Annotated in this window: 50 protein-coding genes (1 of these 50 only partly in view); 42 read left to right on the forward strand and 8 right to left on the reverse strand. The window is 63.8% G+C overall.

Translation table 11 applies throughout. From position 1 onward, the window contains the following. From FZE95_RS16990 to FZE95_RS17075, 17 genes are all read left to right on the forward strand, one after another. Positions 1-1640, forward strand: the 3' portion of a protein-coding gene (locus FZE95_RS16990) for a DNA topoisomerase III (protein ID WP_009876577.1). It extends 382 nt beyond the left edge of the window; 1640 of the gene's 2022 nt are visible here — the last part of the coding sequence; the start codon falls outside the window, past its left edge; its stop codon occupies positions 1638-1640. A gap of 922 nt (positions 1641-2562) precedes the next feature. Continuing rightward, positions 2563-2775: a hypothetical protein gene (locus tag FZE95_RS16995; RefSeq protein ID WP_009876578.1), complete on the forward strand. Its 213-nt coding sequence runs from the start codon at positions 2563-2565 to the stop codon at positions 2773-2775. 21 nt (positions 2776-2796) lie between these two features. Beyond that, the gene (locus FZE95_RS17000) at positions 2797-3189 is read left to right on the forward strand and encodes a hypothetical protein (protein WP_009876579.1); all 393 of its coding nucleotides are present in this window, start codon (positions 2797-2799) and stop codon (positions 3187-3189) included. 214 nt (positions 3190-3403) lie between these two features. Beyond that, positions 3404-4141, forward strand: a complete 738-nt coding sequence (locus FZE95_RS17005) for a DUF5983 family protein (protein WP_009876580.1) — start codon at positions 3404-3406, stop codon at positions 4139-4141. 96 nt (positions 4142-4237) lie between these two features. After that, positions 4238-4516 (forward strand): hypothetical protein, encoded by a 279-nt coding sequence (locus FZE95_RS17010; protein ID WP_011871439.1) that lies wholly within the window; start codon positions 4238-4240, stop codon positions 4514-4516. A gap of 345 nt (positions 4517-4861) precedes the next feature. Beyond that, positions 4862-5791 (forward strand): DUF3577 domain-containing protein, encoded by a 930-nt coding sequence (locus FZE95_RS17020; protein ID WP_009876582.1) that lies wholly within the window; start codon positions 4862-4864, stop codon positions 5789-5791. A gap of 152 nt (positions 5792-5943) precedes the next feature. After that, complete coding sequence (locus tag FZE95_RS17025; protein ID WP_011871441.1) at positions 5944-6771, forward strand: DUF932 domain-containing protein; 828 nt, start codon at positions 5944-5946, stop codon at positions 6769-6771. 95 nt (positions 6772-6866) lie between these two features. After that, positions 6867-7556, forward strand: a complete 690-nt coding sequence (locus FZE95_RS17030) for a DUF3275 family protein (RefSeq protein WP_009876584.1) — start codon at positions 6867-6869, stop codon at positions 7554-7556. A 94-nt stretch (positions 7557-7650) separates the two neighbouring features. Beyond that, complete coding sequence (locus FZE95_RS17035) at positions 7651-7992, forward strand: hypothetical protein (RefSeq protein WP_011871442.1); 342 nt, start codon at positions 7651-7653, stop codon at positions 7990-7992. A 104-nt stretch (positions 7993-8096) separates the two neighbouring features. Then, the gene (locus FZE95_RS17040; RefSeq protein WP_009876585.1) at positions 8097-8504 is read left to right on the forward strand and encodes a hypothetical protein; all 408 of its coding nucleotides are present in this window, start codon (positions 8097-8099) and stop codon (positions 8502-8504) included. Positions 8505-8520: 16 nt separating this feature from the next. Beyond that, entirely contained in the window at positions 8521-8781 is a 261-nt protein-coding gene (locus FZE95_RS17045; RefSeq protein WP_009876586.1) for a hypothetical protein, read from the forward strand. A gap of 76 nt (positions 8782-8857) precedes the next feature. Next, positions 8858-9508, forward strand: a complete 651-nt coding sequence (locus FZE95_RS17050) for a hypothetical protein (RefSeq protein WP_009876587.1) — start codon at positions 8858-8860, stop codon at positions 9506-9508. A gap of 64 nt (positions 9509-9572) precedes the next feature. Continuing rightward, positions 9573-10682, forward strand: a complete 1110-nt coding sequence (locus FZE95_RS17055; RefSeq protein ID WP_011871443.1) for a DUF6094 domain-containing protein — start codon at positions 9573-9575, stop codon at positions 10680-10682. 50 nt (positions 10683-10732) lie between these two features. Further along, positions 10733-11053 (forward strand): hypothetical protein, encoded by a 321-nt coding sequence (locus tag FZE95_RS17060; protein WP_009876589.1) that lies wholly within the window; start codon positions 10733-10735, stop codon positions 11051-11053. Positions 11054-11142: 89 nt separating this feature from the next. Then, complete coding sequence (locus tag FZE95_RS17065; RefSeq protein ID WP_009876590.1) at positions 11143-11448, forward strand: hypothetical protein; 306 nt, start codon at positions 11143-11145, stop codon at positions 11446-11448. A gap of 137 nt (positions 11449-11585) precedes the next feature. After that, positions 11586-13865 (forward strand): helicase-related protein, encoded by a 2280-nt coding sequence (locus FZE95_RS17070; RefSeq protein ID WP_011871444.1) that lies wholly within the window; start codon positions 11586-11588, stop codon positions 13863-13865. Positions 13866-14003: 138 nt separating this feature from the next. Continuing rightward, a complete protein-coding gene (locus tag FZE95_RS17075) occupies positions 14004-14783 on the forward strand; it encodes a competence protein CoiA (RefSeq protein ID WP_017514159.1) in 780 nt (259 codons plus the stop codon). 66 nt (positions 14784-14849) lie between these two features. Here FZE95_RS17075 and FZE95_RS17080 read toward each other — a convergent pair whose 3' ends face one another. Then, complete coding sequence (locus FZE95_RS17080) at positions 14850-16664, reverse strand: ATP-dependent helicase (protein ID WP_020924957.1); 1815 nt, start codon at positions 16662-16664, stop codon at positions 14850-14852. Further along, positions 16651-18414 (reverse strand): ATP-dependent nuclease, encoded by a 1764-nt coding sequence (locus FZE95_RS17085; protein ID WP_134315833.1) that lies wholly within the window; start codon positions 18412-18414, stop codon positions 16651-16653. Before FZE95_RS17085 ends, FZE95_RS17080 begins: the two co-directional genes overlap by 14 nt. A gap of 243 nt (positions 18415-18657) precedes the next feature. Between FZE95_RS17085 and pilL2 the strand changes: the two genes are divergently transcribed. From pilL2 to FZE95_RS17120, 7 genes are read left to right on the forward strand one after another with little or no spacing between them, the layout of a single operon-like run. Beyond that, positions 18658-19257 (forward strand): PFGI-1 class ICE element type IV pilus protein PilL2, encoded by a 600-nt coding sequence (gene pilL2, locus FZE95_RS17090; RefSeq protein WP_020924956.1) that lies wholly within the window; start codon positions 18658-18660, stop codon positions 19255-19257. Continuing rightward, a complete protein-coding gene (locus tag FZE95_RS17095; protein WP_009876593.1) occupies positions 19254-19904 on the forward strand; it encodes a hypothetical protein in 651 nt (216 codons plus the stop codon). Before pilL2 ends, FZE95_RS17095 begins: the two co-directional genes overlap by 4 nt. A 14-nt stretch (positions 19905-19918) precedes the next feature. Next, positions 19919-20644, forward strand: coding sequence for a TIGR03759 family integrating conjugative element protein (locus tag FZE95_RS17100; protein WP_009876594.1), 726 nt, complete (start codon positions 19919-19921; stop codon positions 20642-20644). After that, positions 20626-21216, forward strand: coding sequence for a transglycosylase SLT domain-containing protein (locus FZE95_RS17105; RefSeq protein WP_009876595.1), 591 nt, complete (start codon positions 20626-20628; stop codon positions 21214-21216). The genes FZE95_RS17100 and FZE95_RS17105 overlap by 19 nt, the downstream gene beginning before the upstream one ends. Next, the gene (locus FZE95_RS17110) at positions 21213-21761 is read left to right on the forward strand and encodes an integrating conjugative element protein (protein ID WP_009876596.1); all 549 of its coding nucleotides are present in this window, start codon (positions 21213-21215) and stop codon (positions 21759-21761) included. The genes FZE95_RS17105 and FZE95_RS17110 overlap by 4 nt, the downstream gene beginning before the upstream one ends. A 4-nt stretch (positions 21762-21765) precedes the next feature. After that, a complete protein-coding gene (traD, locus tag FZE95_RS17115) occupies positions 21766-23952 on the forward strand; it encodes a type IV conjugative transfer system coupling protein TraD (protein ID WP_150302058.1) in 2187 nt (728 codons plus the stop codon). Next, positions 23949-24698: a TIGR03747 family integrating conjugative element membrane protein gene (locus FZE95_RS17120; protein ID WP_009876598.1), complete on the forward strand. Its 750-nt coding sequence runs from the start codon at positions 23949-23951 to the stop codon at positions 24696-24698. The genes traD and FZE95_RS17120 overlap by 4 nt, the downstream gene beginning before the upstream one ends. Positions 24699-24727: 29 nt before the next feature. Here the strand turns inward: FZE95_RS17120 and FZE95_RS17125 are convergent, their stop codons facing one another. The 3 genes from FZE95_RS17125 to FZE95_RS17135 form a co-directional block, all read right to left on the reverse strand. Further along, positions 24728-27352 carry an ATP-binding protein gene (locus tag FZE95_RS17125; RefSeq protein ID WP_011871449.1) on the reverse strand — a complete coding sequence of 875 codons (2625 nt, stop codon included), beginning with the start codon at positions 27350-27352 and terminating at the stop codon, positions 24728-24730. 100 nt (positions 27353-27452) lie between these two features. Further along, entirely contained in the window at positions 27453-28505 is a 1053-nt protein-coding gene (locus FZE95_RS17130) for a DUF3800 domain-containing protein (RefSeq protein ID WP_011871450.1), read from the reverse strand. A gap of 151 nt (positions 28506-28656) precedes the next feature. Next, complete coding sequence (locus FZE95_RS17135) at positions 28657-29331, reverse strand: hypothetical protein (protein ID WP_011871451.1); 675 nt, start codon at positions 29329-29331, stop codon at positions 28657-28659. Between the two features lie 104 nt (positions 29332-29435). Here FZE95_RS17135 and FZE95_RS17140 point away from each other — a divergent pair, with 104 nt between their 5' ends. The 17 genes from FZE95_RS17140 to FZE95_RS17220 all read left to right on the forward strand — a co-directional run bounded on the left by FZE95_RS17140 (position 29436) and on the right by FZE95_RS17220 (position 44509). After that, positions 29436-30338: a bacteriophage abortive infection AbiH family protein gene (locus FZE95_RS17140; protein ID WP_017514686.1), complete on the forward strand. Its 903-nt coding sequence runs from the start codon at positions 29436-29438 to the stop codon at positions 30336-30338. Positions 30339-30474: 136 nt separating this feature from the next. Then, positions 30475-30855, forward strand: coding sequence for an integrative conjugative element protein, RAQPRD family (locus FZE95_RS17145; protein ID WP_009876602.1), 381 nt, complete (start codon positions 30475-30477; stop codon positions 30853-30855). Continuing rightward, positions 30852-31085, forward strand: a complete 234-nt coding sequence (locus tag FZE95_RS17150) for a TIGR03758 family integrating conjugative element protein (RefSeq protein WP_009876603.1) — start codon at positions 30852-30854, stop codon at positions 31083-31085. The genes FZE95_RS17145 and FZE95_RS17150 overlap by 4 nt, the downstream gene beginning before the upstream one ends. 16 nt (positions 31086-31101) lie before the next feature. Beyond that, entirely contained in the window at positions 31102-31461 is a 360-nt protein-coding gene (locus FZE95_RS17155; RefSeq protein WP_009876604.1) for a TIGR03745 family integrating conjugative element membrane protein, read from the forward strand. A 12-nt stretch (positions 31462-31473) separates the two neighbouring features. After that, the gene (locus tag FZE95_RS17160) at positions 31474-31884 is read left to right on the forward strand and encodes a TIGR03750 family conjugal transfer protein (protein ID WP_003158639.1); all 411 of its coding nucleotides are present in this window, start codon (positions 31474-31476) and stop codon (positions 31882-31884) included. Beyond that, complete coding sequence (locus FZE95_RS17165; protein ID WP_009876605.1) at positions 31881-32570, forward strand: PFL_4703 family integrating conjugative element protein; 690 nt, start codon at positions 31881-31883, stop codon at positions 32568-32570. Before FZE95_RS17160 ends, FZE95_RS17165 begins: the two co-directional genes overlap by 4 nt. Next, positions 32567-33484, forward strand: coding sequence for a TIGR03749 family integrating conjugative element protein (locus FZE95_RS17170; RefSeq protein WP_009876606.1), 918 nt, complete (start codon positions 32567-32569; stop codon positions 33482-33484). The genes FZE95_RS17165 and FZE95_RS17170 overlap by 4 nt, the downstream gene beginning before the upstream one ends. Then, on the forward strand, positions 33474-34904 hold the full coding sequence (locus FZE95_RS17175) for a TIGR03752 family integrating conjugative element protein (protein ID WP_011871453.1): 1431 nt from the start codon (positions 33474-33476) through the stop codon (positions 34902-34904). Before FZE95_RS17170 ends, FZE95_RS17175 begins: the two co-directional genes overlap by 11 nt. Then, positions 34885-35325, forward strand: a complete 441-nt coding sequence (locus FZE95_RS17180) for a TIGR03751 family conjugal transfer lipoprotein (protein WP_003158644.1) — start codon at positions 34885-34887, stop codon at positions 35323-35325. Before FZE95_RS17175 ends, FZE95_RS17180 begins: the two co-directional genes overlap by 20 nt. After that, the gene (locus FZE95_RS17185) at positions 35325-38207 is read left to right on the forward strand and encodes a conjugative transfer ATPase (protein ID WP_009876609.1); all 2883 of its coding nucleotides are present in this window, start codon (positions 35325-35327) and stop codon (positions 38205-38207) included. The genes FZE95_RS17180 and FZE95_RS17185 overlap by 1 nt, the downstream gene beginning before the upstream one ends. Before the next feature lie 13 nt (positions 38208-38220). Continuing rightward, complete coding sequence (locus FZE95_RS17190; RefSeq protein ID WP_011871455.1) at positions 38221-38985, forward strand: DsbA family protein; 765 nt, start codon at positions 38221-38223, stop codon at positions 38983-38985. A 184-nt stretch (positions 38986-39169) separates the two neighbouring features. Then, on the forward strand, positions 39170-39664 hold the full coding sequence (locus tag FZE95_RS17195; protein ID WP_009876611.1) for a JAB domain-containing protein: 495 nt from the start codon (positions 39170-39172) through the stop codon (positions 39662-39664). Positions 39665-39822: 158 nt separating this feature from the next. Beyond that, positions 39823-40269 (forward strand): TIGR03757 family integrating conjugative element protein, encoded by a 447-nt coding sequence (locus FZE95_RS17200; protein ID WP_011871456.1) that lies wholly within the window; start codon positions 39823-39825, stop codon positions 40267-40269. A gap of 17 nt (positions 40270-40286) precedes the next feature. Next, on the forward strand, positions 40287-41213 hold the full coding sequence (locus FZE95_RS17205; RefSeq protein WP_186353258.1) for a TIGR03756 family integrating conjugative element protein: 927 nt from the start codon (positions 40287-40289) through the stop codon (positions 41211-41213). 69 nt (positions 41214-41282) lie between these two features. Beyond that, positions 41283-42620, forward strand: a complete 1338-nt coding sequence (locus FZE95_RS17210) for an integrating conjugative element protein (protein WP_009876614.1) — start codon at positions 41283-41285, stop codon at positions 42618-42620. Positions 42621-42631: 11 nt separating this feature from the next. Then, positions 42632-42976, forward strand: coding sequence for a hypothetical protein (locus tag FZE95_RS17215; RefSeq protein WP_020924952.1), 345 nt, complete (start codon positions 42632-42634; stop codon positions 42974-42976). Positions 42977-42991: 15 nt separating this feature from the next. Then, entirely contained in the window at positions 42992-44509 is a 1518-nt protein-coding gene (locus FZE95_RS17220; protein WP_011871458.1) for a conjugal transfer protein TraG N-terminal domain-containing protein, read from the forward strand. A 13-nt stretch (positions 44510-44522) separates the two neighbouring features. On the opposite strand, the gene FZE95_RS17225 is transcribed toward FZE95_RS17220, so the two are convergent. From FZE95_RS17225 to FZE95_RS17235, 3 genes are read right to left on the reverse strand one after another with little or no spacing between them, the layout of a single operon-like run. Then, entirely contained in the window at positions 44523-44900 is a 378-nt protein-coding gene (locus FZE95_RS17225; protein ID WP_011871459.1) for a DUF3742 family protein, read from the reverse strand. Between the two features lie 27 nt (positions 44901-44927). Continuing rightward, positions 44928-45386 carry a type II toxin-antitoxin system YhaV family toxin gene (locus FZE95_RS17230; protein ID WP_009876618.1) on the reverse strand — a complete coding sequence of 153 codons (459 nt, stop codon included), beginning with the start codon at positions 45384-45386 and terminating at the stop codon, positions 44928-44930. Then, positions 45386-45703: a type II toxin-antitoxin system PrlF family antitoxin gene (locus FZE95_RS17235; RefSeq protein ID WP_009876619.1), complete on the reverse strand. Its 318-nt coding sequence runs from the start codon at positions 45701-45703 to the stop codon at positions 45386-45388. The genes FZE95_RS17230 and FZE95_RS17235 overlap by 1 nt, the downstream gene beginning before the upstream one ends. Before the next feature lie 305 nt (positions 45704-46008). Between FZE95_RS17235 and mobH the strand changes: the two genes are divergently transcribed. Further along, positions 46009-47750, forward strand: a 1742-nt coding sequence (mobH, locus tag FZE95_RS17240) for a MobH family relaxase (RefSeq protein WP_150302059.1), incomplete at its 3' end; no start/stop codon positions are given.

The following is a 47750-nucleotide window of genomic DNA, read 5'->3' on the forward strand; positions in this document are numbered from 1 at the left end:
TGTCGGCACTCAACGATGCGTCCATCCGCGCCGCCCTCGGCAAGCTACGGCCCTCAGCCGAGACGCTGCCGATGTACCACTCGGCGCTGGCGCGATCCCGTGCGGATTGGCTGGTGGGCATGAACCTCAGTAGGTTGTTCACGGTGCTGGGGCGGCAGGCCGGCTACGACGGCGTGCTGTCGGTCGGCCGCGTCCAGACCCCGACGCTCAAGCTCGTCGTGGACCGCGACCGCGAGATCGCAGCCTTCGTGTCCGTGCCGTACTGGGCCATCGTCGTGTCCCTGTCCGCAGGTGTCCAGGCTTTCACCGCGCACTGGGTTCCACCCAATGCCTGCACCGACGACGCAGGCCGCTGCCTGCAGCAGCCGGTCGCACAGCAGGCCATGCAGCAGATCCGCGCTGCGGGCAGCGCCCACGTAGTGTCGGTTGAGACCGAGCGCGTGCGCGAAGGCCCGCCGCTGCCGTTCGACCTGGGCACCTTGCAGGAGGTGTGTTCAAAGCAGCTCGGGCTGGACGTGCAGGAAACCTTGGAGATCGCCCAGGCCCTGTACGAGACGCACAAGGCCACGACATACCCCCGCTCGGATTCCGGCTACCTGCCCGAGAGCATGTTTGCCGAAGTGACCACCGTTCTCGACAGCCTGCTTAAGACCGATCCCTCGCTGCGCTCGATCATAGGCCAGCTCGACCGTTTGCAGCGCTCGCGCGCCTGGAACGATGGCAAGGTCACGGCCCACCACGGCATCATCCCGACGCTCGAACCGGCGAACCTCTCCGCCATGAGCGAGAAGGAACTGGCCGTGTACAGGCTCATCCGGGCGCATTACCTAGCGCAGTTCCTCCCTCACCACGAGTTCGACCATACTGTGGCCAAGCTTTCGTGCGGTGGGCAGAACCTTGCGGCCACGGGCAAGCAGGTTGTCACGCCGGGCTGGCGCCAGGTGCTGGCCGAGCCGCAGTCCGAGGACGGCGATGGCGACGGCGACACCGCGGCCCGCGCCCAGGTGCTACCGGCGCTGCACGAAGGTCTGGCATGTCAGGTGGCCGATATCGATCTGAAGGCACTCAAGACGCTGCCGCCCAAACCGTACACGCAAGGCGAGTTGGTCAAGTCTATGAAAGGCGTCGCCAAGCTGGTGTCCGATCCCCGCCTGAAGCAGAAGCTCAAGGATACGGTCGGCATCGGCACCGAAGCGACCCGGGCCAACATCATCGGCGGCCTGATCGCCCGCGGCTACCTCGTAAAGAAAGGGCGCGCCATCCGCGCCTCGGATGCGGCTTTCACCTTGATCGATGCCGTGCCTGCGGCGATTGCCGACCCCGGCACCACCGCCGTCTGGGAACAAGCGCTCGACATGATCGAAGCCGGCCAGCTCACGCTGGATGTGTTCATCGGCAAGCAGGCCGCATGGATTTCGCAGTTGATCGCGCAGTACGGCAACGCGTCCCTGTCTATCAAGGCTCCCCAAGGGCCGACATGCCCGCAGTGCGGCGCACCCACGCGCCAGCGCAGCAGCAAGAGCGGCCCGTTTTGGTCGTGCAGTCGCTACCCGGACTGCAAAGGCACGCTGCCGGTCGAATCCGGCAGCTCCAAGCGCGCCGCCTCGCGCCCGCGCCGTAGCGGCCGCAAAGGCTCCTGACCGATCCCGTTCCCCGTGAGCCGTGCCCGCCTTCGGCGGCGTGGCCCGTGTCCCGCATGCCCTGCGGGACGCCCAGCGCGCAACGCCTTCTTGATTTGTGTGCGCGTCCCGCCCAGCCGTCCCCGGCCGCGGGACCTGAAGGTAGCTTCTCTGCGAGCCGCACCACGCGCGTTCTGTTGATCTGCGTTTCTTCCGCCCTCTGCGAAGGGTCTCCCGGTGGCTTGCCAGCGTGCACGAGCCACCGGGAGACCCTTCGTGGTCAGCGGTAATCGGTGCCGGTGCCCGCCGGTGCAAAAACGGGCTCCCTTTGTGCGCGGATGTGCGCCAGACGATGCCGGCCCCAGCCACGACATGGGCCGGGTGTGATTGCTGAGAGCAGACGGTTCTAGCGACGACCGGGCCTGCCAATCAGCCCACGGGTGGCTCCTCTTTCCTCCCGAGCCGAAGGCCGCAGGGCCTTCGGCGCCTTTTTCCTGCCCATCAACGTCCCGGTCCGGCCATTGGCCTGGGCCACACGAACAGGAGAGATGACATGCACCCTCAATATTGCGCGCAACTGCTGTACGGCAGTGTGTGCAGCGGCATCGATCCAGCTTCTCCTACCCGTCCTGACAGCCCCGCACTTGCTGCGGGGCTTTCTTTTTCCACGTTCGCCAATCGGGGCTGTAGCAGGTGCCGATTTCCGGCTGACGTGGCTCGACTCGCGCACGAAGCTGCCTGCATGTGTCGCTGATCCGTCAGCACCATGCCAGCAGCCAGGGTTTCCAGGCTGCCGCGGATTCTCTCCGCGCCACCCGCCAGTCCGCCATCGCATCGAGTCTGCGGACGCGCGTCCTCGTGACGCCGATGCTTTTTCTCAACCGCATGCGGGAGCTGCCATCCCGTGAGGGACAAGGCCCTCGCTTCTCCAAGGAGCCCATCCATGTCCCAGCAAGCCTCTTTCGGCCAGTTGGCCTTGATCCATTGCGGCAAGTTCCTGCCGCTCGAAGTCCTGCATAGCGCCGCCGGCCACTACATCGGCACGCGCGATACCGAAGGTCCCGTTTCGCGGGAATCCAGCGAGTACTTCCGCAGCTATGTCGCGGCTCAACGTGCCCTAGAAAGAGGCGGCTGGTCCCAGCTCGCCACGCCCTGATCCAACTGGAGGAATCACGTCATGAACCAGCTTTTGCCACAGGAAGTCGTCGATCAGATCATGCGGGAAGAGCAGCATTTCGCCGCCGCGCCCCAAGCCTTCTTCGAGGCCTGGAAGCGCGGTGTCGAGATCGCTGGCCCGCAATGGTTTGGCGACGGCACACGCGAAGGCCTGAACCAGGCCAAGAGCAAGTGGGATCTGCGTCCCGACATGCTGCGTGCCAACGACGCTCTCGGCGTCCTGAGCAGCGGAGAACGCATGTTCCTGTCCGCCATGTTCAGCTTCTACAACGCGCGCGAGGGCGGTGCCATGCTCAAACGCTGCCACTTCCAAGGACTGTCGGACTTCGACGGTCTCGATCTGCAACGCCGCAAGGTCATCGCCGACCTGCTGGTGAACTACAGCGGTTGGTGAGCCGGCTTCCGGAATATCACCACCTTGTCGTTCGCCACCCCATGAGGGACATGCGCCCACCAGGCCATGTCCCTCAATTTTCCCTCCGTCAGCCAGCGCGGATTGGCCCAAAGCCATCGATCAGTGCCGCCTGACGCTTTTTCGACTTTCAACCCACCGGGGTCCAGTTCCCGGTGGCGGGGATTGGCTCCATTATTCAATCTGGAGAAATCCTATGACCCAGAATCCCAACCCCTTTGTACGCGGCTACTGGAATCTGAAAATCGTCCGAACGCTGTGCATCAGCTACGAAGACGGAAGCCCGCATGTGTGGCGAAACATCCACGCGAGCCAACAGCACCTCTCCGACGAGGAGCTGGTTTCTTCCCCCTGCATCGTCACCAGCGACTTCGCGGTGGTCAGGAATGGCACTGTGCCTGTCAGTGCCGAACTGATGGCCGAATGCGATGCCATTGAAGGCGTCAGCGGCGAAGGCGTGGTGGGTGCGGTGGTTTATGCCATCCATGGCGACGACCTGGACGGTCGCCCGGTCCACGTCGGTGATACCTATTCGGCCGAGGCCGCGCGAGACGTGGTGCAGCGGTTGGGTTTCGAGACCGGCTATTACAGCCGATGCTGGGAAATCAGCAGCGCGCACATCAGCCAGGAAACCGGCCAGTACCTGGCCAGCCTAGCGGACCTTGCGACACCGGAGGCCTTTCTGTTCATCGCCTTCCGGGTTCCATACAGCCCAGCGATCGGCGTCAAGCTGATTTCCACGCCCTGGACAGACAAGAACCTGGAGTATGCCGAGGGCATCAGTGCGGAGCAGCTTCGGCAGGAACACCGGGACAAGGGCATGCCTGACGACCTGGCGAACATTCTTGAATTGGCCGGCCAGGCCGATGTGCGCATCCTCATCCTAGACGCTGACGCACCCGCGCTACTGGGCCTGCCACTGGCCGAGATCTAGCAGACGCGCGACGCGCAAGCCTTCCCCTTTATCCCCCACATGCCAGCCCGCCTCCCACCAGGAGCTGGGCCGGTTCAATTCCATAGGAGCAATCTCATGTTCCCCGATCTCATCTCGCCTACGCCTGACTTCGAGAATCAGCTTGGAGCCTGCGTTAACGCCATGAGCCAGAACGACGCCATCGGCCAGATTCTGGTGTTCGAGCGCATGAGCGGCACGCTGCACATGCGCCATATCGACAGCGCCGATCTGATGGACACCGACATTGACGACTACGAAATGGTCGTGTTTGACGGTGGCAATACAACCGGCGACACGTGGAAACACGTGTTCTTCCCACGTCAGCGCGAACACTATTTCGTGTACGAAGCCTGACATCTCCAGCCCCTTTCGAGGGGCTTTTTCTTGCGCTGAACCGGGCTGCGTGGACAAAGGGAAACACCCGGATGCCAATTGATTGCTGCCGCGCGCGCAAGGGCCGCCCATGCTGACCCCATGCCTGCTGACGTTGTCAGCGACATGCCAGGCAATCATCGGTCTTCGAGGTTGCGGCGCAGTTTCCACTGCGTGACCGAGCCAGCTCGCACCGCATCCATACGCGAGCGGCCACCAGTCTCTGGTGGTGGATGCTTTCGCCTTATCAACCCACCGCGGGGTTACGCACCTTTCCCCGCATGCGTGGGCTCGGTGTGTCTCCGCTTTTCCCAATGGAGATTCACCATGAACACCACGTCCAACGAGAAATCGTATTTCGACCTCCACACATCGGGCATCGGCTACATCCAGCGTGTCCGTGAAGTGCCCGTCAGGGGCGGCCGCCGTGCGCAGCCCTTCCTGGCATGCACCATCGCCGCATTGGTCGGCCCCGCCAGGGACCCCAGCTACCGCTACTTCGATGTCAAGGTCTCGGGTGCCGAGGCCAAGAAGCTCGTTCAGCGCTACATCGGCGTTGACGATTCCAAGCAGCGCCCGCTGGTGCGCTTCCGCCTCGGCGACCTTTGGGGCGATGCGTACATCCGCGACAAGGGCGAAAACCAGGGCAAGGCCGCCGCGTCCCTCAAGGCGCGACTGCTCAAGGCCGAGCCGATCGAGCGGGCCGAACTGGCTTCAATCGAGCAGCACGAGCTGATTACCCGTGGCATCGGCTACCTCAACCGTCCGAAGGACGTCACCCCCAAGGATGGCGATCCGTTCCTGTCATGCTCCATCGCCGCATTGGCCGGACCTGTCGATGAACCGGAATATCGGTACTTCGACACGATCGTCGCCACCCTCGGGGCCGAGCATCTGGTTCGCCGATGCGTGCAGGCCATCGAAGGGGATCGCAAGGTGCTGATCGCCTTCCGTCTCAACGACATGAAGATCGATCCGTACATCCGTACCAAGGGCGAGCACGCTGGGGCACCGGCCGCAAGCCTGGAGTCGACGCTGATCCACATCGGTCTGATCAAGATCGATGGCACCCAGGTCTATCCGATGAGCCAGGCGCAAGCCGAGGCGCCAACGGTGGAGGACGCACCCGCGCCCGAAGCCGACAACGCCATCGACACTGCCGCCGACGCCGTTTCCGACCTACCCGTCGAGTCCGCCGAGCGCGAGCCCGAGGGTGAAGTCGAGGAGCAGGAGCCGGCCTTGGTCGCTTCGTTTTGATCCGGCATGGCCCCTCATGGGGCCTTGTCGCTTCTCCTCCCTAGCATCCGCCGCGTCCCCAAGACGCCAAAGGTGCTTGCGTCTTTTCATCCCCCGAGTCCCGCGTGGTCACACGACCGCGCGGTTACCGCATTTCTCAAAGGAGATCAGCCATGTCTCTGGCATCCCGTTTTGCTCCGCAATCCCCGATCCTGCGCTCCGATCGCCCACTCTCGGACGACCGTATTCGTGCCGTTGTTCCCTCGATCTTTGCCGACGCTCCGCATGGGAGCCGGTCCGATCGGTATGCCTACATACCGACCTCGGTCGTGCTGACCAGGTTGCGCCAGGAGGGTTTCGAGCCCTTCATGGTGTGCCAGACGCGCGTGCGCAACGAGGATCGGCGCGAGTACACCAAGCATCTCATCCGACTTCGCCATGCAAGCCAGATCAACGGCGACGAGGCGAACGAGATCATCCTGCTCAACAGCCACGACGGCACGAGCAGCTACCAGATGCTTGCCGGCATGTTCCGGTTCGTCTGCCACAACGGCCTGGTCTGCGGTGACACCACCGCCGACATCCGCGTTCCTCACAAGGGCGACGTGGCAAGCCAGGTGATCGAAGGTGCCTACGAGGTTCTCGAAGGCTTCGAGCGCGTGCAGGACGCGCGCGATGCGATGCGCACCATCACCCTCGATGAGGGCGAAGCGGAAATCTTTGCGAATTCCGCGCTCGCACTCAAGTACGACGACCCGGCCAAGTCCACCCCTGTCACGGAGAGCCAACTTCTGGCGCCCAGGCGCTGGGACGACCGCAAGAACGACCTGTGGGCCGTCTTCAACCGCGTCCAGGAGAACCTCGTCAAAGGGGGACTGAATGGACGCTCGGCCAATGGCCGCAATCAACGCACCCGTCCGGTGCAAGGAATCGACCAGAACCTGCGCCTGAACCGGGCGTTGTGGCTGCTGGCCGAAGGCATGCGCCAGCTCAAGGCGTGATGCCAAGCGGACCTCGCCCAGCTCGGGTGAGGTCCATTTCCTCTCATCCACCGGGCGCCGTCGGCGGCCCGCTATTCGTCATCAGGAGAACCAACATGGCAACCACATCGGCGCCCGAGCAATCGGTATCGCCCATCATTGTTCCGGGCCAGCTCACGCTGCGCACCATACGCGGCAAGAACGGCCCGTTCACCGTCGGCCGCCTTGTCACCCCCATCGGCAAGTTCGCGGTCAAGGATGCGGAGCTGGAGCAGTACCCCGAAGGAAAATACGACGGGGAATTCATCATCCGCTACATCTTCCCGAAGTCCTATCCGGTCGGCGACGGCATGCGGTTCGAGATCCGCGCCAACCTGGACGGAATGACGCTCAACGGAATCGACAAACTGAGCCGCGACGAAGCCCGAAGCTTCGCCACCCAGGACGTCGATCCACTCGATGAAGAGCTGGGGACGCAGCCTGCAGCAACGCCGGCCAAGTCTGCCAAGGCCTCCACGCCCGCCAAGCACGCACCCGTGCAGGCGTCGGCGGATCCTCTGGTCGATACCACGCCCTTCGGTGTGGATGCGCCGACGCCCGCTGCGGCGGCTGCCCCCGGCAGCACCGAAGATGGCGACGCCGCTCTGTTCGGTCTGCTGTGGCCGCTGGGCGAGTCCGTGAAATTGGATTCGACCATCGACCGCCGCGCCCTGCGCGCGCAGATCGCCCGCCTGGGCGAACTGGGTTTTGCGTTGGACTTCAAGACGCAGGAGTGGAGCCGTCAGGCCGAACTGCAACCTGCGTGATCGCAGACGCCGCATCCGCGGTGTTCTTCATCCACCCGCCGGGGTTCCTTCCCCCTGCGGGGGAGGCCTCGGCCATTTTCTGGAGGTCTCCATCATGTCCACCATCGCTTTCGATGTACCCCGTTCCGCGCTGGATGAATCCGCATGGCGAGCTGTTTGCAAGACAGCCGCCGAGCACGCCCAGCGTGGTTGCGGCCTGTCCTGGGATCATTGGGTCACGCTTTTCAGTTCGGAGATCGACGCGCAAGCTAGTCGGTTGCCGGAAAGCCAGCGAGCTCAGGCCCTGGAAATCGCAGCCCACGAATGGGACTACGCAACACCCGCCGAGCGGCAGGAAGCCCAGGACTGGAATGCGGAGCATGGCTATTGCTCGCATGGGATCGAGTTCGGCTACTGCCCGGCCGGTTGTGATCGCGACGATGACGACTGGGACTAAGGGCAAAGCATAGGTTCCTTCGCCGCACCTGCGGCTTTTCATCACCCGCCGGGAGGCCCTCCCCGTGGGGAGGCCTCCGGCTCTACTTTTCCAGGAGGCCTCTCATGGGCTGGTATTTCTCACCCCAATCGCGGTCTGAACTGATCGCGGAACTGATCGCACCGCAAGAGACCGAGCGCGCCAGCGTCAAGGTCATCGCCCACGCGCTGCGCGGCAACGTCCTCTGGTCTGTCGCGGAAGTGACGGCCAAGGTCGAAGGCGTACATCGTGATCTCGCGCCGGGCCAATCCCTGCGCTACATCCGCTGCGATCTGCTTGAACGCAGCGGCGGCCAGTGGGGTTACAAGCCGCTGGACGAGTCCATGCACCCGTACTACTACTCGTGCCCGCTGTCCTATCTGGACCTTGCACCGGAGCAGTCTGCCGAATGGCGTGCAGGCGTTCGCGCCTACCACGCTCGGCGACGCACACCCACGGCTGTCACGGCACCCGCCGCAACGCTGATGGTCTGAGCCAGGAGGAACCGACATGGACCTGATCCTCGCTGCGCTCTCCCCCTCGCTGCTGGCGCTCGTTGAAGGGAGTTTGTCCAACGACGAAGTGTCCTCCGACGAGGAGATGCTGGAGTACTTCATCAGCAACGGCCTCACCGAGAAACAGGCGCGGCAGGCACTGACCTACCGCGACCAGTACCTCAACAACATCTACCTGGACGGCTTCACGCCGATCACCGCGGTGGACGAGGTGCTTCACTTCAACCCGCACACCCGGCAGTTCGAGCCGGACTGAGCGGTTTTCTTCCACCCCCAGGGGCAGCACTTGCCCCAGCGGGCGGTGCTGTTCCCGTTCATCCGAGGACACCACCATGCCCGCACACACTTCTTCCACCACGCTGTACCGCATCGACGAATGCCCGGATGTGATGGCCGACGCCTGCGTCGGCGACGACCAGGGCAACCTGATCTTCCTGTCGATCTGGGCGCGGGACACCGCCGTCCAGCAGTTCCTCGCTCGCCTGACCCTTGGGCGCGACGAGCAGGGACTGGACCAGTTTCACGTCATCACCGACCAAGGCGGCAGCGTCCCGGTGTTCATCGGCAACGTCGATCGCCTGGAAAAGCGCATCACGCGCGCCTACCGGCGAACGCTGTTCGGTTCGCTGTCCAACGTGTGGCTGTTCGACCGGCGCTGCGTCAAGCCCGACAAGGCCAACGCCAGCGCGCTGGCATTGCTGCCACGCGACAGCGCCCACCGGCTCGACCGCCTGTGGACGCTGGTGCGGGACACGTGCCCGTTGCCGCTGCTCGACCACTGGCGCGAGACCGTGCTGGAACTGCTGCAAAGCCGCGAGATGCTGGGCCGCCTTCCGTTCGCCCTCGGGCCGCTGGAAGGCCATCGGCTCGCCATCGACGTGCCGACGCTGACCCTGGCGCTGGGCTCCCTGATCCGCAGTGACGTGCTCACCGCCTATCCATACCCGGCCAAGATCTGGACGCCGGAAGTGGTAGCGGCCTGACCCACCCTCGGAGGCACGCCTTGGTGTGCTTCCGTCTTTCATCCCCGCCAACCAGGAGACTTCCATGGCCCTCATGTTCCCGCGGCTTGCCCGCAATTTCGTGAAGAACGGGTATTTCCCGACTGATGAACCCACGCTCGAAAGAGCCCTCAACGCACTGATGCCCAGCGACGGGCCGATGTGCATCCTCGATCCCTGCGCCGGCGAAGGCGTAGCGATCGCCGAAGCCGCCCACGCCCTCGGGCGCGAGCAGGCCAAGGCGTTCGCCGTTGAGTTCGACGCGGAGCGGGCACGCCATGCCCGCGGCCTGGTCGATCACTGCCTGCACGCGGACCTGATGGACACGATGGTCTCCAAGCAGTCGTTCGGACTGCTCTGGCTCAACCCGCCGTATGGCGACCTGTCCAAGGACGTCAACGGCAACATCGGCTATCAGGGCCAGGGTCGTGCCCGCCTCGAAAAACTGTTCTACCAGCGCAGTTTGTCGTTGCTGCAATACGGCGGCGTGCTGGTCTTCATCGTCCCCGGCTACGTGCTCGACGCGGAGCTGGTCGGCTGGCTGACGCGCCACTACACCGACCTGCGCATCTACCGAGCGGTGGAGACGCAGTTCAAGCAAGTTGTGATCTTCGGCCGGCGGGTGCGCCAGCGCGAGCAGGCCTCGGATGGCGTCAAGGCCGTGCGCAATCTGCTGCTGCAGGTTGGGCAAGGCGAGATCGAAGCTGACGAACTGCCGAGCGAATGGCCGTTCCTGCCGTACATCGTCCCCGCCAGTCCGGCCGAGCCGGAGCATTTCTTCCGCGTGACGATGGAGCCCGAGCAGTTCGCCGACGAGGTTGGCAGGCTGCAAGGCCTCTGGCCGTCGCAGGACACGCACCTGGGGGCCGCGCAGCAGTCGCTGCGTCCACCGGCGCGGGCCTTGTCCCACTGGCATCTCGCCCTGGCTCTGGCCGCAGGCGCGATCTCGGGGGTTGTGCGCTCCAAGACGGGGCGCGTGCTCGTCGTCAAAGGTGACACCCACAAGGACAAGACGCTCCAGCGGGAATTCACCGAACGCGAAGACGGCTCCATCGCCGAGACCCGCATCCTCACCGACAAGTTCGTACCTGTCATCCGCGCGTGGGACATGACGCCTGGCTCCCCGACACGGGGCGACGTCTTGACCATTCGTTAATCCACCGGACGCGCTGCTGTCCTGCTGTACCACATCGAAGGAGAAACACCATGTTCCCAAATCTGTTCAAGCGGCCCGCGCCGCAGAAGCAACCGTTGTTCGCACCGGGCTCGCTGAAGTTGAGCGAGAAGGTGCATTGGTTGGCCCGCAAAGGCCTGATCGACCCCTTGACCTATGTCCAGCGCCATGTGCGCGGTGACTGGGGCGAGATCGACAAGGCCACCCGCAAGGCCAACGACGTCGCACTCCAACAGGACAACCTGATGATCTCCTACTACCGGATCACGCCGGAGCTGGTTCTGATCGTCAAGACCAGCGAAGACCACCAGACCACGGTTGTCCAGCTTCCCGAAGAGCGCGACATGATCTGAAGTCACCCATCGTCATCCCAGTCACCTGACGGAGCCACTTCACTCCGCCAGGGGTGTCGTGGCTCAATGAATCCATCAAGGAGGAATCCATGGCATCCCGACACATCGAAACCTACTGCCAGGACCTGCTGTTTCCGGTAGGTGCACTCATCCTCAGCGAAGGTATCGACCGCCTGGTCCGCGCCGGTCGTCTTGACCCGATTCCGTACTTCCGTCGCCATGTCCGTGGCGACTGGGGGGACGTCAGCGACGGGCAATGGCAAGCCAACGGCATCGCACTTCAATCGGGTGCTTTGCTGGAATCGCACTACGTGATTCATCGTGCGCTGCGCATTCGCATCGTCACCGATGCGAAACGCCATCTCACATCCATCGTGCTGCCGTCCGAAGACTAAGCACATTTCACCAGCAGGCCGCCAGCGCCTGCGTTTTCCATCCACCGTCGGCCGTGTGCCGATTGATCTTCCCACCCTGGGGCAGGCCATTGCCCCTTTGGGGGTGGTGCATGCCCCATTTTCTTTGGAGCATCACCATGTCCCTCGATCTCGAAAACACTACCGCCGAAGCCACGCCCGTACAGGGCGAACTGCTCGACGCGGAATCCAACCCTCTGACCCTGAGCCTTCAGGATTTTGTCGGCGAGTTCGGCGACGAACTGCTCGACGCCCTCAACAGCGCCAATCCGCCGGTCTATACCGGCCAGCCGCAGGCGCATCGTCAACTCGTCGTCGCCAGCCTCAAACGCAAGCTATTCCAAGCCCAAGCCGAAGTCGTCCATGCCGCCGCCGAGCTGCTGATCGACCGTGGCGAACACGCCGCGATCGTCAACGGCGAGATGGGTTGCGGCAAAACGACCGTTGGTATCGCCACAGCCGCCGTGCTCAACGCCGAAGGCTATCGCCGTACCCTGGTTCTTTCTCCACCGCACCTGGTCTACAAGTGGCGGCGCGAGATCCAGGAGACGGTGGCAGGCGCCAAGGTCTGGGTGCTCAACGGCCCGGACACGCTGGTCAAGCTCATCAAGCTGCGCGAGCAGTTGGGTGTGCAGCCCACGGGCCAGGAGTTCTTTGTCCTGGGGCGCGTCAGGATGCGGATGGGATTCCACTGGAAGCCTGTCTTCACCACGCGGCGCACCCGCCATGGCGACGTGGCAGCGTGCCCTGACTGCGGCACGGTCATCACCGACCTCGACGGCGAGCCGGTCAACCCGGTCGCGCTCGAAGCCGAGGAGTACCGCAGGAAGTGCAGCCATTGCGCCGCGCCCCTGTGGACATTGATCCGCCCGCGCAGCCTGTCCGGCAGCGACCAGTCCTCGGCCGTGCTGAAAGCGTTGAAGCGCATCCCGACGATCGGGGAAGTCACCGCGCAGAAGCTGATGCAGAAGTTCGGCGACGGGTTCCTGGCGTCGATGCTGGGCGACAACATCCATGAGTTCATCAACCTCATGGACGGCAACGGCGAGCTGGTGTTTTCCGACCGTCAAGCCACGCGCATGGAACGTGCGATGGCCAACATGGAGTTCGGTTTTGGCGAGGGCGGCTATCAACCGTCCGAGTTCATCAAGCGCTACCTGCCGCAAGGCACGTTCGACCTGCTCATCGCCGACGAGGCCCACGAGTACAAGAACGGCGGCAGCGCCCAGGGCCAGGCCATGGGCGTGCTGGCGGCGAAGGCTCGCAAGACCTTACTGCTGACCGGCACGTTGATGGGCGGCTACGGCGACGATCTGTTCTACCTGCTGTTCCGAGCCCTTCCCGGGCGGATGATCGAAGACGGCTATCGCCCGACCACGAGCGGCAGCATGACCTCGGCCGCGATGGCGTTCATGCGCGATCACGGTGTCCTGAAGGACATTTATTCCGAGAGCACCGGGACGGCGCACAAGACCGCGAAAGGCACGAAAGTCAGTGTCAGAACGGTCAAAGCTCCGGGCTTCGGCCCCAAGGGCGTGCTGCGCTGCATCCTGCCGTTCACGATCTTCCTCAAACTCAGAGACATCGGCGGCAACGTTCTGCCACCGTATGACGAGGAGTTCCGTGAAGTCGCGATGGACACGGCGCAAGCCGCGGCCTACCGCGATTTGGCGGGTCGGCTGACCGCGGAGCTGAAACAGGCTCTGGCGCGACGCGATACAACCTTGCTGGGTGTGGTCCTCAACGTGCTGCTGGCCTGGCCGGACTGCTGCTTCCGGTCGGAGACCGTGGTGCATCCGCGCACACGCAATACCTTGGCGTTCGTCCCGGCTCAGTTCAACGAGTTCGAGATCAGCCCCAAGGAGCGTGAGCTGATCGACATCTGCAGGGAAGAGAAAGCACAGGGCCGCAAGGTTCTGGCCTACACGGTCTATACCGGCACGCGCGACACGACTAGCCGGTTGAAGGTATTGCTGGAGCAGGAAGGCTTCAAAGTGGCGGTACTGCGCGCAAGCGTGGATGCCAGCCGCCGCGAGGACTGGATCGCCGAGCAGTTGGACCGTGGCATCGACGTGCTCATCACCAATCCCGAGCTTGTCAAGACGGGATTGGACCTGTTGGAGTTTCCGACGATCGTGTTCATGCAGTCGGGCTACAACGTGTATTCGCTCCAGCAGGCGGCACGCCGCTCTTGGCGTATCGGGCAGAAGCTGTCCGTGCGCGTGATCTACCTGGGCTACGCCGGCTCCTCGCAGATGACCTGCCTGGAGCTGATGGCCAAGAAGATCATGGTCTCGCAGTCCACTTCGGGCGATGTACCCGAATCGGGGCTCGATGTCCTGAACCAGGATGGTGATTCCGTCGAGGTCGCATTGGCCCGGCAATTGGTAACTGCGTGATCTGCTGTCTGCCGGCATCCTTTCGGGGGTGCCGGCATTTTTCTAGGAAATTGCTGCTCGGAGGATTCGATCACCGCCCCGGTCCCAGCGCGGGGAAGGCTAAACTGATCAGACAATACCGAGATTCAAGGAGGCACTATGGCTATGGTGATCGAAGCAGCATATGCAGATGGTACTGGTGCAGCCAACGCACTGCATATGTCTCAGGCGCAGTGGGAAGAGTTGCAACGGGCGTACTGCGTCGGTGATCTGCTGATGCCTTGCTGCAACGCTCCAGCGATTCCCAAGGTTAGTGCTAATGGGTACCCCTTCTTCGCGCATCTAGGAGGTGCGTGCAGTACTTCCGAAGAAAGCCAATGGCACCTGGCGGCCAAGATACTTGTGCGCAGCGTGCTTGAAGATCTTGGATTCCGTGCCTCGGTTGAAATGCCGGGTTCGGGTGATGCAGGTCGCTGGCAGGCTGATGTCTGGGGTGAGCGCAATGGGGTTAGGTTGGCTGTCGAGATCCAAAGATCGTATCAGTCGCTCCGTGACTACCGTAAACGCCAAGAGCGGTACCGCGAGGCGGGCATCAAGTCTCTTTGGTTGCTGCGGCAGGAGCGATATAGCACTCTCACCAAGAGCATGGGAAAGGAGCGTCTGCGCACCGAGTTTGGGGGCAAGTTCCCTTCGGCCGGCCACTTCGGCCCGTGCCTTTCTGACCTGCCGGTCGCGATGCTTGAGCTAGATCCGGCCCCAACGGTCAAGGGTGCCGGATTCTTCAACGCAACCCTTCCAAACATACTTGAAGCAGTGCTTAGTGAGCGCTTTCTTTGCATCAACGGTCTATGGTGTATCGATAACCTAGACTCGATGAATAACGCCGCCAGACTCGCGCGCGAGCGTTTCGCAGCCAATCGCTTGGCTGCAAAGATGTAGCTCGACTGTGGTGTTGCTCGACATGCGCCGACGCAGCACCGACACTCCAGATTCCCGGGTTCACACTCAAATGCCAGCGGCACGCATTCGCGCCTCCAGCTCATCAAGGAATGGCGAGCGCCCAAAGCGCATAGGGCCATAGCGGCCATCAACGAAGCCCGAATACAGCATGTGGACCTCGTCGCGAGCACGTGTGAGTCCCACATAGAAGAGCCGGCGACTTTCGCGCAACTTCTCTGGAGTTTCATTGCGCCACGGCAGATTTCCGAGGTCGAGTCCAACCATGATGACGACGTCGTACTCACAGCCCTTTGCGGAATGCAGTGTCAGCAGATTCAGGTGATCGGGCGAACCGTCCCGACCGCCCAAACTCGTGATGTCTAGCGAAGCCAGTGCACCGCCTTCAGCGAGCGCTGCCGTCATGCGATCCAGTTGCTCCTTCTGATCAGCGAGCGCCAATTCAGCCGCCAGCAGATGATCCACTACACCGTTGCGCAGCGAAGCAACAAATTCTCGCGCAGGTTGCTGGTCAGCACGCAGCTCCCATAGCAAGGCGGTTAGCTCTTGCTCTTCGCGCTTGGCCTGTGAATCGTCCAAGCTCGCCCGATGAAATGCGCGATAGCGGTCGAGTAGTCCACGCAATTGTGGGCGTCCAACACGCCAGCCACCCGCGCACCACGCCGCACAATCTTCTACCCAACTTGTTAGGGCAACCTTGCGGTAAGGTGCTGCGGTATCCACACGGATGTGATCGAGACCACCGGTTGCCACAGCTTCAGCCACGATATCGCCTGCGCGATAGTCTTTGTATAGGATCGCGATATCGCCCAGTGTTCGTCCCGGCTTGGAGGCTAAGGCCGCCGGAATGATCTGCGCGACGGCGTGCGCAGCCTGGTCCGCCATACCACCCGGGCGCAGGACAAATTCGATGGTCGTTTGTCGCGCAGGATCGCTCGCTTGATAGCCTCGGGCTTCTCCAAGCGCCATCTCTGACGCAGTCACGATCCCTGCACCAGAACGGTAATTTAATTGAAGCTGGACAGGCTCAATGTCTCTGCGAGCCGCCAATTCCATGAGCAACGCGCCATCAGCTCCCGTAAATCCATATATCGACTGATCCGCATCCCCGACAGCGAAAAGTCGGACACCCCCGTCGAAGGCAAGGCGTTTGACGATGCGATGCAGTGCCACGCCTAAATCCTGGTACTCATCCACCGCGAGCACGGGGAATTTTGCCTGAACCAGAGGTAGTACCCAGTCGTGCTCGGCGATCAAACGCTGGCCGAAGACAACCATGTCATCGTAGTCAATCAGCCCCTCGTCGCGCAGAGCGGCCTCGTAGGCCTCGGCCCAGGCAGCGAGTTCCTCCTCGCTACGCCAAGCGACGCTATTTCGATTGAGCACGGAACGGCGATGCCGCCCGAGGTCAATAACTTTGTACGGATGGTTCTGGCCGAAAAGCGCATCTCCAGTTTGCTTCAACAACCGATCACTGACTCGTTGAGTGGCTACCGAAAGTGGGAAAGATATGGGCAGGCCGGCCAGGCGTCCATACGGCATCAAGAGATGACGCAGACAGAACCCATGGACCGTACCAATGAAAAGATTAGGTGCCTGCTGAAGTCCCAAGTTTTCAATTCGGCGAGCGAGTTCGCGAGCGCACTCCTGGCTATAAGTGATGCACGCAACGCCACGAGGGGCCTCGACGTCTTCGGCCAGGATGCGGGCGAGCTTTAGGACGAGTGTCTTGGTCTTACCGCTCCCGGGACCAGCGAGTACCACACAATGTCCTTGAGAGTTGTAAGCTGCCAACTGCCCTGGATTTCCAGCCAACTCGGCAGCCTGCGCCAGGTAGGCTGTACCGACGTTACGCGACGGCATCGCGGATATGCTCCAGCGCAGAGCGAATGTAGGCCGGGCAAACGTCCTCAGACACCGACGGCGCAAGTGCCTGTGCAAATCTCCCCTTGCCAATCCGTTCAATCAACTTCAGCAGCCGGTCTTCATCGACCTGATCCGGATCATCCACCCACTCTTGCAATGCGTCCCGGGTGACTTGCCTCAGCGGCAACTCCTGCTCGATTACCGACTTCATCGCCTCGGTCATTCCGGCGGCAAATAGGTCGGATTCCAGCGTGCTCTCGTTGACGAAGTATCCAAACTCTGCGGCGTATTTGAGCACCTCATCTATATCCAGGTCATCGTAACCATATTCGTCATCGACCTCGTTTAAGAGATTAATTAATCGCCTGTGGGCTAGTGGAGGTTTGCCATTGACCGGGTCGCGATCTGTCAAAATTACATGTGGAATATTTAGCCCTTTAGGGCCCAAAAGCTTCACATAAGGAGTGAAGTTCGTCCCCCCGACCGAGCACACAGTGATTCCAAGTATGTCGAAAGGAATCCCGAGGGCGTCGGCGAACGCGGGAATGATGAAGCGCTCGGCGTCCCCTTCAACCAGAATCACTCCCCGGGAAAATAATATTTCTCCGCGAGTGACGTCGATGTAGCGCTGGAGGTCGTCTTCATCCCTCTGTGTGAAAGGTGTGTTCGCGGTCGAAACCGCGACGGTTTTCCCGTCCGTTGCGTTATGACGCAGGAGAACGATGGACCTAATCGGTGTAACGCTTGCGATATGCGGCGAGTGAGTAGTGAGAATTGTCGTCAGTGGAGGGGCTTCGTCCTCATCTTCCGCTCTTGTGCCGAGAAAGTAGCGATAGACAAGACGCTGGACATGCGGATGCAGGTGCGCTTCGGGCTCCTCGACGACGAAGAATGTGTGGTCGCGCTCCCCCTCGGAGACGAGACGGTCGAGTTCGAGGCTCTTCAAGGCCAGGAAGATCAGATTCGCCGTTCCTAGGCTGGCATCGCCGACACCGCGAACACCGTTGTCGATAAGCAGCCGAAGGCTACGCAGCAATGCATCCACTCGTGTAGGTGCAAGTCCGAGCGATACCGGGACAGCATGTTGCCCCCCGGCGATTGCGATCAGCCGTTCGCTGATCCGTTCTGCTGTCGCTACCACTTCCTCGTGTCCAGCCAGCTCTCGCTGTGCTTGGTCGACCTGATTCTGAATCTCCTCACGGGCGTCATCATCCAACGACGCGGCAAGATCCTCAATGAGTGGCCTCAATGGCGAATTGCGCCAGCTCGCAAGGTCCTTCTCAGCGTCACGCAGGGCTACCTGAACATCTATTGGCAACATCCGGCGAAGTGCGCCGCCGATACGCATTTCGGGATCGTTGCCACCGAAGATCACATACTCATAGTCCTTCAACGATTCCGGGGCGCGCCCCAGGCCCGCCTTAGGCTGGAAGCGGTAGGTGAGTCGGGCCACCATGGGTGGGCCAGGATCAATCACGCAATCGTTGAGGTGAGCCATCAGCCGGGGATCGTTTGTGAAGTCCGTTAGATCCACAGAGACCTCAATGGTCGCACCAACCTTGTCTTCGCCAAGTCCGTCCCAGAAATGTTCAAGCCCCAGTTGTCGATCGCGTTCAGACAAGCCCGGATCAAGGATCAACTGCAGGCCGCGAATGAAATTGCTCTTGCCAACCTTGTTCTCTCCCACGATGACGATACTTTCCCCCGTCTCGACATCAACATCCGAGAAATTGGCGAAATTGATCAACCTGACCCGAGAAACCCTCATTTACGCCCCCGTCCACTGGTGTTTTAACAAATAGTAGCAGTCAAGCGGCCGGCCTCCATCCGCCGACCGCGACTGAGCTTTTCCGTTTCGGCGCCCTCAAGGCCGCTTTTGTTCGACTAGACCGCTGCCGGCAAATCGGACGCAGCGTGGTTCGCATTGTTTGCTGCTGCCCCGGGCCTTAGCGGCGATGGTGAGGGCTCGTTGTTTCAGGACGCCGAGCTTATGTGCCCCTCTCCACCTTGGTTTCACCATCCCGAACGCCGCCTGCTGGCAGGAGTCCTCGGCCTGCTCTGGTCGGTGCTGGCTGGCGGCTGCGCTACGACGACTGCGCCGCCCGCACCTGATGCCATCGAGGAAGTGTTGGCCACGCCCGAACCCGAGGCGCCCGAGTACATCCCCGTCGTGCGCTACGGTCGCTACACGCTGGTCGAGCTGGCACCCAGAGCGGCGCAACGCGACCTGCTGTTGCAGACCATCGACGTGTCCATGCCCGAAGATGCCCGCGCCACCGTCGGCGATGGGCTGCGGCATGTGCTCAAGCGCAGCGGTTACAGCCTGTGCCAGACGGCGCACGCGGTAATCGAGCTGTACGCGCTGCCGCTGCCGGCGGCGCACCTGCACCTCGGCCCCATGACCTTGCGCGATGCGCTGCTCACACTGGCTGGCCCGGCCTGGGAACTGCACGCGGATGATCGCGCACGGCAGATTTGCTTCGAACGGCCCGCCGACAGCGCGGTCATCGAACCCGCATCCGAGCCACCCGCCGCCGAGGCGGTGCAGACGTTCCCGCTGGAGCCTTCGGTTTCGGGAGGCCAGCCATGAGCGCCCCACAGTCTGCCCGGCGCCCGGCCGCCGTCGTGATGGTGCAGAGCCTTCTGTGGCTCTGGCTGATCGGCCTCAGCGTCTTCGTAGCCTTGGGCTACCAGACCATGAACGACCAGGCCGACCAGGAACGGCTGGATTCCCGCCTGCAACGCCTGGAAGCCCGGGCGGCGGGCCTGGTCGAGTCGATCGAGGCCATCCAGCAGCGTTCGGCCGTCGCAACGGCGGCAGACCTCAAAGACACCCGCCAAGTCTTGGAAGCACGCGCTGCCCAGGTTGAGAAAACGCTGAGCGGCTATGCCGCTGCCGACGACCTTCAGGCGCTGCGCGCGGAGGTCGAGCAGATCAAGGCGCGCCAGACCGCTGCGCCCGTTCCGCGCGCCGCAGCACCCGCCCAGCCGCGCGCATCGGGCAAGGCCGCCGCCAAGCCCGAACCGCCGCCGCTGCCGTTCCGCGTCGTCGGCGCCGAATTGCGCGCTGGCCAGCGCAGCGTGTCCGTTGCGCCGAGCAGTGCGGACTTCACGCCTGACCAGCTTCAGGTGCTGCTGCCAGGTGATGCGCTCGGCCCGTGGCACTTACAGGCGATTGAGGGCAACACCGCCGTGTTCCAGGCCGGCAACCAGACCCGTCGCGTGGCGATTCCCTGACCGGAGCACACCACATGAATCCGTCGATCATCCTTTCCGCGCTCCTGCTGGCATCCGCCCAATTGCCCGCCTGGGCGCAGCAGCCGGTCACCGCCCCGGCCCGCAATGCGCAGAACCAGGAGCGTCCGCTGGTCGCCCGAACCCCGGACGACCAGGTAGCAGGCGACTGGGGCCTCCAACCGCAGGAATGGGCGCTATACCGCGAGCTGATGGACGGGCCGCTGGGCATCTATTCGCCTAACCTGGACCCTCTGTCCGCCCTGGGCATCGAGGCCCGCACCGACGAGGAACGGCGGCGCTACGCAGAACTGCAGGTGCAAATCGAAGCGCGCCGCGTCGAGAAGCTGCTTGCCTATCAACGTGCCTACGACGAAGCCTGGCAGCGCCTGAACCCCGGCATGCAACGGGTGAACCTGCCTGACGACAAACCCAGCGGCGGCGCAGTGCGCGGCGGCGGCCGCACGGCGGTGTTCGTCAAGGACGGCTGCGCGGCCTGCGGACAGCTCGTGCAACGCCTGCAATCCTCAGGTACCGAGTTCGACCTGTACATGGTCGGCAGCCGCCAGGACGACGCGCGCATCCGCGACTGGGCCAAGCGCGCACAGATCGACCCGACACGGGTGCGCAGCGGCACCATCACGCTCAACCACGACGGCGGCCGCTGGCTGTCGCTGGGTCTGCCCGGCGATCTGCCCGCGGTCGTGCGCGAGGTGAACGGCCAATGGCAGCGCCAGCCCTGACGGCGCGGTTTCGCGTACTGGTGATCGCTGCTGGCCTGTACGCCTGCGCCGTCCATGCCCAGGAGGTTCCGCCTCCGGCCTATCAGCTTGCCGCCCAACGTGCGGGCATTCCCTCCACGGTGCTCTACGCCGTGGCCTTGCAGGAGAGCGGCATCCGGCGGAACGGACGCATCGTCCCGTGGCCGTGGTCCCTCAACGTCGCCGGCCAATCGCGCCGCTATGCGACCCGCGCCGACGCCTGCGCCGGTTTGCAGCAGGCGATGCGCTCCACGCCGCACACGCGCATCGACGCGGGCCTGGGTCAGATCAACCTCGGCTACCACAAGCACCGCTTCACCAGCCCGTGCGACTTGCTCGATCCGTACCGCAACCTCGCCATCGCCTCCGAGATCCTGAAGGAGCAGCACATCCCGGGGGAGAACTGGCTGCTGGCGATCGGCCGCTACCACCGCCCCGCGGGGGGCGAGCCCGCAGCCCGCTACCGGCGGAGCGTTTCCCGCCACCTCGCCCGCGTGCAGGGCACGCGCCCAACCGCCGCGGTCCTCGCCGCGCGCCAGGAGACCACCCCATGACGAAATCCCATCTGGCCCATCTCGCGGCGAAAGGCCTGCTCGTGCTGCTGGCGGGTCTGCCGCTGGCCTCGCGTGCCGGCGAGCCGCTGATCTTGGTCGAAGACCGTGGCGGCACGTCGGCGCTGCCGTACTACGAAGCCCTGAGCCTCCAGCCGCGCGCCAACACTCCGGCCCGATCGCCCATCCCTGCGACTCAGATCCCGGCCACGCCGGCGGATGAGGCCGCGATGTTGCCGGTGCGCAGCGCCAAGCTCACGCCCGGCACCGTCGCGCGGCGGGTGATCGAGGCCCCGGGCCTGCGTCCCTTCGTGGTCGTGGGCGACGACGAGGCTTCCCAGGCCTGGTTGCGCCGCCATGCAGCCTCATTGCGCGAGCGCGGCGCGGTCGGTCTGGTGGTCAACGTCGAGACCGTGCAAGGCCTGGCGCGGCTGCGCGCACTGGCGTCCGGCGTGCCGCTTGCGCCCGTGTCCGGCGACGACTTGGCCGAGCGCTTGGGCCTGCGGCACTACCCGGCGCTAGTCACGGCCACCGGCATCGAGCAATGAAGCCATGTCGGGGAAACAGCCGGTCGAGGTTCTGCTTCGCCCAGCGGTGGAGCTATATACCGTCGCGGCGTGTGCAGGCGCCGCGTTTCTGTCCCTGGTGGCCCCGTGGTCGCTCGCGCTGAGCCCCGCCATGGGTGTCGGCAGCGCGCTGGCGTTCGGAGCCTATGGCGCGATCCGCTACCGCGATGCCCGCGTCATCCTGTGCTACCGGCGCAACATCCGTCGCCTGCCGCGCTACGTGATGACCAGCAAGGACGTGCCGGTCAGCCAGCAACGTCTGTTTGTGGGACGCGGCTTTCTGTGGGAGCAGAAACACACCCATAGGCTCATGCAGACGTACCGGCCAGAGTTTCGGCGCTACGTCGAGCCGACGCCGGCCTATCGGCTGGCCCGGCGCCTGGAGGAACGGCTGGAGTTCGCGCCGTTCCCGCTGTCCCGGCTATCGAAACTCACCGGCTGGGACGTGCCTTTCAATCCGGTGCGGCCGCTGCCGCCAGTGGGCGGCCTGCCGCGCCTGCACGGCATCGAACCCGACGAGGTGGACGTCAGCCTGCCGCTGGGTGAGCGCGTGGGCCACTCCTTGGTTTTGGGAACGACAAGGGTGGGCAAAACACGTTTGGCCGAACTCTTCGTCACTCAAGACATCCGCCGGAGGAACGCCGCGGGCGAACACGAGGTCGTGATCGTCATCGACCCCAAAGGAGATGCCGATCTCCTGAAGCGGATGTATGTCGAGGCCAAGCGCGCGGGCCGCGAAGGCGAGTTCTATGTCTTCCATTTGGGGTGGCCGGACATTTCGGCACGCTACAACGCCGTAGGCCGATTCGGTCGCATCTCGGAAGTCGCCACCCGCATCGCGGGGCAGCTCTCCGGCGAAGGCAACAGCGCAGCCTTCAGGGAATTCGCGTGGCGCTTCGTCAACATCATTGCCCGCGCCTTGGTGGAACTGGGGCAGCGCCCGGACTACATGCTGATCCAGCGGCACGTCATCAACATCGACGCGCTGTTCATCGAGTACGCCCAGCACTACTTCGCCAAGACCGAGCCCAAAGCCTGGGAGGTGATCGTCCAGATCGAGGCCAAGCTCAACGAGAAGAACATCCCGCGCAACATGATTGGGCGCGAGAAGCGCGTGGTGGCGCTGGAGCAGTACCTATCCCAGGCCCGTAACTACGACCCGGTGCTCGACGGCCTGCGCTCGGCGGTTCGCTACGACAAGACGTATTTCGACAAGATCGTCGCGTCTTTGCTGCCGCTGCTGGAGAAGCTCACCAGCGGGAAGATTTCCCAGCTTCTGGCGCCGAACTATTCCGACCTGGCCGACCCCCGCCCGATCTTCGATTGGATGCAGGTCATCCGAAAGCGCGCAGTCGTCTATGTGGGCCTGGACGCGCTATCCGATGCCGAGGTCGCCGCAGCGGTCGGCAACTCGATGTTCAGCGATCTCGTTTCGGTGGCAGGCCATATCTACAAGCACGGGATCGATGACGGCCTGCCGGGCGCATCGGCTGGCACGCGCGTGCCGATCAACGTCCACGCGGATGAATTCAATGAACTGATGGGTGACGAGTTCGTGCCGCTGATCAACAAAGGCGGCGGCGCCGGTCTGCAGGTCACCGCGTACACGCAGACGCTTTCGGACATCGAGGCCCGTATCGGGAACCGCGCCAAAGCGGGTCAAGTGATTGGCAATTTCAACAATCTGTTCATGCTGAGGGTCAGGGAGACGGCCACCGCCGAACTGCTGACCCGGCAATTGCCGAAGGTCGAGGTCTATACGACCACCATCGTCTCCGGCGCGACCGACAGCTCGGACATCCGCGGCGCGACGGACTTCACCAGCAACACGCAGGACCGCATCAGCATGTCCAGCGTGCCGATGATCGAGCCGTCGCACGTCGTCGCCTTACCCAAGGGCCAATGTTTCGCATTGTTGCAGGGCGGCCAGCTTTGGAAGGTTCGCATGCCGCTGCCGGCACCGGACCCCGATGAGGTCATGCCGCAGGATCTGCAACAACTGGCGGGCTACATGCGCCAGAGCTACAGCGAGGCCACGCAGTGGTGGGAGCTCACCAGTTCCCCGGCGTTGCAGGACGGGGCCTTGCCCGACGACCTGTTGGATGATGCCGCTGCGGCCGAACCTGGCCCGGTGGCCACCGACGACAGCGCCGGCAATGAGGCCTCGCCATGAAGGATGCCGCCTCGACCGCGCAGCGGGAGCAGAACCAGCGCCAAGGCCTGATCGTCGGCACCATCACCTTGCCGTTCCGGCTGCTGGGGGTGCTGATCGGCTCGCTGCTGTTCTCCATTGTCGTGGAGTGCGTCGGAATGCACCTGTTCTGGAAGGACGAGGGCTGGCGACACTCCCAGCAGATGTTGCAGTACGAGTTGGGGCACCTGTCCAACCACTTCACGCGCAGCGTGGTCGTGCAGGAACCGGGGCGCACGGCGCACGAGCTGGTGGATACCGGATACGAATGGGTGTTCGTGCGCTCGGGCTTGCTGGAGCGCATGAGCCAGACCGCCGAGCGCGCCCGTGCACCCAGCCACGGGCAGACACGCAACTTTCGCTACTACATCAGCCAGGCCTATGTCTGGACCGAGAGCTACCTGATCGCCGCAGCCTTCACGACGCTGACCTTCCTTGTGCGCCTGCTGGTCCTGGTGCTCACGTTGCCGCTGATCCTCACCGCGGCATTCGTCGGCCTGATCGACGGCCTAGTGCGGAGGGACGTGCGCCGGTTCGGCGCGGGCCGCGAATCGGGCTTCATCTACCACCGCGCGAAAGCAAGCCTGATGCCGCTGGCCGTTCTGCCCTGGGTCACGTACCTGGCCTTGCCGATCTCGGTGCATCCACTGCTGATTCTGCTGCCGAGCGCCGCCTTGCTGGGGCTGGCCGTGAGCCTGACCGCGGGCAGCTTCAAGAAATACCTTTAGGCGAATGCTGTCCCGCGTGGCTGTAGTGCTCATCGGTTCTGCAGAACATCTAACGCAGCGTCCAACGCCGTAATCGATTCGACAATGACTCTCACTAAGGAGCGGTCGAACTCGTGGTCTCGCTGGGAATCGTGGACACCGCTGTTGAGACACCCCCATTCAATGCTTCCTGCACCAACACCAAGCAGCCGGGTCAAAGCGACAACGACGTCTGGCGCGCCAGCATGCTGCGCGGAGATGCGATCGACGGCTGATCTCAACTTTGCGCATTTGTTGTTCAATTCCCAGGGGGAGCGTGGCCCGCCTAGCTTGAGTTCGATGCGCCCATCTGCTCGCCGGCCCAGCCAAGTCCAGAGACGGTCAGTCAGACTCTCCAGCGCGGGCCGCGCCTGGCGCAGCGCCTCACGCTTCTCATCGGCTGCCAACGCCTGCTGGGCCAACAGGACGTAGTTCTTCGTCGGTGGATCGCTGTCAACGCGCAGCTCATGCTCGCCCTGGTGCGGGAGGAACTTGTAGCGCTTGATGGACCCGGCCCGCCGGGCGCCCAATTCCTGCTGGATCCGGTGCAGAAACTCCTCGGCGTGTGAGGTGAGGATGACCTGCTTGCCGACGAGCAAGCCATCCTCGAAGAAGGTACGCCAGATTCCGTCACGATGGTCATCGTCGATCGCGTTGACGACGTCATCGAAAATGACCACGGGGCACCCCTGCGCGATGTTCTTCGCCAGCAGAATCGCCAGACCCAGGCACTTGATATGCCCTTCGCTGAAGACCACCAGCGCGTCATAGCGCACGCCAGGCTCACCGGTGAACTCTACTTCGATCTTGCCGTTTTCGGCGACAGGCAGCCACAACGCGTGCAAGAGGTCGCCAGGCGGATCAGCACGATTGAATGCGTTGTACAGATTGCGTGCCTGTTCTCCGAGGCCCTGGAGCAGCACGCCCGGCAATGCGGCCAAGTAGGCTTGGATTTCGGGCAAGAAGCCGTCGTAGGCGGCCTTGACCCGCAGGTGGTGCGCGACTACCGGCACTTCGGTTGCGACCGACTCGATCAACTCACGGTTCGCCTCGTCAAATTGGGCCACGGTCTGGCGGGCAGCGGCCATTTCTTGGTCGGCTGTCATGCGTATGGTCCGCAGCCGTTCGATCTCCAGCCGGTGCTGGTCCAGTGCGTCCCGCTCCCGGGCCAGCGCCCCGCGCAGGGCATGCGCTTCGCGGGCTTGCGCGTCGGCGCGCTCGATGATTTCCGTGACCTGCAGCAGAGCGTTCCAGGCACGCCGGTCGCCATCGACCCATGCGCCAAGCCAGGCGCCTGTCGAGGTAGGCGGCAATGGAGGCAGGCCTGCTGCCTGCAACTGTGCAGGACAAGCGTTTGCGCCAACCGCGACTACCCGACGCATCTCGTCCCACAGCGCCCGCACCGCCTCGCTCAACTGCGTCCGTAGGCCGGCTTCCTGCTGCTGGAGGGTGGCCAACTGCGCGAGCTGCTCCAGGCCCGTGCGGGCCTTGGCGAAAGGATCCTGTGCGACAGCAGCCAATCCGGTTCCGCATGCGGGACAGGTGGTCGCCCCGTCAGTCAAGGCCAGCACAGCCTCGTAGAGCTTAGCGTACGACACTTCCCCAGCACGCGCCGAAAGCTGTCCGGTGGCCGCCTGCCACAGGCCTTGAAGGTGATAAGCCTCATCCAGCAGCGTCTGCAGCCGCGCTTGGCTCACCTCATGAACGGCAGGTGGGACGGCAACCAGTTGCGCCTGGACGTACGGCAGCCGCCCTTGCTGCTCCGGTGTGCCGAGCAGCCAGTCAACGCAAGCCTGGTACGTCGCGCCGGGCGACATTCGTTGCGCCAGCGCTTGCTCGGAGTTCTCCACCGCCGCGATCTTTTGCGGATAAGCAGCGATCGTCTGTTCAGAGTTCGCCAACTGCAAGCGCCGCTGCGCGAGTTGAGTAGCCTGGGCGCCGACGAGCATCAGGTCTTGGTCGAGCGCGGGATTGAAGCCGCGCACGAAGTCGCTGAACTGATCCACGCCAAACAAGGTAGCGATGAGCTGCCGCTGATCGCCCGGAGTACGCGCCGCGATGCGGGCGAAGTCATCGAGGCGGTTCTTTTCGATGAAGCAGAAGCGGTACTCCGCTTCGTTGGGCTGCACAGCCTGGGCCTGGTCTGGTGCTCCGGAAGACAGGACGGGCGCGACATGGCGACGCAACCGGGCATTGTTGCAGTATGTCCGTTGGTCGACCCGCTTGACTTGGGCCTCGCTGATGGAGCCGAGCATCGCCACTTCCAGCGCCTCGCAGAAGCTGCTCTTGCCGGTACCGTTGGCGCCATAGACCAAAGTGATGTCGTGGCTGAGGTCGAATGTCTCTTGCCGCATGAATCCGCGAAACGGTCCCACCTCAAGCTGGCGCAGGCGCCCCAGCGCCGGCCCGACTTCGGGTCCGTGGCCATCTCCCTGGTACGCGACCGGCATCTGCGCCAAATGGGCGACGGCCAGTGGCGCCATGCGGGTGGAGCGTCCACGGCGCGCTGCACCAACTTCAGCCAGAGGTTGCAGGTGATCAAGCACCAGATGCGCGAGCCGGCACACGTCGTCATGCACCTGGCGTTGCGCCAAGTGCGCCAAGAAGCGGTGGTACTCCGAATGAATGCTTGCCATGCAGCCCCCTCTACACAGGAAGACGCTTCGATGGCGTCCTTGATGATGTTGATCGGTCGCCAGCGCAGTAGGCACAGGCGGGTCATGCTTCCATTCGCTATTACGGTTTGTGGAAGTTCTCAGCAAAATAGTCGATGACCTGCCCCGCTTGGGATCCCTGACGGAAACGCTTTTGCTCCTCGAAGTCGATCGAGGGCAGCATATGGATCAGTTGATGATCGGCGTACAGCGCCATGACCTTCTCGGCATCCAGTACCCCGGCGCGTTGTCCGGTAAGCGTATTCGCCGCTTCGATGGCCGCGCCGATCATCACGTCCGCCACTTGCACTGCAGGACTGTGCTTTGAATCGATCTGAGTCACGGACTGAAGCTTGAGCGGAAAGGTGATGCTGGCGATCTCCGATTGACGAAACGTGATCGGTTTCTCATGGCGGATGTACCGCTGCAGCAGGTCGTGATAAGTGAGCAGGTTCTTGGACTGATCGTGCTCGACCCGATACGGGCCGTCAGCCATGATTTCCATCCGACTGACCAGGGACTGCAGCACCACGAAAGCAGCATCGGTGTTGACGCCCGGCGTGACGATCGCCTTCAGGCATTCAGGGGCAGCGAACTGCGCAAGCGGGCCAAGCGCTTCCGGCAGTTCCCACCAGCGCGATGCGCACGCCGCATCGATCAGGTTCCCAAGCGCCTCCGAGCTCTTTTCCTTCACCGCGCGCTGGAAGCTGACCAACAGCCGGTCGAGCGCGCCTTTGCCGAGGAGCGTCGGTCCAACCGTATACAGCAGCGACGCAAGCGAGTAGTTCTGCCCGTCTTCGTAGAAGTCCATGCCGCGCTCGTAGTAGAACGGCTCGACCGCGTAGTCCAGGAACATCAGCAGCAACAGGTAGCGCTTGTCGCAGACGTAGGTCACGCACTTGTGGTCGGTTAGCAAGTCGCGCTGCAGCGCCATCAGACGGGGGTGATTGGCTGGGCGCCGAGCCAACGCCCGGTACTTGAGTTCGTCCGCCTGAAGCTTGGGAAAGTGCTCCCGGATCAGGCGCCCGGCCTCGTCATCCTCAATGGCGATGGCCGTCGCTCCTTGGAACCGCTGCTCAGGGTTCATCAGGTCAAAGCCGGTATAACCACTTTCATCGATCCGGAAGCATTCCATTCAACTCTTCCCCTGGACAATGGACACTCCGATCCTGTCGGCCAATTCGAGCACGGCATCGTAGGCACCGACGTCGTTGTGCGAAGGCTCAGACGCGGCCGAGGATGGTTCACTAGGTGGCTCGCCATCGGCGGGCAGATTGGCGCATCGCTTAGTCATGGGTCATTTCAAGAATTTCATCCACAGCGGCCGCAATGACACGGTCCGGTGCCGAAGCGAGTAGATCCTGGGGACGATTTCCACCCAGGAAGCTGTTTTCGGAGCGGAACCAATAAGCCATGCCCCAGCCGTCTTTGTGTCCTTCGAAGGTTTCAATCACTTTGGCCAGCGATTTCAGTGGACGGAAACCAGCGTCACGATCCAGCCCGTAGTCCGGAAAGTAATCGATGCCACCGTGGTTGATAGCGAAGATTTGGCGTTGCTTCTTCCACTTATTGGGCTGAGCGCTCGGGTTCCGGGTGCTCAGTTCCGCGAGTTGTGCGATGTTCGCGGCGGTCAACCAGTCTCCACTTTCCAACACCGCCTTACGCGCCTGCACCAGCAGGCTCGCTTCCTTGAGCAGCCGGGGCGACAGCGGATTGCGCGGCACGAGCATTTCTGCCAGCCGTTCGAGCGATTCGCGGTCCTGACGTTCAAGCAGCACCTCGAACATGGATGAAGCGACGTTGGTGAAGTTTTCCGCCAATGCCGCGAAAACACTGGGCTTGATGTGGTCGAACGCCACCACCAGCACGTGGTCAGCCTGCGACCGAGCGAGTTGAGCCTGAATCTCTTTGGGCGTACCCACAAGGGTCGACACGCCGAGACGGTCTGCAACGACGCTCATGACTGACTCCTCAAATGGGTTATTTACGCTATTTGATATTACTATATCGACCATAACCTTCAATGCCCAGACACTTCGGATTCTTGGGACCTAAGGAGCACACCGTGCACCCCACCACGCTTTATGTAGTCGGCAATGGATTCGACCTGTGGCACGGCATTCCATCGGGCCTCGGACAGTTCAAGGAGTATGTCCTGGCCACAGACCGGGACATTCATCGCGAGGTCGAGGACTACCTTCCAGCCGGAGACGACTGGTGCGACTTGGAATTAGCCCTGGCTGAACTGGATGCCGATATGCTGGTCGACAACTTGGGGCACTTCATGGGGGCCTATGGTGCCGAGGACTGGAGTGATTCAGGGCACCACGACTTTCAGTACGAGGTGGGGAACGTCGTCGAGCGACTGTCCAAGGGGCTTCGGACGCGCTTTGCCGAATGGATCCGAGACTTGCCCATCCCGACACACGACACCGCCCCGCGACGGCTTGCGACGCTGGATCCACAGGCGCTGTTCCTGACCTTCAACTACACGAGCACGTTGGACACTCTCTATGGCATCGATCTGGCACGTGTTCTGCACATCCACGGCCGATCCGATGCGGCAGACGATGAGTTGGTCTTGGGCCACGCCTGGAATCCCCAATCCCGCCCCTCGCTCAACGACCGTCCGGATATCGAGGAGATCGATACCCGGGTGGCTGAAGCCAACGACATCATCGACGACTACTTCTCAGCCACCTTCAAGCGTTCCGAGGAACTGATCGCCCAGCATAGGACGTTTTTTCAGGCGTTGGGAGCCATCCAGAAGGTCGTCGTGCTTGGCCACTCTCTGTCCCCCGTGGATGCGATCTACTTCCAGGCGCTCCTTCAGCAGCCCAGCGTTGCCGCGGCGCGATGGACAGTCGCATGCCGCAGCAAACAAGAGTGGCCTGATAAGGAACAACGGCTCGTCGCCCTGGGTTTGTGGCCGGGTGCTGGACAGCCATCTTCTTGGGACGCACTGTAGAACAAAGCGTCGTTCGCTCCTGTATTTGCGGATCGCTGCGCACCTAATCCGGTCGGCCCCAGTTCCTATTGTTTGTGGCCTAAAGCAGCCCTGATCTCCACGATCAAGCCATTGCTGATTTCACAGGAATGGCGCGATGTTGGCTCCGATCTGGCTGCGCGCCGCGCATCGCGGCGTGCCCACTTTTCTCGTGACGGCCCTCCTGCTGGGCCAGTCCCCGATGGCGTTGGCCGAGCCCCCCACGCAGCGCCAGGAACTGGTCGCGGCGCTGCGCCAGCTCGACGCGCTGGAGCGCACCGTCGCCGACAGCGCCGCGCATGCCCCCATCCAGCCGGGAGAGCGCTACCACTTCGATTACCCGCGGCTGCTGGCTGACCTAGCGCGCGTGCGCGCCGGTATCCAGGCCCACCTCTCACCTTCGCGTGCCCAGCCGCGCGACCCCTCCGAACTGGCCGGCGACTACCGCACTGAGCGGGCCGTCGAGCCATCGCCGACGACCGCGGAGGTCAAGCCATGAACGGCGCCCAGGTCTCGGCATTTCAAGCCAACAGCGGCATCGCGCCTTCCGCGATGGCGACCGTCTTGGTCGGCGTCGTGTTCGCGGTCCTGCTCGTCTGGGGCGTCTGGGCCATCCGAACGGCCTACGTGGGGTGGTCCGAGAGCCACCTCAACCAGCGCCAGTTCCTCGGCGTCTGCATCCGCTTCGTCGCGATGTACCTCGTCCTGAGTTTCTTCCTCCTCTCCTGACCTGAAAGGCCTGACCATGCAAAACCGCATCCTCACTTCCCGTTTTGTCCAGCGCGCCACCGTGGCTCTGGGCGCCGCCGCGCTGCCCGCGCTGTCGTTCGCGCAGGGGTTGCCGCAACTGGAGAACCCGACCCGCGGCACGGGCAACGGCATCATGGAAACGATCAGGAACTACGGCTACGACATCATCATGCTCGTGGCCCTGCTGGTTGTGGCGTCGATGTTCATTGGCGTGTGCTACCACGCCTACGGCACCTACGCGGAAATCCACACTGGTCGCAAAACCTGGGGCCAATTCGGCCTCACGGTCGCCATCGGCGCGGTGCTGCTCGTGATCGGCATCTGGCTGCTCACCGAAGCCACCGGCATCCTGTAAGGCGAGGCCGGTATGTCCGAGCAGCAGCACGTCCGTGCTGACGGGACGGTCACGTTCCTTCCGCACCGGCTCAACCGCCATCCCGTTGTCGTGCGCGGCCTCACCGCCGACGAGCTGTGGATCTGCTGCGGCCTGTCCGGCGCCGCCGGCCTGCTGGTCGGTGCGCCGCTGTCCTGGGTGTTCCGCACGATCGCGCTCGCGCCCACGTTCGTCGTGCTGGGCGTGGCCTTCGGCGTGTTCATCGGGGGCGGCATCCTGCGTCGCCTCAAGCGTGGGCGTCCCGACACCTGGCTGTATCGGCAACTCCAGTGGCGCATCGCCACGCGCTATCCGCTGGTGGCGGGCTGGGTGGGCGGCCATGTGCTGATCTCACGCTCCGGCTTCTGGACCACCCGAAGGTCTGCTGCAAGGGGGGCACGATGAGCCGCTTCAAGAACGAGATCACCCATCTGCAGGCGCACATCAAGACGCTTCGCCTGGGTGCTGGCGCGCTGGTCATCGTCGCCCTGGTCATGGGCGGCGGCTGGTGGAGCGCTCCGCGCGACCTGACCATCCACGTCCCGCCTGATCTGCGCTCCGGCAGTACCCGCAAGTGGTGGGAAGTGCCGCCCGAATCGGTCTATGCGTTCACGTTCTACGTGTTTCAGACCCTCAACCGCTGGCCGACGAATGGCGAAGAGGACTATGCGCGTAATCTCCACACGCTCTCGCCGTACCTCACCCCATCCTGCCAGGCCTTCCTGCGGGCGGACTACGACTATCGCCGCTCCACGGGCGAGCTGCGTCAGCGCGTGCGCGGCATCTACGAAATCCCCGGTCGCGGCTACGGTGACGACCCCACGGCGCGCGTGCGCGTGGTGTCCGACCGCGACTGGGTGGTGACGCTGGACATCACCGCAGACGAGTACTACGGGGCGGAACAAGTCAAGCGGGCTTTGGTGCGCTACCCCGTGAAAGTCACGCGGGTGGACATCGATCCCGCTCGCAATCCGTTTGGCCTGGCGCTCGACTGCTACGAGGGTGCGCCCCAGCGCATCAGCACACCGGAGCCGTCGCGCCCGGCACCTGGCGGCCTGTCTCCGCAAGCGCCTCAAGGAGAAACCCCATGAAGCACCTTGTACTCGCACTGCTGGGGCTGCTGGCCGTCGCCTCGGCTCCTTTTGCCCAGGCCGTGGAGATCCTTCGCTGGGAACGCATGCCCCTGGCCGTGCCCCTGCGTGTCGGGCAGGAGCGCGTCGTGTTTATCAACCGGAACGTCCGCGTGGGCGTGCCCGCGGGCGTCGGCGAGCGCTTGCGGGTGCAGAGTGCGGGCGGCGCGGTGTACCTGCGCGCGAGCGAGCCGATCGAGCCCACACGGCTGCAATTGCAGGATGCCGACACGGGCGCGCTGATTCTGCTCGATATCGCGGCCGAGCCGGCCAAGGACGGCGAAGCCGAGTTGGAGCCGGTGCGCATCGTCGAGGGCGACAGCGCCCCGACGCGCTATGGCGATCAAGCCGACGGAGCAGACGACGCCCCGGCGCGCGCCCAGGACCAGGCAGGCGCGCGGGCAGCGCGGCGTGAAACCCCGGTTCCGGTCGTGCTGACGCGCTTCGCCGCGCAGAACCTCTACGCACCGCTGCGCACCGTGGAGCCGCTGCCGGGCGTCATGCGGGTGAACCTGCGCCGCGATCTCGACCTCGGCACGCTGGTGCCGACGCTGCCGGTGCGCGCAGTTGCGCTCGCCTCGTGGCGTCTGGAAGACCAGTGGGTCACAGCCGTGCGCCTCACCAATAGCAGCGGCGGCTGGATCACCCTGGACCCGCGCGTGTTGCAGGGCGATTTCCTCACCGCCACCTTCCAGCACGAAGCACTCGGCCCGCGCGGGACGCCAGAGGACACGACCGTCCTGTACTTGGTGACGCGGGGGCACGGCCTCGCGCAATCGCTGCTGCCGGCGATCAACCGCTTCGACCCAGCCGTGCATCTGCCGCAGCCCGAAGCCGAGGCCACCGACGACAAGGAGGCCCGCCATGCGCAGTAACGGACTCCTGAAGTGGTTAATGATCCCCGTGGCCCTGCTGGTGCTGTTCGTCGCCATCCGGCTGTTTTCGGGTGGAGGCTCGTCGGCGCCGCCCGCTGCGGATGCCGGCGCCAAGCTCACGCCGGAGGAGATGAAGGCGCTGGGCATCGAGGGCGATACCCCCCGCGATACCGTGGCGACGCTCGTGGCGCAAGTGAAGCAGTTGCGCACCGAACTGCAGACGGCGCTGTCCGACAACAAGTCCCAGCGCGAAGAGAACCAGCGCCTGCGCCAACGCGAGAACTCGATCGACCAGCGCATCAATTCGGCGCTGGAGACCGAGCGCTCCAACCTGCGCCGCGACCAGCAGCAGGCAGCCAGCGAACGCCAGCAGACCGAGGGACTGCTCGCCGACCTGCAGCGGCGCCTGGAAGGCATCGGCGGGCGCGGCGGCGGCCACGCCGATCTACCCGTGGGCCTGGGGCTGCGTAACGGCGACGAGGCAGGCATGGAAGGCGGCGTGCGCTGGGTCGAGCCGGACGACGCGAAGCCCGCTGATGGGCGTAACGGCAGTCGCGGCACGGGTGGCGGCATGAGCTTTCCGACGAGCTTCGGCCCCGCGCAGAGCACGCTGGAAACCACGGCACAAACCGTGGCGAACGCGGGCGCCCGCGCCGCAGGCGTCAAGAGCGCCAAGCCGGTCTATACGGTGCCGACCAACTCGACGCTGATGGGATCGGTGGCAATGACGGCGCTGATCGGCCGCGTGCCGATCGACGGTACGGTCAACGATCCGTATCCGTTCAAAGTCCTGGTCGGTCCCGACAATCTCACGGCAAACGGTATCGACATTCCCGACGTGGCGGGCGCCGTGTTTTCCGGCACGGCCTCGGGCGACTGGACGCTCTCTTGCGTGCGCGGCCAGGTGCGCAGCATCACCTTTGTGTTCCATGACGGGACCATTCGGACGATTCCCGAAGACCGCGACGGCAACCAGCAGAACAACCAGCAGCAGAACTCTCAAAGTGGGGGCCTGGGCTGGATCAGCGATCCCTATGGCATTCCCTGCGTCAGCGGAGAGCGGCGCAGCAACGCCCAGCAGTACCTCGGTTCGCAGGCGCTGATCACCGCGGCGGGTGCTGGCGTGGCCTCGCTCATCGACAGCGACAGCGGTCAGATGTCCTACGTGGGCGCAGACGGTTCCATCGGCAGCGTCGGCATTTCCAGCAACGAGGCCGTAGGTCGCATCCTGGCCGGTGGCGTGCGCGACATGGCCGATTGGGTGAACAAGTTGTACGGCCAGGCCTTCGCCGCCGTCTATGTCCAACCCGGCGCAAAGGTCGCCGTCCACCTCGAAAAGCCGCTCGCCATCGATTTCGATCCCGAAGGTCGCAAGGTCGATCACCGTGCAGGAGAAAGCCATGCTCTCGAACTTGAATAAGGGCCTGGCGCTGGCCCTTGCCGTCGCGGTGCTCGGCGGCTGCGCCACCAGCAAGGAAAAGCTGCTGCCCCACGGCGACAGCACGATGATGGACATCTGGCAGCAGAACGCCGGTGACGGCGGCGGTGGCGCCGGCCAGGTGGCACGCAGGCAATTGCTCGACGCGCGCCAGAGCCTGCGCCGGCCGCTGACCGAGATGGATGTACAGGCCGCGCCCGCCGAGCAGATGCGCTACACGCGCACAGCGCGCAACGAGGTCTATCGCCAGTTCCAGCGCCTGCCGAATCCCGACCTGGTGATGTACGTGTACCCGCACCTGGCAGGCACGGACCCGGTGCCCGTGCCGGGCTATACGACGGTTTTTCCCTTGTACCAGCGCGTGCAGTACGCCATGCCGGGCGAGCGCGTGGAGGACTACTGATGCGCTGGAAACTCCCCTGGCACAAGTCGGCCGCGCCGAAGCTGGCCGCATCCGGCGCAGGCGATGACGAGCGGCCGGAGGGCTGGCAACGCCACGTCGAGGCCTTGCGCCAGGCCGGCATCCCAGAACCCGGCACGGCGGTCCATGGCCGCAGGCCGGCGACCGTGGCCGACGAGCAGGCGCTGTACGACGTCGCGCCGTCGTTCGCGGAATTCCTGCCCTGGGTGGAGTTCCTGCCCGATTCGAAGTCCATGCTGCTGGAAGACGGGCAATCGGTCGCGGCATTCTACGAGCTGGTGCCGCTGGGCACCGAGGGCCGGGAACCCGGCTGGCTCGCGCATGCCCGCGACGCCTTGGAGAACGCGCTCCAGGACTCGTTCGATGAACTGGACGAGAACCCCTGGGTACTCCAGCTCTACGCCCAGGACGAACCCAGCTTCGACCAGTACATGCAGACCCTGCGCGACTACGTGCAGCCGCGCGCCCGCAATACGGCTTTCACCGAGTTCTACCTTCGCTTCTTCGGACACCACCTGCGCGCGGTAGCGAAGCCGGGCGGGCTGTTCGAGGACACGGTGGTCACGCGGCTGCGTTGGCGCGGCCAGACGCGGCGCGTGCGCATGGTCGTCTATCGCCGGGCCACCGGGCAGGCGAGCCGCCGCGGCCAGACGCCCGAGCAGATGCTGAACATCGTCTGTGATCGCCTGTGTGGCGGGCTGGCGAACGCCGGCATCCAGGCCCGGCGCATGGTCGCGGCCGACGTCCATGACTGGCTACTGCGGTGGTTTAACCCGCGTCCCACGCTGCTCGGCCCTGGGGTCGAGGACCGCGAACGCTTCTATGCGCTGGCACGCTACCCCGACGAGACAGAAGACGGTGAGATCGAGCTGGCGAGCGGACGGGATTTCAGCCAGCGGCTTTTCTTCAGCCAGCCACGTTCGGACGCGGAGCACGGCACCTGGCACTTCGACGGCATGCCGCATCGTGTGCTGGTCACTGACCGGCTGCGCATGCCGCCCGGCACGGGGCATTTGACTGGCGAAACTCGCAAAGGCGATGCGATCAATACGCTGTTCGATCAGATGCCCGAGGACACGACGATGTGTCTGACCATGGTGGCGACCCCCCAGGACATCCTCGAATCGCACCTGAACCACCTGGCGAAGAAGGCAGTCGGCGAAACACTGGCATCGGAACAGACGCTCAAGGATGTGCAGGAGGCCCGCTCGCTGATCGGCAGCGCGCACAAGCTGTACCGGGGAACACTGGCGTTCTATTTGCGCGGCCGGGATGAAGCCGAACTGGACCGGCGCGGCCTTGATCTGGCGAACGTGATGCTTAACGCCGGTTTGCAGCCCGTGCGCGAGGACGATGAAGTCGCGCCTTTGAACAGTTATCTGCGCTGGCTGCCGTGCTGCTACAACCCGAGCCAGGATCGACGGAACTGGTTCACCCAACTGATGTTCGCCCAGCACGTGGCGAACCTCTCACCGGCCTGGGGCCGCAGCCAGGGCACGGGCCATCCGGGTAATACGTTCTTCAATCGAGGCGGCGGGCCGATCACCTTTGACCCGCTCAACCGCCTGGATCGGCAGATGAACGCGCACCTGTTCCTGTTCGGCCCCACCGGCTCCGGCAAAAGCGCAACGCTCAACAACCTCTTGAACCAGGTCACGGCCATCTACCGGCCGCGCCTCTTCATCGTGGAAGCCGGCAACAGCTTCGGCTTGTTCAGCGATTTCGCCAAGCGCCTGGGCCTGACTGTGAACCGGGTCAAGCTGGCCCCTGGCTCGGGCATCAGCCTGGCGCCGTTCGCCGACGCGCGTCGGCTGATCGAAACGCCGAGCGACGTGCAGACGCTGGATGCCGATGTGCTGGACGAGGACATGCCACCCGATGCATCGGCCATGGAAGCGGACGAGCAGCGCGACGTACTCGGCGAGTTGGAAATCACCGCACGGCTGATGATCACCGGCGGCGAGGATAAAGAAGAGGCCCGGATGACGCGGGCCGATCGCTCGCTCATCCGCCAGTGCATCCTCGACGCCGCCGAGCATTGCGTGGCCGAGAAGCGCACGGTGCTCACGCGCGACGTGCGCAACGCGCTGCGCGAGCGCGGCCAGGACCCAACGCTGCCAGAGATGCGGCGCGTGCGGCTGCTGGAGATGGCAGATGCCATGGACATGTTCTGTCAAGGCACCGATGGCGAAATGTTCGACCGCGACGGCACGCCGTGGCCCGAGGCCGACATCACCCTGGTCGATCTGGCGACCTATGCCCGCGAAGGCTACAACGCGCAGCTTTCCATCGCCTACATCAGCCTGATCAGCACGGTGAACAACATCGCCGAGCGCGACCAGTACCTGGGCCGCCCGATCATCAACGTGACCGATGAAGGGCACATCATCACCAAGAACCCGCTGCTCGCGCCCTACGTCGTGAAGATCACGAAGATGTGGCGCAAGTTGGGTGCCTGGTTTTGGCTCGCGACGCAGAATATCGACGATCTGCCGCGCGCCGCGGAACCCATGCTCAACATGATCGAGTGGTGGATCTGCCTGTCGATGCCGCCGGACGAGGTAGAGAAGATCGCCCGGTTCCGCGAACTCTCGCCCGCGCAGAAAGCGCTGATGCTTTCGGCGCGCAAAGAGGCGGGGAAATTCACCGAGGGCGTCATCCTCTCCAAGAGCATGGAAGTGCTGTTCCGCGCCGTGCCGCCGAGCCTGTACCTCGCGCTCGCGCAAACCGAACCCGAAGAGAAGGCAGAGCGCTACCAGCTCATGCAGCAATACGGCTGCACCGAGCTGGAAGCAGCTTTCAAGGTCGCCGAGAAGATCGACCAGGCACGCGGCATCGAGTCGCCGGCCTTGGAACTGTCGTAAGCCGGAGAACACCATGGAGCAGAAGCGTCCTTCCATTCCGATACAAGTCCAGGCGTTCCGCCGTCGCCACAGGCGGCCCCGCTGGCCTTGGGCCTTGACTGCTGCGCTGGTCGCGCTGCTGCTGATCTGGCTCGTGTCCCGGTCGCCCGGCGAATCCTCATCGCAGTCGCCCACGCCGGCTAGCACGGCGCAGATGGCCGGGCCGCCCTGGAAAATGGGCAACCCCGAGGGCCGTTTCACACTGACGCTCTATGCCGATCTGGAATGTCCGTTCTGCCGGGAGTACTTCCCGCAGCTCAAGCGCTGGGTCGGCAGCAACGCCGACGTGACCCTGCAATGGCATCACCAGCCGCTGGCTGCGCACGAGCCGGCCGCGTTGGCCGAGGCGCGTCTGGTCGAGTGCGTCGCCGAAGCCGGCGGGCATGCTGCCTTCTGGCGAGCCGTCGAGTGGGTCTATGCCCACACGCGCAGCGACGGCCTGGGACTGCCCGATGGCCTGCGCTACCCCGAATCGACGCCGGCCGTCGAGCAGTGCATGGCAAGCGAGCGGGTCGACGCGGCCATCCGCGCCCAGGCCGCGGAAGCCACGAAAAGCGGCGTGACGGCCACGCCGTCGCTGCGCCTGCTCGATCGCCAGACGGGTCAGTCCATCCTGCTGCAGGGACCGATCGAAGGCGATGCCTTGCTGTCGGCCATGGACATGCTGTCCGCTGATGAACCACCCGCCACACCCGCCACCGAAATGCCTGCCGACGTTGTCGGCGACATGCCCAGGTAGCCCGCGGTCCTTGAGGCTACGGCGCAGTCTTCTGCGCTGACCGCTCCCCGTTCGCTCCGCATCCTGGCCGCGAACAATCACCTCTGCGTGGTGGTGGATGCACCTTGTTCCGTTGTTCTCATCCCCAGGAGGGCTTGCCCTCCCAGGGCGTGCGCCCTCTGATCTCATCATCCGGAGGTTCGCCATGTCTCTCGTCGTCAATGACTCCTGCGTGGAGTCGCTTTCCGCTGTCGCAGCCCAGCGTGAGGACTGGATCATCCAGCAGGCTATCGCGCTGCTGGAGAGACGGATCTTCAAAGTCGGACCGTGCCTCAGCCGACCGGCCGCCGTGCGGGACTACCTGCGTCTAAAACTGGTCGCTGAGCCCAACGAGGTATTCGCAATCGTTTTCCTGGACAGCATGCACCAAGTGTTGGCCTACGAGCCGATGTTCAGGGGCACGATCAATTCGACTGCGGTCTATCCCCGTGTCGTCGTGCAGCGTGTATTGGAGCTGAAAGCCGCCGCAGTGGTCTTCGCGCACCAGCACCCCTCGGGTGTCACTGAGCCGTCGAGCGCCGATCGTGCGCTGACCCAGCAACTGCAGGCAGCGCTGGCGCTGATCGATGTTCGGGTACTGGATCACATCATCGTTGGCCAGGGGATTCCGTACTCCTTCGCGGAGCACAGCTTGCTGTAGCGCATCGTTCATTGATCACAACGGGGGCTTCGGCCTCCGTTTCTTCCTTGCCCCGAAGCAAGCAGGTATGCGGGGTGTCCGCGATGCGCATTGTTTGTGGGGGCTGCACCGGATTCGGCGTTTGACTATGGCCCTGATCAACTTCCGGGGCACGTGTCATGCCAGCATCTTTTCCCAGGTTCGCGCCAAGCTGGCGAGCCCTTGGCCTGGCCGTTGCACTGCCGGTGTCCTTGGGTGTCTTTAGTCCGGCCACATTCGCTGCCGATGTGCTGGTCATCACCGACAGCCGCCATCCGGTCAAGACCATGGGCGGCGAGCGGCTGATCGAGCTGGACGAAGCGCACCGGATCGAAGCGGAGCTTTCTGCGGAACTGCCCGCCGAACCCGAGCAGGCGACCGCCATCGTCAAGCGCCGACTGAACAGCGGCGGCACCGATCTCCAACGCCGCATCGCTTCCGCCTACCAGGGCGTCACCGACGCGTGGAGCCTGGGCATCACCAGCATCCCGGCCGTCGTGGTGGATCAACGCTACGTCGTCTATGGCGAACCGGATGTGGCCCGCGCAGTCGCTCGCATCGAGCAGCACTGGAGGGCCCAGCCGTGACCCGCCCATTCGACCTGATGCGCCGCCTGCGTGCTGGCGTGGCGTCCGTTCTGCTGCTCAGCGCCACGGGCAGCTACGCGCTCAACACCGCAACCATCGTCGGCTCGGTGGCATCGCCAGACTGCCTCGAATACCGCGTCGTCGGGATCTGCTACTGGCTCTACTGCACCTGGACGGGCTGTACGGTACGCACGTCCATCAAGGTCCGCCACTACATCCCCGATGCGATCGTCTCCAGCTACAGCAACACCGGCGAAAACCCCTGGATCGAAGTCCGGCCGATGAGCACGCCCAACCCATCCGCCCAAACCGGCGGGGACGGAACGACGAACGAGGACCACGAAAACAACCTCGCCAAGTTCAAGAACGCGGACGTCATCGGGCACCCGGGCGTCGAGGTGTTCAACCAGTTCGTGTCGTCCTCGGGCTACTTCTGCGAGGGTGCGGGCACGGCGTTCATGCCGTACTTGCTCGGCACCCTGGACACGCTGGCCTGGCGCTACAACGTGCCCGAGATGGCCTACCCGGAGGCGCTAATTCCCGGCATGCGTGAGGTCGGTGCACGCACCACGATGAACCTCTGGGGCAACGTGTATCCCCGCGGGGGTTTCCTGCACCAGACCGACGACCACAAGGCCAGTGCAGTGGTGGCCCAGCGCGCAGGCGATGTCGTCACGCGCCGGGGACAGATCCACGTTTATCAGCCGCTGCTCGCCAACTCCCGCGATGGCTACTGGCCGGCTGGCGCGCTCATGGAGAGCGATGCCTCGACGGGCAAGTGGCAGGAACTCACGCCAGTCCTGTCCTCGTCCTGCTCGGTCTTCCCGCGCAGCGGCGCCCTGACACAGGCCCGGCAAGGCGATTACGCCTGGGCGCTGTGGCGGCCCTATGCGTGCTGCGAACGCCGGGGCCAGGTGTTTCTCGGCAGCGTCGATTTCCTCTGAGGTGGTGCCATGAAGTTCCGTCCTGCATTCAATCCGTTCTCCCGCCGGGTACGTCGCACGAGGATCGTCATGGCGGTGGCCGGTGCGCTCGCGCTGACGAGCGGTGTGGCCTGGAGCCAACTGGGCTACCAGACCGGCGGCAGTGTCATCGGCGATGACGTCATGTACTCGATCGGCGGCGGAAACGCCGTGTCGATGGGACGTGCGGCTGGCATGCGCTCTCTCGGGGTCGGCGTGGGCTGGAACAGCAACTTGATCTGCGGTGACATGAGCATCCAGACCACGTTGAAGAATCAGCTCAACGGCGTCACCAACGGCTTCCAGCAAATCATGTCATCGGTGATCCAAAGCGCCACCAGCGCGGTGGCGTCGTTGCCGGCACTGATCATTCAGCGGGCCGATCCCGGCCTCTACAACCTGCTCACCAATGGCGTGTTGCAGGCACGGCTCGATTTCGACCGCTCCAAGCTGACGTGCCGTGCCATGGCGGAGAGGATGGCCGAGACGGCGGGCGGGCAGCTCGGCTGGAGCCAGATGGCAGAAGGCTTGGCGCTGCGCGATGCGGTGTCGAGCACGGATGCGGTCTCGGCCGTCGAGCAGGCCGAGACGCGCCGCGGCAATGACGGTGTGCCGTGGGTCGGGGGCAGCAACGCGGGAGGCTCCGGCCAGCCCGCGATCAAGGTCGTCGGCGATGTCACCCGCGCCGGCTACAACCTGGTCAACGGCCGCGGCGTGACCGATACATCGTCCATCGCACCGACCAGTTGCAGCAGTCTCTCGTGCCAGACCTGGACCTCGCCGCAGGCCGCCGTCGAGTGGGCCACGCGCGTACTCGGCGAGAAGGAACAGCGCACTTGCGATGCCTGCACCAAGACCGAGACGACGCCCGGCGTAGGGCTGACGCCGTTGATCCAAGAAGAATACGACGCCAAGCTGCAGGCGCTCCAGGATCTGGTGTCCAAGGCGAAGAACACGACGCCCGAGAACCTGCGCGAGGCTGGCAGTGCATCGCTGCCCATCACCCGCGGCGTGATCGAGGCGCTGCGTGACGAGCCGGACCAGCACCTGCTGTCGCAGCGCCTGGCGTCCGAGGTCGCGCTGTCCTCCGTGCTGGAGAAGGCGCTGTTGCTACAGCGCACGCTGCTCACGGGCAAGAAAGAGCCCAACGTCGCGGCCAACGAGCTTGCGGTGGAGGCCGTGAACAAGGAGAGCGATACGCTCGACCGCGAGATCCAGAACCTCAAAACGGAACTGGAACTGCGCCGCGAGCTGGCCAACAACTCGCCGATGGCCATCATTCAGCGCCATAGCACGCGCGCTTCGGGTTCGCGCGGCATCTACGAGGGCGATCCGGTGCCCGACCGTCTCGACCAACTCCAGAAGGGCAATCCGGGAGGTCGGCCATGAGCGAGGCTCGCATGACTTGGCGTCCACTACGCTGGCTGTTCAGCCGGCACGCGGCGAAAACCCTGCTATGGCTTGTGCTGGTCGTGGCCGCCGCCGTAGGGGCCAACGTCGCGGGCATCTACCTGGTCGGCAGTGTCGCGGCCTGGGAGCGGTGGCTGGCGGCGTCCGCAGGGTATTTCTTCATCTGGCGACTGTGCCTGTACGGCGGTACGGCCTATGGATGGGTCTGGATGCGCCGTCGGCTGCTGGCCCGCGAAGACAGCACGCAGGCGCGACGTCGGCTGATCCGCGCAGAGGTCGCCGGCGTCCTTGCCATTGTGGCGCTCGAAGCCAGCCTGTTGATGCAGGCCGCTTGAGGGGAGATCGAGGCAATGACGCTTTTCACGACCGACTACCTGGAGTACTACCTCACCCTCGTGTCCTGGATCGTCAACAACGGCATCTGGGCCGTGCTGGTGTCCAGCGGGGTGTTTGCGCTGCCCTTTGTGGCGATCGTCATCCAGGAATGGCTCAAGGCCAGAGCGGAGGGCGCCGACGAAGGCAACAAGGGCGTGCTCTCGGCGGCGCGCATCGAGAACCGAGTATTTGTGGCCATCGTGGTCGTGATGTTCGCCGGCATTCCGTTCATCGACGTCGACCTCAGCACTATCCAGTACGACAGCTCGCGCTCGGCGCAGTGCCAGGTCAGCGTGCCGCAGCCCGCGCAAACTGGCTGGTCGCAGTCCTTCAGCACCATCAGCAACCAGTCGGCGAAGGTTCCGGTCTGGTGGGCTTTCATGCACGCGCTTTCGCGCGCCGTCACGAGCGCCTCGGTGGCTGCGATCCCGTGCGGCACGGATCTGCGGCAGATGCGGATGGAGATCGATGCCACACGCATCGACGACCCGGTGCTGGCCCAAGAAGTGGCGGATTTCACGCACGATTGCTATGGACCGGCTCGCGCCAAATTGTTCATGGCGCGGCCGGAGCTGGACGAAACGCAGATGAACGATGTGACCTGGATCGGTTCGAGGTTTTTCACGGACACGGGCGGTTACTACGACAGCTACCGCTCTAGCACGGCGCGCGAGGCATGGCCCTATGACGACACCCGCGACGCTGGGCTTGCGCAGGTTGCCAATGGTGGCGGCTACCCGACCTGCAGGCAGTGGTGGTCCGACGGCAGTAACGGACTGCGCGCGCGGCTGCTGGGGCAAGTGGACCCAAGCCTGCTGAATCGCCTGGCGGGCTGGGCTGGATTCCTGAGCCGGGCCGAGGTGGACGACTCCGTGATCCGCGCCATCGCGTCACCGCGGCAGCAGAAATTGAACCAAGGCAGCGTCTATACGGACTACGGCGGTCAGATCGACAAGACATTGCCCAATGTCGTCAACCGTGCCACCAGCGATGTTGGCTTGGCGGTTGGGGCTCTCGCCGCCTTCCCGGCAATGGACGTAGTGCGCCAAGCACTGCCCATGGTGCTCGCGCTGCTCAAGATGGCGCTCGTGATCTGCATTCCGCTAGTGCTGGTCGTGGGCACCTATGACCTGAAGATGGTCGTCACCGTCAGCACCGTCCAGTTCGCGCTGTTCTTCACGGACTTCTGGTTTCAGCTCGCACGCTGGATCGACAGCACCATCCTCGATGCGCTCTACGGGTGGGGCTTTGGCTGGAACCGGCCGCATACCAACTTCGACCCGCTGGTGGGGCTGAACAATGCCTTCGGCGACATGCTTTTGATGTTCGTCACCGGCACGATGTTCTTGGTCCTGCCGACTTTCTGGGTGGCAGCGCTTGGGTGGGTCGGAGTAAAAGCCGGGGTAATCGCTCAGAACCTGGCTGTCGGTTCCAAGGAAGCACGCGACAGCGCGGGATCAGGCGTAAACAAGGTTACCGGCAAGGTGCTTTGATCGGTCGCCCATTTCAGTCGTTGAACGGATCGTTCGGGTCGTGCGGGTCGATCCGCTGACCGCTGGACGAATACAGGCCAAAGCCTGCCTCGCCGTTTCGCAGTTCGTCCGGTTGCGTCCAGCGATCATCATTGACCGTCGAATTGCTGGCCGTCCATGCTGCGGCAACCCCAACCAGAAGCACCAACGCCAGCCAGAACGCGGCGTAGAACAGCAATCCCAGCGCGACCAGCTTCACTACCCATACGAGCACGGTGGCCCCGGCAAGCGGCATCCCCTTGGAGGCGAGCCAACACGACAACCTTCGCTCGCCGCGCGCATAGGCGCGCCATCCACGGCCAACGCTGCGGCCGAGGCGTTCTGCGGTGCTGATGCGGGTTGTCGTGTTCATGGTCGTCTCCTGCTACATGAGGAATGCCTATTCCAGTTTGCTCCAATCCTGCTTGCTTGCCTGCACCAATACGTTCCAATCGTCTGGTGGATTTCCACGTCCGAGCATTTTCTCGAACACGGCATAGGGATCTGACTTGCTCCCCGAAGACCGCAAGGTCTGCTCATCATTGACCCAGGCGTACACGATGACCTTGGCCTTCGAGTCGTACCGGAAGAACAACCGGAACCGCCTTCCGATCTTGGCCCTTCGCCAGTGCCGGTGGGCCAGCCCCAGGGTGTTGCCCTGGCGGTACTCGTCGCGTGCCGGATCACCGGGCACCACATCTAATATCAACTGGTTCAAGGCCCGGAAGAGCTTGACGTTGGCGTTGGACTCGAAGCCCTCCGGGTCGTTCTCCTGCGCGCGCCGTGCGGCTGCGTGCAGCTTCTGCAACTGCTCGATCACACAGTCGTGGAACAGCAATGCCCAGCCATGCCGTTGCATCAGAGTTCCACTTCGCCGTCGATTTCCTCGTCCAGCTTCACGCCGTGACCCGCTTGCTCCAGCATGGCGCGAGTTAGATCCTCGGGCAGACCATGGACGTTCCGGCCCGCCTCGATGTCGCGGGCCAGCAGACTCAGGAACGCACCGATGGCGGGGTCCTCGTGCTCGGCGTCGGCACGGGTCACGACGACTTCTCCGTCACGCAGGTCGAACGCAACCTTGCCGCCGGCATCGACACCGAGCGCCTGCCGGATGGGCTTGGGCAGCGTGATCTGGCCTTTGGAGGTCAGCGTGGCAACTTCATGAATGGCAGGCATGGCCGTTCTCCTAATAGCGATGCCCTGATGGTAAGGAATATTCCTTACCATGTCAATATGGGGTCTCATGGCGTCCTCCCGAGTCCAAGAATCGGCCCATCGTAGGGCGGGAACACCAAGCCTTCACGCATCAATCCGGCCCGCCGAACCTCGCATTGGCCGTGGACGGTCAATGCCCCACGCCCTATACCCAAATGGTTAAAGGCTAAAGGGCCGAAAGGGCAAGGGAATGGGGTGCAAGGGGAAAGGCCCTACCTCGAAAAGGCGAAAAGGCCCCCCGCTCGGCCCACCACCAGGACACCCGCATGCTCTTTCTGTTCCAGCGGAAACGACCTCCGGTCGCTGCCGCTCCGTCGCCAGCGCCCGCCCTCGATCTCCCGAAAGGGCTGCTGCGGCCCGAGTCGGCCGCATCGCTGCTGGCCACGCCGCGCCGGCAGAAGCTGCTGGAATACATCTGGCAGCGCACCTCCCTCTCGCGCAAGCAGTTCGTCACCCTGTACCGCACGCCGCTGGAACGATATGCCGAGCTGGTCCAGCAATTTCCCGCTTCCGAAAGCCACCATCACGCTTACCCGGGCGGCATGCTCGACCACGGCCTGGAAATCGTCGCCTACAGCCTGAAGCTGCGCCAGTCCCATCTGCTGCCCATCGGTGCCAGCCCCGAGGACCAGGCGGCGCAGTCCGAGGCCTGGACCGCCGCCGTCGCCTACGCGGCACTACTGCACGACATCGGCAAGATCGCTGTCGATCTGCACGTCGAACTCGCCGACGGCAACACCTGGCATCCCTGGCACGGGCCGCTGCTCCAGCCGTACCGCTTCCGCTATCGTGAGGATCGTGAATACCGCTTGCATAGTGCTGCAACAGGTCTGCTCTACCGCCAACTGCTCGATCGGCACGTCTTGGACTGGCTCAGTGGCTACCCGGCGCTATGGGCCCCGCTGCTCTACGTCTTGGCCGGACAGTACGAGCATGCCGGGGTCCTGGGCGAGCTTGTCGTGCAGGCTGATCGCGCTTCTGTGGCTCAGGAGCTGGGTGGTGATCCGGCCCGCGTCATGGCAGCACCCAAGCACGCACTGCAACGCAAGCTGCTCGACGGGCTGCGTTATCTGCTCAAGGAAGAGTTGAAGCTGAACCAGCCGGAAGCCTCCGATGGCTGGCTCACCGAGGATGGTTTGTGGCTGGTGAGCAAGACGGTTTCGGACAAACTGCGCGCACACCTCCTGTCTCAGGGGATCGATGGCATTCCTGCGAACAACACCGCCGTGTTCAACGTGCTGCAAGACCACGGCATGCTCCAGCCCACCTCGGACGGCAAAGCGGTCTGGCGCGCGACCGTGACCAGCACGACCGGCTGGTCCCATTCGTTCACCCTGTTGCGTCTCGCTCCCGCGCTGATCTGGGAGTCTGGCGAGCGACCAGCACCTTTCGCGGGCACGGTAGAGATCGACGCGACGCCCGCGGAAAACGACGCCTGCATGTCGGCTCCCGCGCCTACCGTCTCGGTGAACCCAGCGCAGGGAGGTCAAGAGCCTCCGATTTGGGAGGGCGACAGCACCACCATCGTTTCACCGCCCGCAGCCCAGCCCGTGCCCGACGTCATGGAGGATTTGCTCGCGATGGTGGGCTTGGGTGAGTCGGCCGGCGTTGGCCAGGATGCCGAGGAGTTCCTCCACACCCCCGCGCCAGCAACAGCCGCGACGTCCATTCCATCGCCTGCACCTGCACCCGCGCCTACGCCTGGGTCATCGGCAACGAAGCCATCCGGGGAACAGTTCATGGTTTGGCTGAAGCAGGGAATCGCCTCACGACGGCTCATCATCAACGACGCGAAGGCACTCGTGCATACGGTGAATGAGACGGCCTACCTGGTCAGCCCGGGTGTGTTCCAACGCTATGCGCAGGAGCATCCCGAAGTGGCCGCACTCGCCAAGCAGGAGAATCAACAGGATTGGCAGTGGGTGCAGAAGCGCTTCGAGAAGCTGCAGCTACATCGAAAGCAGCCCAATGGCCTGAACATTTGGACCTGTGAAGTCACGGGCCCGAG

Origin of the sequence: Pseudomonas profundi (assembly GCF_008638305.1) — a bacterium.
Lineage (GTDB): Bacteria > Pseudomonadota > Gammaproteobacteria > Pseudomonadales > Pseudomonadaceae > Halopseudomonas > Halopseudomonas profundi.

Excerpts from the sequence above, each read along its gene's own strand:
- FZE95_RS16995 (WP_009876578.1), top strand. The coding sequence starts at position 2,563 with ATGTCCCAGCAAGCCTCTTTCGGCCAGTTGGCCTTGATCCATTGCGGC.
- FZE95_RS17000 (WP_009876579.1), top strand. The coding sequence starts at position 2,797 with ATGAACCAGCTTTTGCCACAGGAAGTCGTCGATCAGATCATGCGGGAA.
- FZE95_RS17005 (WP_009876580.1), top strand. The coding sequence starts at position 3,404 with ATGACCCAGAATCCCAACCCCTTTGTACGCGGCTACTGGAATCTGAAA.
- FZE95_RS17010 (WP_011871439.1), top strand. The coding sequence starts at position 4,238 with ATGTTCCCCGATCTCATCTCGCCTACGCCTGACTTCGAGAATCAGCTT.
- FZE95_RS17020 (WP_009876582.1), top strand. The coding sequence starts at position 4,862 with ATGAACACCACGTCCAACGAGAAATCGTATTTCGACCTCCACACATCG.
- FZE95_RS17025 (WP_011871441.1), top strand. The coding sequence starts at position 5,944 with ATGTCTCTGGCATCCCGTTTTGCTCCGCAATCCCCGATCCTGCGCTCC.
- FZE95_RS17030 (WP_009876584.1), top strand. The coding sequence starts at position 6,867 with ATGGCAACCACATCGGCGCCCGAGCAATCGGTATCGCCCATCATTGTT.
- FZE95_RS17035 (WP_011871442.1), top strand. The coding sequence starts at position 7,651 with ATGTCCACCATCGCTTTCGATGTACCCCGTTCCGCGCTGGATGAATCC.
- FZE95_RS17040 (WP_009876585.1), top strand. The coding sequence starts at position 8,097 with ATGGGCTGGTATTTCTCACCCCAATCGCGGTCTGAACTGATCGCGGAA.
- FZE95_RS17045 (WP_009876586.1), top strand. The coding sequence starts at position 8,521 with ATGGACCTGATCCTCGCTGCGCTCTCCCCCTCGCTGCTGGCGCTCGTT.
- FZE95_RS17050 (WP_009876587.1), top strand. The coding sequence starts at position 8,858 with ATGCCCGCACACACTTCTTCCACCACGCTGTACCGCATCGACGAATGC.
- FZE95_RS17055 (WP_011871443.1), top strand. The coding sequence starts at position 9,573 with ATGGCCCTCATGTTCCCGCGGCTTGCCCGCAATTTCGTGAAGAACGGG.
- FZE95_RS17060 (WP_009876589.1), top strand. The coding sequence starts at position 10,733 with ATGTTCCCAAATCTGTTCAAGCGGCCCGCGCCGCAGAAGCAACCGTTG.
- FZE95_RS17065 (WP_009876590.1), top strand. The coding sequence starts at position 11,143 with ATGGCATCCCGACACATCGAAACCTACTGCCAGGACCTGCTGTTTCCG.
- FZE95_RS17070 (WP_011871444.1), top strand. The coding sequence starts at position 11,586 with ATGTCCCTCGATCTCGAAAACACTACCGCCGAAGCCACGCCCGTACAG.
- FZE95_RS17075 (WP_017514159.1), top strand. The coding sequence starts at position 14,004 with ATGGCTATGGTGATCGAAGCAGCATATGCAGATGGTACTGGTGCAGCC.
- FZE95_RS17080 (WP_020924957.1), bottom strand. The coding sequence starts at position 16,664 with ATGCCGTCGCGTAACGTCGGTACAGCCTACCTGGCGCAGGCTGCCGAG.
- pilL2 (WP_020924956.1), top strand. The coding sequence starts at position 18,658 with ATGTGCCCCTCTCCACCTTGGTTTCACCATCCCGAACGCCGCCTGCTG.
- FZE95_RS17095 (WP_009876593.1), top strand. The coding sequence starts at position 19,254 with ATGAGCGCCCCACAGTCTGCCCGGCGCCCGGCCGCCGTCGTGATGGTG.
- FZE95_RS17100 (WP_009876594.1), top strand. The coding sequence starts at position 19,919 with ATGAATCCGTCGATCATCCTTTCCGCGCTCCTGCTGGCATCCGCCCAA.
- FZE95_RS17105 (WP_009876595.1), top strand. The coding sequence starts at position 20,626 with ATGGCAGCGCCAGCCCTGACGGCGCGGTTTCGCGTACTGGTGATCGCT.
- FZE95_RS17110 (WP_009876596.1), top strand. The coding sequence starts at position 21,213 with ATGACGAAATCCCATCTGGCCCATCTCGCGGCGAAAGGCCTGCTCGTG.
- traD (WP_150302058.1), top strand. The coding sequence starts at position 21,766 with ATGTCGGGGAAACAGCCGGTCGAGGTTCTGCTTCGCCCAGCGGTGGAG.
- FZE95_RS17120 (WP_009876598.1), top strand. The coding sequence starts at position 23,949 with ATGAAGGATGCCGCCTCGACCGCGCAGCGGGAGCAGAACCAGCGCCAA.
- FZE95_RS17125 (WP_011871449.1), bottom strand. The coding sequence starts at position 27,352 with ATGGCAAGCATTCATTCGGAGTACCACCGCTTCTTGGCGCACTTGGCG.
- FZE95_RS17130 (WP_011871450.1), bottom strand. The coding sequence starts at position 28,505 with ATGGAATGCTTCCGGATCGATGAAAGTGGTTATACCGGCTTTGACCTG.
- FZE95_RS17135 (WP_011871451.1), bottom strand. The coding sequence starts at position 29,331 with ATGAGCGTCGTTGCAGACCGTCTCGGCGTGTCGACCCTTGTGGGTACG.
- FZE95_RS17145 (WP_009876602.1), top strand. The coding sequence starts at position 30,475 with ATGTTGGCTCCGATCTGGCTGCGCGCCGCGCATCGCGGCGTGCCCACT.
- FZE95_RS17150 (WP_009876603.1), top strand. The coding sequence starts at position 30,852 with ATGAACGGCGCCCAGGTCTCGGCATTTCAAGCCAACAGCGGCATCGCG.
- FZE95_RS17155 (WP_009876604.1), top strand. The coding sequence starts at position 31,102 with ATGCAAAACCGCATCCTCACTTCCCGTTTTGTCCAGCGCGCCACCGTG.
- FZE95_RS17160 (WP_003158639.1), top strand. The coding sequence starts at position 31,474 with ATGTCCGAGCAGCAGCACGTCCGTGCTGACGGGACGGTCACGTTCCTT.
- FZE95_RS17165 (WP_009876605.1), top strand. The coding sequence starts at position 31,881 with ATGAGCCGCTTCAAGAACGAGATCACCCATCTGCAGGCGCACATCAAG.
- FZE95_RS17170 (WP_009876606.1), top strand. The coding sequence starts at position 32,567 with ATGAAGCACCTTGTACTCGCACTGCTGGGGCTGCTGGCCGTCGCCTCG.
- FZE95_RS17175 (WP_011871453.1), top strand. The coding sequence starts at position 33,474 with ATGCGCAGTAACGGACTCCTGAAGTGGTTAATGATCCCCGTGGCCCTG.
- FZE95_RS17180 (WP_003158644.1), top strand. The coding sequence starts at position 34,885 with ATGCTCTCGAACTTGAATAAGGGCCTGGCGCTGGCCCTTGCCGTCGCG.
- FZE95_RS17185 (WP_009876609.1), top strand. The coding sequence starts at position 35,325 with ATGCGCTGGAAACTCCCCTGGCACAAGTCGGCCGCGCCGAAGCTGGCC.
- FZE95_RS17190 (WP_011871455.1), top strand. The coding sequence starts at position 38,221 with ATGGAGCAGAAGCGTCCTTCCATTCCGATACAAGTCCAGGCGTTCCGC.
- FZE95_RS17195 (WP_009876611.1), top strand. The coding sequence starts at position 39,170 with ATGTCTCTCGTCGTCAATGACTCCTGCGTGGAGTCGCTTTCCGCTGTC.
- FZE95_RS17200 (WP_011871456.1), top strand. The coding sequence starts at position 39,823 with ATGCCAGCATCTTTTCCCAGGTTCGCGCCAAGCTGGCGAGCCCTTGGC.
- FZE95_RS17205 (WP_186353258.1), top strand. The coding sequence starts at position 40,287 with ATGCGCCGCCTGCGTGCTGGCGTGGCGTCCGTTCTGCTGCTCAGCGCC.
- FZE95_RS17210 (WP_009876614.1), top strand. The coding sequence starts at position 41,283 with ATGGCGGTGGCCGGTGCGCTCGCGCTGACGAGCGGTGTGGCCTGGAGC.
- FZE95_RS17215 (WP_020924952.1), top strand. The coding sequence starts at position 42,632 with ATGACTTGGCGTCCACTACGCTGGCTGTTCAGCCGGCACGCGGCGAAA.
- FZE95_RS17220 (WP_011871458.1), top strand. The coding sequence starts at position 42,992 with ATGACGCTTTTCACGACCGACTACCTGGAGTACTACCTCACCCTCGTG.
- FZE95_RS17225 (WP_011871459.1), bottom strand. The coding sequence starts at position 44,900 with ATGAACACGACAACCCGCATCAGCACCGCAGAACGCCTCGGCCGCAGC.
- FZE95_RS17230 (WP_009876618.1), bottom strand. The coding sequence starts at position 45,386 with ATGCAACGGCATGGCTGGGCATTGCTGTTCCACGACTGTGTGATCGAG.
- FZE95_RS17235 (WP_009876619.1), bottom strand. The coding sequence starts at position 45,703 with ATGCCTGCCATTCATGAAGTTGCCACGCTGACCTCCAAAGGCCAGATC.